Annotated in this window: 40 protein-coding genes (1 of these 40 running past the window's edge); 24 read left to right on the top strand and 16 right to left on the bottom strand. The window is 51.4% G+C overall.

The window, feature by feature from the left end; all coding sequences use genetic code 11:
• The 5 genes from H8K47_RS12785 to phnF form a co-directional block, all read left to right on the top strand.
• A protein-coding gene (locus H8K47_RS12785; RefSeq protein WP_186881806.1) for a putative 2-aminoethylphosphonate ABC transporter permease subunit crosses the window boundary here: on the top strand, window positions 1-430 show its 3' portion. 1373 nt of this gene lie to the left of the window's left edge; only the last 430 of its 1803 coding nucleotides appear in the window; its start codon lies beyond the left edge, outside the window; the stop codon is at window positions 428-430.
• A 1-nt stretch (window position 431) separates the two neighbouring features.
• Complete coding sequence (locus H8K47_RS12780; RefSeq protein WP_186881805.1) at window positions 432-1541, top strand: 2-aminoethylphosphonate--pyruvate transaminase; 1110 nt, start codon at window positions 432-434, stop codon at window positions 1539-1541.
• Window positions 1542-1609: 68 nt separating this feature from the next.
• Entirely contained in the window at window positions 1610-2500 is an 891-nt protein-coding gene (gene phnX / locus H8K47_RS12775; protein WP_186881804.1) for a phosphonoacetaldehyde hydrolase, read from the top strand.
• Entirely contained in the window at window positions 2497-3612 is a 1116-nt protein-coding gene (locus H8K47_RS12770; protein WP_186881803.1) for a TIGR03364 family FAD-dependent oxidoreductase, read from the top strand. The genes phnX and H8K47_RS12770 overlap by 4 nt, the downstream gene beginning before the upstream one ends.
• A gap of 19 nt (window positions 3613-3631) precedes the next feature.
• On the top strand, window positions 3632-4372 hold the full coding sequence (gene phnF / locus H8K47_RS12765; protein WP_186881802.1) for a phosphonate metabolism transcriptional regulator PhnF: 741 nt from the start codon (window positions 3632-3634) through the stop codon (window positions 4370-4372).
• A 342-nt stretch (window positions 4373-4714) separates the two neighbouring features.
• On the opposite strand, the gene hrpA is transcribed toward phnF, so the two are convergent.
• Complete coding sequence (gene hrpA, locus H8K47_RS12760) at window positions 4715-8590, bottom strand: ATP-dependent RNA helicase HrpA (RefSeq protein ID WP_230410207.1); 3876 nt, start codon at window positions 8588-8590, stop codon at window positions 4715-4717.
• A 447-nt stretch (window positions 8591-9037) separates the two neighbouring features.
• Here hrpA and H8K47_RS12755 point away from each other — a divergent pair, with 447 nt between their 5' ends.
• The 4 genes from H8K47_RS12755 to H8K47_RS12740 all read left to right on the top strand — a co-directional run bounded on the left by H8K47_RS12755 (window position 9038) and on the right by H8K47_RS12740 (window position 13182).
• Entirely contained in the window at window positions 9038-10189 is a 1152-nt protein-coding gene (locus H8K47_RS12755; RefSeq protein WP_186881800.1) for a tetratricopeptide repeat protein, read from the top strand.
• Window positions 10190-10320: 131 nt separating this feature from the next.
• On the top strand, window positions 10321-11460 hold the full coding sequence (locus H8K47_RS12750; RefSeq protein WP_186881799.1) for a tetratricopeptide repeat protein: 1140 nt from the start codon (window positions 10321-10323) through the stop codon (window positions 11458-11460).
• Between the two features lie 87 nt (window positions 11461-11547).
• Window positions 11548-12858, top strand: coding sequence for an amino-acid N-acetyltransferase (gene argA, locus H8K47_RS12745; protein ID WP_186881798.1), 1311 nt, complete (start codon window positions 11548-11550; stop codon window positions 12856-12858).
• A gap of 51 nt (window positions 12859-12909) precedes the next feature.
• Window positions 12910-13182: an oxidative damage protection protein gene (locus tag H8K47_RS12740; protein WP_186881797.1), complete on the top strand. Its 273-nt coding sequence runs from the start codon at window positions 12910-12912 to the stop codon at window positions 13180-13182.
• Between the two features lie 112 nt (window positions 13183-13294).
• Here the strand turns inward: H8K47_RS12740 and H8K47_RS12735 are convergent, their stop codons facing one another.
• The 3 genes from H8K47_RS12735 to H8K47_RS12725 form a co-directional block, all read right to left on the bottom strand.
• A complete protein-coding gene (locus H8K47_RS12735) occupies window positions 13295-14029 on the bottom strand; it encodes a carbonic anhydrase family protein (RefSeq protein WP_329604171.1) in 735 nt (244 codons plus the stop codon).
• 96 nt (window positions 14030-14125) lie between these two features.
• Complete coding sequence (rpiA, locus tag H8K47_RS12730; protein WP_186881796.1) at window positions 14126-14800, bottom strand: ribose-5-phosphate isomerase RpiA; 675 nt, start codon at window positions 14798-14800, stop codon at window positions 14126-14128.
• 92 nt (window positions 14801-14892) lie between these two features.
• Entirely contained in the window at window positions 14893-15912 is a 1020-nt protein-coding gene (locus tag H8K47_RS12725; protein ID WP_186881795.1) for a serine/threonine protein kinase, read from the bottom strand.
• Between the two features lie 140 nt (window positions 15913-16052).
• Here H8K47_RS12725 and H8K47_RS12720 point away from each other — a divergent pair, with 140 nt between their 5' ends.
• Entirely contained in the window at window positions 16053-16754 is a 702-nt protein-coding gene (locus H8K47_RS12720; RefSeq protein ID WP_186881794.1) for a UPF0149 family protein, read from the top strand.
• A 237-nt stretch (window positions 16755-16991) separates the two neighbouring features.
• A complete protein-coding gene (locus H8K47_RS12715; protein ID WP_186881793.1) occupies window positions 16992-17246 on the top strand; it encodes an acyl-CoA-binding protein in 255 nt (84 codons plus the stop codon).
• On the opposite strand, the gene H8K47_RS12710 is transcribed toward H8K47_RS12715, so the two are convergent.
• Window positions 17243-18223, bottom strand: coding sequence for a 2-hydroxyacid dehydrogenase (locus H8K47_RS12710; protein ID WP_186881792.1), 981 nt, complete (start codon window positions 18221-18223; stop codon window positions 17243-17245). The genes H8K47_RS12715 and H8K47_RS12710 overlap by 4 nt on opposite strands.
• Window positions 18220-23487: an Ig-like domain-containing protein gene (locus H8K47_RS12705; protein ID WP_186881791.1), complete on the bottom strand. Its 5268-nt coding sequence runs from the start codon at window positions 23485-23487 to the stop codon at window positions 18220-18222. Before H8K47_RS12705 ends, H8K47_RS12710 begins: the two co-directional genes overlap by 4 nt.
• 513 nt (window positions 23488-24000) lie before the next feature.
• On the opposite strand from H8K47_RS12705, the gene fdxA reads away from it, so the two are divergent.
• Window positions 24001-24324 carry a ferredoxin FdxA gene (gene fdxA / locus H8K47_RS12700; protein ID WP_186881790.1) on the top strand — a complete coding sequence of 108 codons (324 nt, stop codon included), beginning with the start codon at window positions 24001-24003 and terminating at the stop codon, window positions 24322-24324.
• Between the two features lie 84 nt (window positions 24325-24408).
• Window positions 24409-25479: an NAD(P)/FAD-dependent oxidoreductase gene (locus H8K47_RS12695; protein ID WP_162020295.1), complete on the top strand. Its 1071-nt coding sequence runs from the start codon at window positions 24409-24411 to the stop codon at window positions 25477-25479.
• 69 nt (window positions 25480-25548) lie between these two features.
• Here the strand turns inward: H8K47_RS12695 and H8K47_RS12690 are convergent, their stop codons facing one another.
• On the bottom strand, window positions 25549-26682 hold the full coding sequence (locus tag H8K47_RS12690; protein ID WP_186881789.1) for a response regulator: 1134 nt from the start codon (window positions 26680-26682) through the stop codon (window positions 25549-25551).
• Between the two features lie 59 nt (window positions 26683-26741).
• Window positions 26742-30656, bottom strand: coding sequence for a response regulator (locus H8K47_RS12685; protein ID WP_186881788.1), 3915 nt, complete (start codon window positions 30654-30656; stop codon window positions 26742-26744).
• A gap of 277 nt (window positions 30657-30933) precedes the next feature.
• Between H8K47_RS12685 and H8K47_RS12680 the strand changes: the two genes are divergently transcribed.
• The 3 genes from H8K47_RS12680 (at window position 30934) to nth (ending at window position 33647) form a co-directional block, all read left to right on the top strand.
• Entirely contained in the window at window positions 30934-32169 is a 1236-nt protein-coding gene (locus H8K47_RS12680) for a polyhydroxyalkanoate depolymerase (RefSeq protein ID WP_186881787.1), read from the top strand.
• Between the two features lie 138 nt (window positions 32170-32307).
• Window positions 32308-33003 (top strand): electron transport complex subunit RsxB, encoded by a 696-nt coding sequence (gene rsxB, locus H8K47_RS12675; RefSeq protein ID WP_186881786.1) that lies wholly within the window; start codon window positions 32308-32310, stop codon window positions 33001-33003.
• On the top strand, window positions 33000-33647 hold the full coding sequence (gene nth, locus H8K47_RS12670) for an endonuclease III (RefSeq protein ID WP_186881785.1): 648 nt from the start codon (window positions 33000-33002) through the stop codon (window positions 33645-33647). The genes rsxB and nth overlap by 4 nt, the downstream gene beginning before the upstream one ends.
• 58 nt (window positions 33648-33705) lie before the next feature.
• Here nth and H8K47_RS12665 read toward each other — a convergent pair whose 3' ends face one another.
• Window positions 33706-34290, bottom strand: coding sequence for a malonic semialdehyde reductase (locus H8K47_RS12665; protein WP_408057900.1), 585 nt, complete (start codon window positions 34288-34290; stop codon window positions 33706-33708).
• Window positions 34291-34493: 203 nt separating this feature from the next.
• On the opposite strand from H8K47_RS12665, the gene H8K47_RS12660 reads away from it, so the two are divergent.
• Window positions 34494-34922 (top strand): DUF1841 family protein, encoded by a 429-nt coding sequence (locus H8K47_RS12660; protein WP_186881783.1) that lies wholly within the window; start codon window positions 34494-34496, stop codon window positions 34920-34922.
• 73 nt (window positions 34923-34995) lie between these two features.
• Here H8K47_RS12660 and H8K47_RS12655 read toward each other — a convergent pair whose 3' ends face one another.
• Window positions 34996-35340 (bottom strand): c-type cytochrome, encoded by a 345-nt coding sequence (locus tag H8K47_RS12655; RefSeq protein WP_186881782.1) that lies wholly within the window; start codon window positions 35338-35340, stop codon window positions 34996-34998.
• Window positions 35341-35354: 14 nt separating this feature from the next.
• A complete protein-coding gene (locus H8K47_RS12650; protein WP_162020286.1) occupies window positions 35355-35678 on the bottom strand; it encodes a c-type cytochrome in 324 nt (107 codons plus the stop codon).
• Between the two features lie 365 nt (window positions 35679-36043).
• Between H8K47_RS12650 and H8K47_RS12645 the strand changes: the two genes are divergently transcribed.
• Window positions 36044-36907, top strand: a complete 864-nt coding sequence (locus tag H8K47_RS12645; RefSeq protein ID WP_186881781.1) for an AAA family ATPase — start codon at window positions 36044-36046, stop codon at window positions 36905-36907.
• Window positions 36908-37026: 119 nt separating this feature from the next.
• On the opposite strand, the gene acs is transcribed toward H8K47_RS12645, so the two are convergent.
• On the bottom strand, window positions 37027-39018 hold the full coding sequence (acs, locus tag H8K47_RS12640) for an acetate--CoA ligase (protein WP_186881780.1): 1992 nt from the start codon (window positions 39016-39018) through the stop codon (window positions 37027-37029).
• 316 nt (window positions 39019-39334) lie between these two features.
• On the opposite strand from acs, the gene H8K47_RS12635 reads away from it, so the two are divergent.
• The 5 genes from H8K47_RS12635 (at window position 39335) to H8K47_RS18505 (ending at window position 45187) form a co-directional block, all read left to right on the top strand.
• Entirely contained in the window at window positions 39335-39937 is a 603-nt protein-coding gene (locus H8K47_RS12635; protein WP_186881779.1) for a TIGR00645 family protein, read from the top strand.
• A 115-nt stretch (window positions 39938-40052) separates the two neighbouring features.
• A complete protein-coding gene (locus H8K47_RS12630) occupies window positions 40053-41570 on the top strand; it encodes a fumarate hydratase (RefSeq protein ID WP_186881778.1) in 1518 nt (505 codons plus the stop codon).
• 134 nt (window positions 41571-41704) lie between these two features.
• Window positions 41705-42556: a glutamate racemase gene (murI, locus tag H8K47_RS12625; RefSeq protein WP_186881777.1), complete on the top strand. Its 852-nt coding sequence runs from the start codon at window positions 41705-41707 to the stop codon at window positions 42554-42556.
• A 115-nt stretch (window positions 42557-42671) separates the two neighbouring features.
• Complete coding sequence (locus H8K47_RS12620) at window positions 42672-44531, top strand: AI-2E family transporter (protein ID WP_186881776.1); 1860 nt, start codon at window positions 42672-42674, stop codon at window positions 44529-44531.
• Window positions 44532-45058: 527 nt separating this feature from the next.
• A complete protein-coding gene (locus H8K47_RS18505) occupies window positions 45059-45187 on the top strand; it encodes a hypothetical protein (protein ID WP_268974555.1) in 129 nt (42 codons plus the stop codon).
• Window positions 45188-45987: 800 nt separating this feature from the next.
• Here the strand turns inward: H8K47_RS18505 and H8K47_RS12615 are convergent.
• From H8K47_RS12615 to H8K47_RS18640, 3 genes are all read right to left on the bottom strand, one after another.
• Entirely contained in the window at window positions 45988-48786 is a 2799-nt protein-coding gene (locus H8K47_RS12615; protein WP_186881775.1) for a TonB-dependent receptor plug domain-containing protein, read from the bottom strand.
• 339 nt (window positions 48787-49125) lie between these two features.
• Entirely contained in the window at window positions 49126-50319 is a 1194-nt protein-coding gene (locus H8K47_RS12610; RefSeq protein ID WP_186881774.1) for an amino acid aminotransferase, read from the bottom strand.
• Window positions 50320-50720: 401 nt separating this feature from the next.
• Window positions 50721-54005 carry an amidohydrolase family protein gene (locus H8K47_RS18640; protein ID WP_186881773.1) on the bottom strand — a complete coding sequence of 1095 codons (3285 nt, stop codon included), beginning with the start codon at window positions 54003-54005 and terminating at the stop codon, window positions 50721-50723.
• Window positions 54006-54577: 572 nt separating this feature from the next.
• Here H8K47_RS18640 and H8K47_RS12600 point away from each other — a divergent pair.
• Window positions 54578-57388: a TonB-dependent receptor plug domain-containing protein gene (locus H8K47_RS12600; protein WP_186881772.1), complete on the top strand. Its 2811-nt coding sequence runs from the start codon at window positions 54578-54580 to the stop codon at window positions 57386-57388.
• 107 nt (window positions 57389-57495) lie between these two features.
• On the opposite strand, the gene H8K47_RS12595 is transcribed toward H8K47_RS12600, so the two are convergent.
• A partial coding sequence (locus tag H8K47_RS12595; RefSeq protein WP_186881771.1) for a transposase occupies window positions 57496-57671 on the bottom strand: 176 nt, incomplete at its 5' end.

Below are 57671 nucleotides of genomic sequence, written 5' to 3'. Positions count from 1 at the left end.
GAGCCTGATGGTGATGGCAACCATCATGCACTTTTACACCACCGCCTACCTGACCCTGAATACGCAATTACGCAAGCTGGACAAGGAGTTTGAAGCTGCAGGCCAAAGTATGGGGCGTAGCTGGCTCACCCTGTTCTGGCGCATCACCCTGCCGCTGTGTCTGCCTGCACTGATTGACGTATTCCGCTATTTCTTTGTCTCTGCCATGACCACAGTCAGCTGCGTGATTTTCCTGTACAGCCCGGACACCGTGTTGGCCTCGGTATCGGTACTGAATATGGACGATGCCGGAGATACCGCTGCTGCAGCGGCAATGGCGACCCTGATCGTTGCGACCTCATTATTCATCAACCTGATTTTGCAACTGCTGACTGGTCTGCTTGAAAGCCGTCATCGCCGTTGGCAACAACCACTTACCAAGGAGTCCTGATATGCGCGATCCCATCCTGCTCACCCCCGGCCCGCTGACCACCAGCCTGGCGACCAAAACCGCCATGCTGCATGATTATGGTTCCTGGGATGCAGATTTTAACCGTCTGACCGCCAGCGTCTGCCAGCAATTACTCGCCATTATTGACCCGGCTGACGACGAGTTTGTCTGCGTTCCCTTGCAAGGCTCAGGCACCTTTGCGGTCGAAGCCGCGATTGGCAGCCTGCTGCCGAAAGACGGCAAGTTACTGGTATTGGTGAATGGTGCGTACGGCAAGCGCATGGCGCAGCTGACCCAGATGATGGGACGTGCCTGCGCCGTGCTGGATGCAGGCGAAACCGAGGCCATCGATACTGAACAATTGCGCAGCTATCTGGCCGCACATCCTGAGATCAGCCATGTCGGCGTAATTTATGTAGAAACCAGTACCGGCATCCTGAATCCGCTGCAGCAAATCGCCGACATCGTGCATGCGTCTGGCCGGCGTCTGATCATCGATGCCATGAGTGCCTTCGGCGCCTTACCTTTGAATAGCCGCAGTCTGCGCTTTGATGCAGTGATTGCGAGTAGCAATAAATGTCTGGAAGGCGTACCAGGCATGGGCTTCGTACTGGCCCGCCGTAGCGCATTAATGGAAGCGGAAGGCAATAGTCATTCGCTGTCGCTGGATCTGCACCAGCAATGGACGTATATGCAGCGTACCGGCCAGTGGCGTTACACCCCGCCTACCCATGTGGTCGCGGCGCTGGCCAGCGCGCTGGAGCAATACCAGCAAGCTGGCGCACAAGCCGGCAGACTGGCGCGTTACCAGCAACTGTGCGATCACCTGCTGCAAGGCTTGCAGCGTCTGGGCTTGCGCTCTTTCCTGCCCGCTGAGATTCAGGCGCCCATCATCGTGACAGTCCATGCACCCGCCCATCCACACTGGAATTTCCAGCAGTTCTACGCGCTGGTCAAACAGCGTGGCTACATCCTGTATCCGGGCAAACTGACTGAAGTCGAGAGCTTCCGCATAGGCTGCATAGGCGCGATACAAGCGGCCGATCTGGACGGCGCGCTGGCAGCAATTGCAGATGCCTTAGCACAGATGGGCATCCCGCAAGAACAATGAAAAAACAGCACAGTTCACTTCTGCTATCCCACACAAACTACCAAATTCAAAATTAAGGAAACCTCAGTATGACTACACACACGCCACAAGCCTCCACCAGCAATGGTATTGACGCTGCAGTTCAACATCCTTACCGTTATCAGCGCCGCTACAGCGGTCGCCTGCAAGCTGTGATTTTTGACTGGGCTGGCACCCTGGTCGACTTTGGTTCGTTCGCACCGACTCAAGTATTGGTTGATGCGTTTGCCGCCTATGGATTCCAGATCTCGCTGACGGAAGCGCGGGTACCGATGGGGATGGCAAAGCGGGATCATATCCGTGCCATTACCCGCATCCCGGCGGTAGAACAGCGCTGGCTCGCACAATTTGGCAGCAGCGCCACCGAAGCGCAGATCGATCATATTTACGAAAGTTTTATGCCTATGCAGATCAGCCAGGTCGCACAGTATTCAGCACCGATACCGGGCGCGTTGGAGACTTTGCAGGCTCTGCGTGAGCGGCACATCAAAATAGGTTCCTGCTCTGGCTATCCACGTCAGGTCATGAATACCTTGCTGCCACACGCGAGCCAGGCTGGCATAACAGTCGACTGCGCGGTAGCGGCGGATGATCTGGCTGCCGGTGCGCGTCCCGGACCGTGGATGGCCCTGCAAAACGTGATCGCACTGGGCATCACGGATGTCGCTGCCTGCGTCAAGGTCGATGATACAGTGCCTGGCATTGCCGAAGGCCTCAACGCCGGTATGTGGACCGTCGGTCTAGTTTTATCGGGTAATGAAGCGGGTTTCAGTCTGGCAGAATTTGAAGCTGCAGATGCCAGTCTGAAGGATAAAAAACGCCAGTATGCAGGTCAGTTACTGGCGCAGGCTGGCGCGCGTTACCTGATCGACAGCGTCGCACAATTGCTGCCCGTGTTAGACGATATCCAGTTGCGCATGCAGCGTGGCGAACGTCCATGACTATGCACAAACCACGTCTGGCCATTGTCGGCGCTGGCATGCTGGGTTTAGCCCATGCACTGGCGGCGGCTGAACGGGGCTATCAGGTCGATGTCTATGAGCGCGACAGTCAGGCGCTGGGCGCATCGGTCAGGAATTTCGGCCTGGGTCTGCATCTGGGCCATGCCCAGGGAGAGATGCTGGAGCTGGCACGTGCCAGCCTGCAGCGCTGGCGTCAGTTGCTACCGGAATTAGGTGTCTGGTACAAGGAAGCTGGCAGTCTGATGTTGGCGCGTAATCGCGATGAGGCTGACATGTTGGAATGCTTTCAGCAGGCGCTGGGCAGCGAGTATGGCACGCAGCTCATGAGTCAACACCAACTGTCTGAAGCGGGCTGGCACGGTGAGTCTGCTTTATCCAGTCCGCATGAAATCGGCTTTGCCTCGGCCCAGCTGATACCGCGTCTGAGTGCGTGGCTGCAGCAAACCAAGGACGTACGCATCCATTATCAATGCGCGGTGCTAGGCATTGAGGATCAGGTGCTGCATACCGCGCGCGGACAGGTGAAGGCTGATCACATCCTGCTGTGCAGCGGTCATGAGTTCCGTCATTTAATGCCGCAATTGTATGCGGACAGTGGCATACGCCTGTGCAGCCTGCAAATGCAAGAATTGCGGATTGCACCACGTTCTATCGCGCCGACCTTGCTGACTGGTCTGTCCTGCCTGCACTATCCGGCCTTCCGCCAGACACCGCAACTCGTACTGCTGGCGGAACGCTATCAGGCGCAGTTACAGCAACAACATCCGGCAATACCGGAGCATGGTATCCACCTGATCGTACAGCAATTAGACGACCCCAGCCGCATCATCGTCGGTGACACCCATCATTACGCCGACGATGCGGCCATCTTTCAGAGTGCTGACGCTGATGTGATTTTGCGTGAACTGTGCAGTGAGCTATTGCAGGCACCAGTCTCTGCAATCCGCCACTGGCAAGGCGTGTATGCGAGCGCAGCGCAGCCTTATCAGATGTTGAAGCCTCAGCCCTATCTCACCACAGTCAATATGACGGCAGGCATAGGCATGAGCGTAGGTCTGGCGCTGGCAGCGCAGGTGGTAGAATCACTGTAATACAATCAATCCACAGACCATGAGCATCCAGCAATCCAACACCTCTGTCTTTAAACGCGGCCAGGGTACGCCGGTATGGCGTCAGATCGAAGCTATCCTGGCGCAAGATATCTACAGCGGTAAATTAAGCGGCAAGCTGGAGAATGAAACCAGTCTGTCCGAACGCTTTGGTGTGAACCGACACACAGTGCGACAAGCGGTGAAAGCGCTGGCGGAACGCGGACTGATCGAAGTGGTGCAAGGTAAAGGCAGCTTCGTACGCGAGGAAGTCATCGCCTATGAACTTGGGGAACGCACCCGGCTTGCGCATAGTCTGGCTAAGGCCAGAAAAATCGGACACAGCCGGATACTGAACGACCACATCTTGCCTGCCACTGCCAGCGTGGCGCAGATGCTGGGCATAGATGAACATACAGAGGTGCTGCAAATTGACACCCTGGATGTGGTGGAAGATAAAGTACTGGGCGTGTGTACCCAGTACTTTCCTCTGCCGCGCTTCGCCGATTTTGCACACCACTATCAGGAACTGGGTAAAACCCATCTGGCACTGCAAGCCTGTGGTGTACAGGAATTCACGCGTAAGCTCAGCCGCATCAGCGCCCAGCTGCCTGACAAACATGTGGCACGTCAGTTACAGCAATCCAGCTCCAGTCCTGTGCTGTGCGTGGAAAGCGTGTATCAGGATCAGGATAAACACATTATCGAATACGGCATTTCCCTGCTCAGCAGCAGTTCGGTACAAGTGGTCATCGAACCCTGATCTGGCACCGGACCTCAGTTGATGGCGCGCTCAGTTCCGCGCCGATACCTTGACGTGCCAAGGCGGGGAACAGGAAATCCAGTTATGCCAGCGCTGCCTCGACGTATTTTTCGCCCGGAGCCGTCATCAGATGTAAAACTGTGAAAGTGGAATCCACGGCATTTTATGGGTCTGGAGCGGAGTCTGAGGAAGGCAGGCGAAGGAGAACCCCGCACCAGATATAGCCTGCAGGCCGATTTGCCGCCAACAGCCGCACCGTGACTCAGTCATCGGCAATTGATTGACCAGAGTGCTGCTCCCTGCATTGACAACAGCACTCTGCTGCAAGCTGAACAGCGTCAGTTAACGCTGCATGCTTTCCCAGACTTTTTGTAAGCGCTTGACCGAGACCGGCATCGGCGTTTTCAATTCCTGAGCAAACAGCGAAACACGCAGCTCTTCCAGCAACCAGCGGTATTCCAGCATCTTAGGATCAATATCTGAGGCTAAGCCCGCTTTGCGCGGCGTACGCTGCCAGCCTTGCGCTGCACTAGTCCACTCTGCCTGTTGCCGCGCATCGCGTGCCGGATCAGCGCGCAGCTTATCGATACGCACATTGATGGCCTTCAGATAGCGCGGGAAATGCGCAAGCTGGCTGAACTCATTTTCAGCGACGAAGCGCTTAGTGATCAGCGACTGCAACTGATTTTGGATATCTGCCACAGCTTGCGGATGCGCTTTCAAGCCCTGCAATTTTTTAGGCAAGGTGTAATACTCCGCCAGAATCAAGCCTGCCAGACGTGCGATTTCATTGGCCAGCAAATTCAGCCTGGCCTTACCTTCCTCACGCCGGATATTGAATTCACCGGAATTGGCAGGTAAAGGTGACTGCAGACAGGCGCGCTCAATTGCGGTCTGAATAATCTGCTCGCGCAATTCTTCCTGCGAACCCAGTGCCATGAATTGCATGCCCATCTGCTGCAAGCCAGGGATATTTTTTTCTAAAAACTTCACCTGCTCTTTGAGCTGCAAGGCGAACAGGCGACGCAGGCCAATACGATGATAGCGCGCGGCCTCATCCGGATCGTCAAATACCTCAATATGGCAATGCGTGCGCTTATCGACCAGCGCAGGATACCCGATCAGGGTTTGCTTGCCTTGCTGTACCTCCAGCAATTCCGGCAGGCTATCAAAGGTCCAGGCAGTCAGATTTTCTTGCTGATACAAGGCAGGTGCAGCGGACGGCGCGCTGCTTGCTGCGCCTTGCTTGCCGGATGGCGCCGCTGACTGCAGCGCTGGTGTGCCCGTACTCTTAACTGCGCCCTTACCAGCACCTGCCACTGCTTGTGGTGCGCCGCCTTCTAACAAGGCCAGTTTTTCGGCACTTGCTAACTTTTGAAAACTTTCGCGTGCCTGGGTGCCGAACTCTGCGCGTAAATGCGCGAGATTACGCCCCATCTCAAGCTGGCGGCCATGCTCATCCACCACCTTGAAATTCATGGTCAGATGGGCAGGCAACTGTTCAAATTTAAAGTCGGTGGTTTTACACATCAAACCGGTCTGTTCGCGGATATCGGCAATTACCGCATCGAGGAAGTTGCCCTTCCCCTGCTCAACGCGCTCACAAAATCCCGCCGCATAATCCGGCAAAGGCACGCAATGGCGCCGGATTTTCTGTGGCAATGATTTGATCAGCAAATGCACTTTTTCTTTGAGCATACCCGGCACCAGCCATTCTGCGCGCTCAGCCGAGACCTGGTTCAGCGAAAACAAGGGCACCGTCAGCGTCACGCCGTCGCGCGCACTGCCAGGCTCAAAGTGGTAACTGAGCTGCAAAGCGACACCCGATACCTGCAAGCTTTTCGGGAACAGATCGGTCGTGACGCCGGCTGCTTCATGCCGCATCAGCTCATCTTTATTCAGATACAGCAGTTTGGGATTGCTGCTGGTCGCTTCTTTATGCCATTGTTCGAACAAGACCGCATTCCAGACATCGGCCGGCAGATGCTGATCGTAAAACGCCACGATTAACTCATCATCCACCAGCACATCCAGCCTGCGCGATTTGTGCTCCAGATTTTCAATTTCGCGCACCAGTTTCTGGTTATAGGCAAAAAACGGCGCACGTGTATCGAATTCACCACCGACCAGGGCTTCACGGATAAATATTTCGCGTGCTTCTGCCGGATGGTAGTGACCATACTGAATACGGCGCTGACTGTAGACTACCAGGCCGTATAAAGTAGCGCGCTCAAACGCACTGACCTGCCCGCTGCGCTTCTCCCAACGCGGCTCACCATAGGATTTTTTGAGCAGATGGCCACCGATTTTTTCCAACCATTCGGGTTGTATCTGCGCGATGCAGCGGCCATACAGACGCGAGGTATCGACCAGCTCAGCCGACATAATCCAGCGCCCGGCTTTTTTAGCCAGACTGGAACCGGGCCAGATATAAAAACGGATGCCGCGCGCGCCCAGATAATGCGCTTCTTCGTCGGATTTATACCCGATATTGCCAAGCAAACCCGTCAGTAGCGACAGGTGTAACTGCTCATAAGTCGCCGGTGTTTCATTCAGCCGCCAACCCTGCTCTTTCACGATGGTCAGTAATTGCGAATGCACCTCACGCCATTCGCGCAGGCGCATCTGGCTCAGGAAATGGGAGCGGCAATTATCCTGCAACTGACGGTTAGTCTTCTTGTGCTCAATCGCGTCTTCAAACCAGGTCCAGATTTTCAGATACGACAGGAATTCCGATTTTTCATCAGCAAATTTCTTATGCGCCTGATCCGCCGCTGCCTGCGCCTCCATAGGCCGGTCACGCGGGTCTTGCACCGATAAGGCGGAAGCGATGATCAATACCTCGTGCAAGGCCTGATGATCGCGCGCCGCCAGGATCATGCGCCCTACTCGCGGGTCCAGCGGCAGTTTCGCCAGCTGACGGCCCACCGGCGTCAGTTGATTGCTTTCATCCATCGCGCCCAGCTCTTGCAATAACTGATAGCCATCAGCGATCGCACGGCCCAAAGGCGGCTCGATGAATGGGAAAGTCTCCACATCGGTCAGGCGCAGCGACTTCATACGCAAGATGACTGCAGCCAGCGAGGAGCGCAAAATCTCAGGCTCGGTAAATGGCGGACGTTGTTGGAAATCCTGCTCATCAAACAAGCGGATACATACGCCCGCCGCAACCCGGCCGCAACGGCCAGCGCGCTGATTGGCCGCCGACTGCGCAATCGCCTCGACCTGTAGCTGCTCAACTTTATTGCGGTAACTATAGCGCTTGACACGCGCCAGTCCGGTATCGACCACAAAGCGTATGCCAGGCACAGTCAGCGAGGTTTCCGCCACATTGGTGGCTAATACGATACGGCGCGCATTCGATGTTTTAAACACCCTTTCCTGCTCTTGCGCCGAAAGTCGCGCAAACAGCGGCAGAATTTCCACATGCGGCGGATGGTGCTTACGCAAAGCTTCTGCTGCATCGCGGATCTCGCGCTCGCCGGGCAGGAATACCAGCACGTCGCCAGAACCGATACGGCATAATTCATCGACCGCATCCGTAATCGCGGTCATCAGGTCACGTTCTTTATCCTTCTCGGACTGCTGCACCGGGCGATACCGTAATTCGACCGGATACAAGCGACCCGACACCTCAATCACTGGCGCGGGCTTGGCTTCCTGTCCAACCGCAGCCGGTTCAGCGAAATGCCGCGCAAAGCGTTGTGCATCGATAGTCGCTGACGTAATGATGAGCTTCAGGTCAGGACGCTTAGGCAGCAGTTGCTTCAGATAGCCGAGCAGGAAGTCAATGTTCAGGCTGCGTTCATGCGCCTCATCGATAATAATGGTGTCGTATTGACGCAGCAGCGGATCGGTCTGGGTTTCTGCCAGCAAGATACCGTCCGTCATCAGCTTGACCGATGCGCCCTGACTCAGGGTATCGGTAAAGCGCACTTTAAACCCTACATGCTCACCCAGTGGTGAATTCAACTCTTGCGCGATACGTTTCGCAGTCGAGGAGGCGGCAATCCGGCGTGGCTGGGTGTGGCCGATCAGCCCATGCAGACCTCGCCCCAGTTCCAGACAAATTTTAGGCAACTGAGTGGTTTTACCGGAGCCGGTCTCACCACAGACGATGATGACCTGATGCTGGCGTAAAGCAGCCGCGATCTCCACGCGCTTACCTGACACGGGTAATTCTTCGGGAAATGTAATTTCAGGCAAGGGATTGCGCATGCGCTGAACGTCAGATTTCACAGGCGACCCGGATTGAGCTGAAGACACCGCATTTTTTGCCTGCTGACGCGCTATTGCGCCGGCAGCAGACTGCTCTGATCGCAGCTTACCGGTCTGACCAACATGGCCAGCCCCCTTAGCGCGCACACTGTCTGGCTTGTGTGAGGCAGGCGCTTGTTTTTTTTGAGGCTGAGGTGTTGGCTCTGCAGTCTGGGCCTGTTGCCTCAACTGGGACCTCAGATCGCGCAAACCGGCCAGACCATCCAGGGTCACAGACGCGGGCTTATTCGGGGATTTTTGTTTAGATGAATTTGATGACATAGCGCTGCGCATTATCCCAGATTTTTCACTCAATCAGGAACTAAGCAGCACCTGGCTGGACTATACTGATTTTCTTACATGGCGAAGTCAGGAACGCTTTGCCCTACCCTGAGGACCAAAAATATCATGCGACGGATACTGCTGCCTCTGGTCTTACTAATTCTGCTTAGCGCCTGCAGCAGCGTTCGCCCGCCTGTGCTTGGCAGCGAGTTGTTTCAGGATCAGTGGTACGGGCCACGGCCAGCACTGATCAGTGCAGAGCAGGTGCTGGCAACCAGCCCGGCCATGGAACAGTTTCTGGAGCAAGAAGTACTGCCACGCAGTAAAAAGACCGAACTGCGTCTGGCCTTGTTTCAGGCCATCAGCCAGAACAACCGCATCAGCCTGGAATATGATGCCAGCCTGACCCGCAATGCAACGCAGGCTTTCGAGGCCAAAACCGGGAATTGCCTGTCACTGGTTCTGATGACCTCCGCACTCGCCAAAAAACTTGGACTGCAAGTCGATTACCGCCATGTGCTACTTGACACCTTGTGGCAACAGGCAGATCAGCTGGTACTGGCAACTGGCCACGTCAATATCGCATTGGGCAGATATCGTCAGGCTTACATGTACAGATCGGATGATAATGATGCACTCGTGATTGACTTTCTGCCACCACCGGAAGCCATCAAATATCCCTCATTCAGCATTTCTGAAGCGCGTATCCTGGCCATGTATTTCAATAACCGGGCAGCTGAATCGATACAACAGGCGCGCTTGAACGATGCGTATTGGTATGCCAAAAGCGCGATAGAGCAAGATCCCGGCTTTCTGCCCGCTCTCAACACTCTGGGCGTGATTTACCAACGTGGACAGCACTATCAACTGGCCAGCCAGATTTACCGCCAGGTGTTAGCGCTTGCGCCGGATTATCTGCCGACACTCAGTAATCTGCAGGACAACCTGAATCGTAGCGGCGACAGCGCAGGCGCCCGCCAGATACAAGCGCAGCTGACACAACTGCATTACCAGGAACCGTTCCGGCATTTTCAAACCGGCAAAGCCTTGTATCAACAAGCCAGCTTTACCGCCGCACGCAATGCTTTTCAAGAGCAGCTCAGCATCACGCCTCAGCATACCGAGAGCTACCACTGGCTGGCCATGACCTATCTGCAGCTGGGCGACACCGCGAAAGCAAATCAACAATTGGTTTTGGCACGAGAATCCGCGACCACGGTGCAGACCAGGCAGCGCTTTGACCTCAAGCTGCAGGCCTTGCGTGCGGCACTGCATTAAACGACAGTCAGACCTGAGCTTGCAAATACACAAATTATTTACCACAATGCAGACGTCATGATCTGCGCTGGCCTCAGGCAGGCGAAAAATCAGCAGCAACAGCATAGGGGAACACCATGAAACGGTTTTGCATGCTTATGATCATCGTAGCGCTGTCTGGCTGCGCCAGCACGCCGACAGTGAGGCTTGCTCAGGCGCCGCGGAACGACGCAGGATTCAAGCCACCTGCAGCACCGGTAGACACGACGGCGATCCTGAAAATCAGCACGGAGATGCAACACTTCCTGAATAAAGAAGTCAGGCTGCAAGCGCGACAGTCGGATAAAAAGCGCGGTTTATTCGATGCACTGCAAAGGGATAGCAAAGTCACGCTGGACTATGACAGCAGCATCACCAAGACGGCAGCTGAGACCTTTGCCAGCCGCTCAGGAAATTGTCTGTCGCTGGTACTGATGACCGCCGCCATGGCGCATTATCTGGATCTGCCCATTCATTATCAGCAGGTCTTCCTCGATGAATCCTGGAGCCGGGTGGGCAATTTGTATGTCTCTTCCGGTCATGTCAACATCATCCTTGGCACTAAAAACAGTAACTACAGTGCACAGCTGGATGACTTTAATACCCTGCTCATCGATTTCCTGCCTGGCCCACAGGCCTATAAGCAGCGTAGCGTCTCACTTAGCGAAGCTCAGGTCATTGCGATGTTCCTCAATAACCGTGCCGCTGAATTACTGGCTCAGAATCAAATCGATGACGCTTACTGGCATGCCGTCGCGGCACTGCAAACTGAACCCAATTTTCAACCCGCCCATAATACCCTGGGCGTGATCTATCGCCGCCATGGCGATCTGGCACTGGCCGAAACTGTATTTCGTCAAATTTTGGCGACAGAACCCAACAATGTGATCGCGCTCAGCAATCTGGTTGAAGCGCTGCAATTCATGGGCAAACCCACCGAAGCCGCATTACAACTGGCAGCGCTACGACAAATTCAAGCCTATCCACCTTTCCATTTTTTCAATCTGGGGCAACACGCTATGGCGCAGGCACGATATGCGGAAGCGCGCAGCTTGTTTGAACAAGAAGCGAAGCGCGACCCCTACAACGAAGAAACCCATTTCTGGCTGGCCCAGGCCAATTTGCATCTGGGTGACCTGAGCGAAGCCAGTCGTCAGCTGAGTCTGGCGCGTGATCACAGTACGACCCCGGGTGCACAGGACATGTATAGCAAAAAACTCAAGGCATTAACGGCCCTGAGCCAGCAGAGATAAGCAGCAGCGCTGATTTTTTATCGCATTTGCGACCCACACACTGAGATTTTTTTATCGGGAATCCGGCACTGCGATTATAATTCGCGCATGGAAAATCCTCTTCAATTCGTTCAGTGGTTGCGGTCGGTCGCACCCTATATTCATGCCTTCCGTGGAAAGACCTTTGTGGTCGCCTTCCCGGGTGAACTGGTCGTTGCAGGCGCATTACCGGTTCTGGCACAAGATCTGTCGCTATTGCACGCACTGGGCATCAAAATTGTGATTGTGCACGGTTCGCGCCCTCAGGTCGCAGAGCAGCTAGCCCTGCGAAATGTGGAGGGGCGTTTCCATAATGGTGTCAGGATCACCGACACCGCTGCGATGGAGTGTTCCAAAGAAGCTGCAGGCGAATTACGTCTCGATATTGAGGCCGCATTTAGCCAGGGCTTACCTAACACTCCAATGGCACATGCGGCGATCCGCATCATCTCCGGTAACTTTGTGACCGCCAAGCCGATCGGCATTGTGGGTGGCGTCGATTTCGGACTGACCGGTACCACGCGCAAGGTGGCCTACGACACCATCCACCATATTCTGGAGGCTGGCAGTCTGGTATTACTCGGTCCACTGGGGTTTTCCCCGACTGGTGAAGCGTTTAATCTGACCATGGAAGATGTAGCCGTGTCGGCGGCAACTGCATTGCGCGCTGATAAGCTGATCTTTATTACTGAAACACCGATGATGGTGGATCAGGATAGTGATGAATTGCGTGAATTATCGTTCATGCAGGCTGAACAGGAACTCAAAGCTGGCTACCTGCCGCCAGATTCGGCGTTTTATCTGGAACACGCGGTCAAGGCTTCACGCGGCGGTGTACCGCGTATTCACATTGTGCCTTTTGACATGGATGGCTCGGCACTGCTGGAACTGTTCACCCATGATGGCGTTGGTACCATGGTCTCTTCAGAAAATCTGGAAAGCCTGCGTGAAGCCACGATTGAAGATGTGGGCGGCATTATTAAGCTGATCGAACCGCTGGAAGCCGACGGCACCCTGGTCAAACGTGGACGCGAGCTGATAGAACGCGAGATCAACTACTTCTCTGTGATCGAACATGATGGCGTGATTTTCGGCTGCGCTGCGCTCTATCCTTTCCCTTTCGACAAAATGGGCGAAATGGCCTGCCTGACCGTCAATCCCGACGTGCAGAGCCAGGGCGACGGCGAGCGCATATTGAAGCATATGGAAAAACGCGCACGCCGTGCCGGTTTCCATTCTTTGTTTGTGCTGACCACCCGTACCGAACACTGGTTCCTGAAACGCGGTTTCGTCAAAGCCTCGGTCGATGATTTACCCAAAGACCGTCAGAAAATGTATAACTGGCAGCGTAAATCCCTGGTACTGATCAAGCAGTTGTAAGCACTTCCCTTTATAATTCAGGCTGTTTGCGTATCACTAAGGAGTATTACCATGGCCCGTATGGTCCACTGCATTAAATTAGACAAAGAAGCCGAAGGCCTGGATTTCCCGCCAGTACCCGGCGAGCTGGGCGCGAAACTGTATCAGTCTGTTTCTAAAGAAGCCTGGGCTGGCTGGATCAAGCATCAAACCATGCTGGTCAACGAAAACCGCCTGAATCTGGCCGATATCCGTGCCCGCAAATACCTGATGGCACAAATGGACAAGCATTTCTTCGGTGATGGTGCCGATGCTGCAGCTGGTTACGTACCGCCATCCGCTTAAGGCTGAGCACTGAATACGCCTAGCGTTTTCCTGCCTAAGACGCAAAAAAAACCGCAAACTGAGTTTGCGGTTTTTTTATGTAAAAACCGAATCCGGTCAGCTCAAAACAAAATCAAAAGAACTCAACTTTACCGGTTTCCACATCATGCAGTGCGCCGATGACCTTGATCTGGCCATTCTGTATCATCTCACGCAGCACAGGGCTTTTCTCAGAAATTGCCTGTACTGTCATCTTGACGTTCATTTCTGCTGCAGCATCAACGAAATGGTGATTTTTTGAACTACGGTCAGCACCATGGGTGTCCGGTGTAGCCTTCACTGCCGGTGCAATTTTAGCGACCAGCTGCGTCAGATTACCCAGAACTGCGCTGTCACAAGCACCTTTCACCGCGCCACAATGGGTATGTCCCAATACGACGATGGCTTTAGATCCCGCTACTTTAGCCGCATATTCCAGGCTACCCAGGATGTCTTCATTGACGATATTGCCAGCCACACGTGCAGTGAACATATCGCCGATGCCCTGATCAAATACCAGTGCCGGATCGGAACGGGAATCGATGCAAGACACCACGCTCACAAAAGGATACTGACCATCTTTTCCACTGATCTTCGCTTGCGCGATCAGATCACGCTTTAACATATTGCCGGACACAAAACGTGCATTTCCATCCTTGAGGCGCTGGATCGCCAGATCCGGCGTGACTTCGCTCTGAGTCAGCTTAGTCATAGGCACGGCGACCTGTGCTGTAGTAACTGGCTGGGTTGCACAAGCCGACATCAGCAAGGCTGCTGCCAATGCGCTCAGAAATTTTCCGTGTTTAGGTAAAAATGTTTGGAACTGCACAATGTACTCCTTCAATTAAGTTGCGTGGATAAAGATGATCATTATCGCAATTATTTTATTGTAATTTTGAAAATATTGATAGCAATTTTTTAATTTTTACTTATATTTCAAAGTCTTTACGCCCTCTGCTGTGCCCAGTAAGCAAACATCTGCACCCTGACGCGCAAATAGACCAACGGTGACGACGCCCACGATATTATTGATGGCGTTTTCCAACGCCATAGGATCAGTGATTTGTAAGCCATGGACATCAAGAATGTAATTTCCGTTGTCGGTGACCAGAGGCTGGCCATCCTTGAGGCGCAACTTAGCCTCTCCACCCAGCGCACTCAACTGGCGACCGACCACGGCATAAGACATGGGTATGACTTCAACCGGTAAAGGGAAGCGCCCCAGCGTGTCGACCAGTTTAGAGCCGTCTGCAATACATACAAATTTTTCTGCAACGGAGGCCACAATTTTTTCACGCGTCAAGGCAGCACCGCCACCTTTGATCATCGCGCCGGAAGCATTGATCTCATCCGCGCCATCGATATACACCGGCATGCGCGTGACTTCGTTCAAATCCAGCACCGTCATGCCGTGCGCGCGCAAGCGCTCTGCGGTAGCTTCAGATGATGCAACCGCAGCTTTGATTTTGTCTTTCATTTTTGCGAGTTCATCAATGAAGAAGTTCGCGGTGGAACCAGTTCCCACACCAACAATTTCACCTTCAACCACATAAGCGATAGCGGCTTGAGCGACCGCCAGTTTCAATTCGTCCTGAGTCATGTTGCAGCTCCGTAGATGTGCAGACCCTTGATCTGCAGATTAAAAAATTGGCGGCATTGTAGCCGATCAGCGCCGCCTTGCCGACCGGTTTTTCAGAAATTCCAGAGCGGAGGCTCATCCATCAACGCGATTTGCTCGCGTAATTCCAGGATACGATCTTGCCAGTAACGTTGAGTATTAAACCAGGGGAAGGCTGCCTGAAAAGCCGCATCGTCCCAACGCTGCCCCAGCCAGGCCGAGTAATGAATCAAGCGCAAGGTACGTAAAGCTTCGATCAGGTAAAGCTGACGCGGATCAAAATCAAAGAAATCCTCGTAGCCAGCCAGAATATCGCTCATCTGACGCTGCATCTCTGCCCGCTCACCTGACAGCAGCATCCATAGATCCTGAATCGCAGGCCCCATGCGACTGTCATCGAAATCGACAAAGTGTGGCCCGGCCTGAGGCCCCTGATCCAGCCACAATACATTCCCCATATGGCAATCGCCATGCAGTCTCAGCACAGGCACTGTCCCGGCGCGTTGATAACACTGCCGCACAACATCCAGCGCCTGTTGCGCGACTGACAGATATACGCTCTGTAATTCAGGCGGGATCATGCCACTGCTTGCCAGCCAGTCTAATGGCTGCACACCAAAAGTATCAGGATTAATGTCAGGCCGATGCTGATAACTGTGGAGCGCACCGACCGCATGTATACGTCCCAAAAAACGTCCCATCCATTCCAGCGTCGCCGCATCCTGCAACTCGGGTGCGCGTCCGCTCTGACGAGGGAATAAGGCAAAGCGGTAACCCTGATAATGATGAAGGCTCTGACCCGCCGTGGAACTTAAGGCAGTCACAACGGGAATTTCCTGTGCCGCCAGTTCCATGGTAAATGCATGCTCTTCCAGGATCGCCGCATCAGTCCAGCGGCCAGGCCGGTAAAACTTGGCAATCACAGGCGGCCCATCTTCCAGCGCGACCTGATACACCCGGTTTTCATAGCTATTCAACGCCAGGATGCGGCCATCACAAAACCAGCCACAGCTTTCGACTGCGCCCAGTACCAGGTCGGGGGTCAGATCCGCAAAAGCGGGTAAAGTATTTACTTGATTCGTTTGTGCATTCATAGACGCGATTGTACGTCTGAATACGTCGTGTTCAGACGCTGATTTCACCAGTCAGCACGGAAAAAAGCCGAATTCTGCCCCACGAGGCCAGCGCAAAGCGCTACACTTCCGGTATTTTCACATTCAGCTCAGGTATGACCATGCATCTCGACGAACCACTCAGCGACAAAGAATTCAATGAACTCGACAAATTCCTCATGTCAGACCGGGTCGGCGACGATGGCATGACCATGGACGCACTGCATGGCTATATGACCGCCATCGCACTCGGCCCGGAAATGATACCGATGACAGAATGGCTGCCGCTGGTCTGGGGTTTGCCTGATCAGGGACAGCCTAAGTTCAAGAACGATAAAGAAATGCAGCGTATCACCAATCTGATTGCGCGCTTCATGAACGAAATCCAGATCACCTTTGAAGTTGCGCCGCAGGAGTATGAACCGCTGTTCTGCGTGCTGGAACAGAATGGTAAAGAACTCATCGACGGGGAAACCTGGGCCTGGGGCTTCTGGGAAGGCATGCAATTGCGCGCTGAAGCCTGGGAAGCCGCCTGGGAATCCGAAGAAATTGGCCCGCTGTTACAGCCTATCTATTTGTTAGGTGCAGAGGAAATCGAAGAAGAAGAGATGAAGTTTGTCGACACACCGGAAAAATGCCACACCCTGGCGCTGGCAGTCGAACAGTCCATCCCGGCCATACGCCGCTTTTGGGCACCGCTGCGCAAATCAGGCGTCACCACTGTCAAGCGTGACAGCCCTAAAGTGGGCCGCAATGATCCCTGCCCTTGCGGTAGCGGTAAAAAATTCAAATCCTGCTGCGGTGCTGAACCGACTGTGCATTAATCAAGTCTGTACCTGACATTGTTTGCGCTGGAGTAAATGCTCTAGCGCATTTCCCCACCAGTTGTAAGTCCCGTGCTATTTTCGCGTTTGCTAATTTCTTAAATCAATGGGACTTACGCGTCATTGTACCGACATGGCATCGCGACGCAGACAGCAAAGTTTGCCACGCCGCCGGCGCGGCTTTGTGTAAGTCCTAATGACGCATCAGTCTGATGCATCGATAACACGGAGAACCACATGAGCTTACAAGATCAATTCACCCAGGCCCTGGCTGATTCTAAAAACCTGCAGGAGCGCCCTGACAATATGACACTGCTGAAGATTTACGCGCTGTACAAACAAGGCAGCACTGGCGACGCGACTGGTGACCGTCCTGGCATGACGGACTTTGTGGGTCGCGCCAAATTTGATGCCTGGGCCGCCCTCAAAGGCACGACCCAGGAAGCAGCGATGCAGCAATACGTCGACCTGATCACCTCGCTCAAAGCTTAAGCCCGCACCGGGTAACTGGTCAGCAGATTGGGCGGACGCTGTCCGCTCAAGCCTGCAATCAGATTATCTGCCGCACAGTTTGCCATCGCACGCCGGGTCTTTTCTGAAGCACTGGCGATATGCGGCGTCAGCACCACATTTGTCAAGCCGAGAAAATCCGGGTGCAAAGCCGGTTCATTTTCAAATACATCCAATCCTGCCGCAGCAATGGTTTTGTTGCGCAGAGCCTGTATCAGTGCCTGATCATCAACGATGCCGCCACGTGCGACATTCGTCAGCGTTGCGGTAGGTTTCATCAAGGCCAGCTCAGCAGCAGCAATGGTATGGTGGGTCGCAGCGGAGTACGGCAAGACTAATATCACGTGATCGGATTCGCGCAATAACTGTTCTTTGCTGACAAACTGTGCATGATTGGCAGCCAATTCCAGCTCAGGCGCCAGCCGTGAACGGTTATGGTAAAGCACTTGCATATTGAAGCCCGTCGCACGCCGCGCTATCGCCTGACCTATGCGCCCCATACCTATGATGCCCAGTGTACTGCCGTGCAAATCCGGCCCGATGAAGCTGTCATAGCGCCATTTCGTCCACTTACCCGCGCGCAGCCAGTGCTCAGCTTCGGTGATACGCCGCGCGGTTGCCATCATCAGCGCCCAGCCAAAATCAGCCGTGGTCTCATTCAGCACATCCGGGGTATTACTGGCTAATACCTGAAAGCGGTTGCATGCAGCAATATCAATATTGTCGTAGCCGACTGCCATATTGGCGACCATGCGTAAACCCGGCACAGCTGCCAGCACGTGCTCATTGATATGGGCGCTCATCGTTATCAGCGCGCCTTGTTTCCCACGTAAGTGCGCAATCAGCTGTTCCTGAGAAAAAATGTCATCCTGCTGGTTACTCTCTACCTCAAAGTGTTCACTGAGCTTGCGCAGGACATCGGGGAAAATTGCGCGCGCCACTAAAATACCCGGTTTCATGATGTTTTTCCTCTCCACCATTCATTTTTCACAGAGTTCCCGATTCCGAGCCTGTACAGCCAAGCCACCTGGTATGCATTGTTGACCAATGGGTTGAAAGCGACTGGCTTCCCTGCGGTGACAGCCATCGCAACATTGTCCGATGTGACGACAGGTGCATGGTTGACATGACTTACGTGCAAAGTAACGGTCGCCTGGTTAGATACGCGACCATCGACGGTGGTGGTGTAGCTGAAGCTATCGTTGCCATAGAAATGCGCTGCTGGCACATAGCTGATCGTACCATCTGGATTGATGCTGATACTGCCGTGTGCAGGCTGGCTGACGATGTTCAGTTGTGCCGCGCTGCTGGCAACACCACCGCCCAGCAGATCATTGCTCAGTACATCGATGGTCGCGGTCGCATCTTCCTTGCTGCTGACTGCATCATCAAAGGCCACCGGGTCTTGCACCAGTTTGATGTCGCGCAGAGACACATGACTATTCTGTATGCCAAATCCCATCAGGTCGAACGACAGGCTGACGGGGGTGCCAGTGACTAAGCCATTGCCATTATTCACCGCTTGCTGCAGATCGACAAAGTAGGTATCGCTACCGTCAGCGTTGTGTACTTTGCGAACCGAACTGGACTTGTGCTCCGTGCCATCGCTTTGGATATTCAGGATCGCATCGCTATGCGTTAAGCCATCTGTACCTGCTTCGGACGCGCCTGTATTGGCATTCAGCAATGCGACTTCAAAGGCATCATCCGGGCCGGTTTCATTGCCGTCTTCATCAACGCCGTTGCTTTGCATGCCATTATTAGCGACGGTGAAGCTTAAGTAGCGGTCACCTTGTTTGACTGCGAAGGATTGGGTCAAATGGGCGTTTGCTTGATTACTTTCACCCAGGGTGACGGTAGTGTTATTGGACCTGACATCACCAAGGGTTTGCCAGTCATTGCTGTTTTGGCTGAGGGTATTGTTGACTGCGGTTTCTTTTTGCGCTGCCTGGCTGGCAGTCAGGTCGACACGTGACACCAGTTGCGTTTGATCAGTATCCAAGACCCAACCATAGTCAGCACGACGGAGTCGGTACCAGGATATCAAGCTCACATTAGAAACCGGCAAGCCTGATGCAGTTGGGTCAGCTGATGTTTGTTTCAACGCTGCGACCAGACGGGCCATCAAGCTTAATTCGTCCGGACTCGGCAGACGACGCTCACCCGGTTGCAGACTGGCGGCCATGAAATCGCCATCATCAGCACTGTGTTCTATACCCAAAGCATGCCCATATTCATGCAAGAGCACAGAGAGCATATCCATCTTGCCATCGGCGGCGGAGCCTGATTTGGCGATCCAGACATCAGGATTGGAAGTCGGTAAGAACTCGTCGTTTTGATCTGGTGTGCTGTCGATGAACCAGCCGTGACCTGCGGCGTTGGTGTCGAGGGTAATTTGGGCATCTTTGCCCTGGCCTGTGGTCTGGCCTACGGCGGAGCCTGCCAGGTCGCTGAAGTTAGTCAGTGACCCGCTGGCATTGGCTAGCATGGCGTTGAGATTGGCTGTGGTTTGCCAGTTGGTGAAGCCGCTTGTGCCTTCTGGTAGGTTGGAGGAGATTTTCCAGTCAGACACTTTATATGGACATCTGGCTTCAATCGTTTCCGGCTCTCCCGCTGGTCCATCCACGGCTTCAAAGAAATAAATAATTTTGACTTTTTTACCTCCTAATTCAACTAAAATAGTCGCCCGATCCTTACCAAGATAGCCGTTTTCGGGAAGATACAAATAAGTGCCGTCATTTGGGTCGACTGGAGCAGCGTCTTTGGGAAAAATTACCCCTCTATCAGACTCGTCCAGTAATCGCACCAACCCATGCTTAGGCGGCTGCAAGACTGTAACTTTCGCCTGACCAGAAACTATTTTATGTTCGTAACGTTTAAGGTATATATATGCTTCATGCGCTGGATCAAATGCATTGACAACTGACACACCTTGGTCTGGGCCATTCGCTACAATTTTACAAACCCCCATCACACGTTCTTTACGCAAACCTTGCCGTGCAGGGTTAGTCTGGACAAGCATGGTAGCGGTGGATTGCGCTGACATAACGAAATGATCGAGTACAAACATCGAAGTCTCTCCTTCTTCAAGCTCAAGTTCGGATTGTGCGGCTTCTAGCAAGGCCTGCATAGCGGATTTTGACGCAGTGCTTCCAATCGCTTGTCCAACAGGTGTATTTGCGTCAGTTGCTGGACTTTGCGCTAACAGCAGATGCGGCTGTTCAATGGCGACCCGCGCAGGGGGGCGTAAATCAATATGGAAATGATTGTGGTGTTTTTCTTGGGTAAAGGTGTGCGGCAAAGGGTTAAATGCAGACTGACTATTGGTAAAACCTAATCGACCAAGCACAGCACGCATGTTAGGAAAGGGGTTCTGATTACTGCCCCGGCCACCAATCCAGACATTTTGAAGCAATTGGTGCTCATCTTGCAAACCAGAGCCAAATAAGGCCGTATGCACTTTTTCTCCATTCACAATTAAATTCGATAATTCATCCCAGGTTCCGTTATTCGCAATATTATCTTTTTGGGTCAAGGCGTAAATCGATAAAAAATTCTTGAGTGCGCCCGCTTGGTCGTTCTTGAATGATGTCTTCGGCAGTAAATCAGACCAAGTGATGGCATTGGCCACACTCCAGCCCGGGTGGTCAAAGACCGCAATTTTAAATTCTTGATTCAGCACATTCTGTGCACCTGGGGTAGGTACCGTATTCCTTGCGGTAATCGTGCCGGTAAAATTGCCTATCGCAGTCGGTGTACCAGAAACTTTACCGGTATTTGGATTTAAGCTTAAGCCGGGCGGTAAGCTGCCCGCAGTAACGGCATAGGTGAATGCAGACGCGCCAGAAGCGGCAAATGATTTGTTATAGGCCTTGCCCAATTCAACCGAAAAATCGATATCCGGCCCATTATTTTTTGTATCCTTTTGATTATCATCACTAATATACTGCTGCAAAATTCCCAAATCCAACCCCAATCCCACACTATGACCGGCATGCCGGTTATGGGATGAGGCATCCGTTACCCGGGTCGGATCGGACAAACCATTAATTTGCATTTTTCCGCTGGTCAGACCTTGTGCGCCTTTCGAATTGATCCACGCAGCAATCAAATCCCGTGTCCAGCTCGTTGAATAACGTTCTGCCGCACCGGGCTCACCGTTCAAAAAATTGGCTGAGTTTTTACCATTTACTGCGGGAATATCAAAATTCTTAAAAATATCCATCCAATGCGGTGCATTAAACGCGTTTAACCACTCCAGATTTTCATCCTTTCCATTTACATTGCTAACAAATTGCGCCTTGTCCAGTTCCTTCGTTGTCTGATATCCATTTAATCCACTTTTTGAATCTGTATCCACAACCTTATAAAATTGGGTATAGTGCGTCGCTCCATAAAATGCCCTTAATGCACTGGCTTCATCCGAGGTGGCAAAACCATTTTCTGTATGTTCATTTAATTTTCCATCAACCTTCAGTTCTTTTAAGGTACCAGTCGTGCCGTTATTGACGCCAAAAGCTGAATATCCTAAATACTTTAAGCGCTGCTCCACTTTATAGACATCAAGCACGTTGTTCGCCTGGTTCGTCCCAACCCCACCACTCAATTTAAATTCACTATACCCAGGGTTCTTCAAATCCCGATCCCCAAAGAAAGTATTCGCAACATTGGCGTAATCTTTGGCTGTGACGCTTAACCAGCCTTCGGTATGCGTGATCAGTTCTTCTGGACGCCTGCCTTGGGTTTTGGGGTCATAGCGGTCTTCAAAATTGTAGGTGAACTGGCCGAATTTGTCGTTCAGGGTTTCGCCCGCCCTGAGGTCTTTCACATCATCATCCGTAATATTGGGCAAAACATAGATAATCCCATTCATTGTAAAGTCATCGGCATCGCCTTCCTCGGCGCTATTGAGATTCATCGTTGTGATGGGTTGGTATTTGACTTCCTCAGTGGCTTTGCCGCCTTCGGTGTGTTTGATTGTGACCGGTTTCACCAATAATTTAAGCGCATTGTCTTTTCCTTTACCATCCGGTTTGTATCGATCAATTTCAGACTGCGGAATGTGGAAATCAGACAAATAGCTCATGCGGTTATAGATCAGTTGACGCTTTCCATCCGGCAGGTCTTTGGTTTTGGTCTTCGCTTCTTCCGCTGTTAACACGTTTTCCTGGACGAGTAATTTTTTTGCGGTTTCTTCCCGCAGGTCAATGCCGGTGACGTCGCCCATATTGACCTTGGTTTCGGTGAAGACTATCTCTGGATCAAAATACGTCCCGATCGGCACACCCGCTGCCGCGTCAACCCGTTGTTCATTGTTGATGCTGTCGTTTTGCTTATCGGTGAATTTGATGTGATGGATTTCCCTGGATTTGTCTGTCATCGCCAGGGCTGCATCGATCATGGCATCCACGTTCCAGACGTGGGTCTGGTGTTCCTTTTGCACATTGGGGTTATCGGTTCCATACCCGCCATACAGTTGGCCGAGCAGGACTTTGCCGTCTTCTGAGACGCTCAGGTTGCGGATGCCATAGCCGTCCAGTGGCAGTGTGGAACCGAGGAATTTAGGGTCGCCCTTTTTGCCGAACGGATCCTGGATGATGCCGAGTTTGCCACCGACGGCGACTTTCTGTGCGCTGACACTGCCGCCGAACAAAATTGGAGATCCACCTGGGGTCCACAGGAACATCGGTGGCTCAAACATGGCCCGGTAGTAGGGGTCGTTGTAGTTGTAGTTATCATCGGCGACGATGGCGTAGTCCACGCCGTCTTTTTCAACCAGCACTGAACTGTCGGCACGTTGGATGTCGAGCCGGTCAACGCTGACGTTCTGTTGTCCCATTTTGATGGGGGTCATGGTGGCGTCGGTGATGTGGCCGTTTTCATCGCGCGTCAATTGGAGGGTGGAGAGGCCTTTGTCGTAGTCGAGGATGCTGCTGACCAAAAATTGATCGGGGTCTTTGGTGGCGGCAATAGTGTGGGGTACCTTGCCGCTGAGGTTATCGGCAGGACGCTGCACCACAAATGGGGCGGCGATCTTGCCGGTTTTCATGCTGAGGGTGTCGAGGTCAAAGATCAGGACATCGCCGCGTTTTTTGGGGTTGGCTGGGCAGACACGCATACCTGCCTTAAACCGGAAATGGCCTGAAAAAATCCGGGAAAAACCCGAAAAACGCCCAAAATATACCCCCCAGTATTTCTTAAAAGCCAACATCTGTAATGACATCCCCTGCTAAAAGTCGATATACCCCCCTTTTTTTATGGTAATTCCAAGGGTATTTTCAGCAGCTGGCAGGCATAGGGGGAGCTCCCTCTGTAGGGCGGATTTTGTGGAAGTTTAGTTTTGCAAACAGGACTTGGGCAACATTGTCCCGGCAAGGAAGCGTGATACAGACAGTACGCATAGCAGGGCAAGGAGTTATAACACCATTGAGGTGTGGTTTTGCGTCAATTCCAGGATTTCATTCGTATTCGAATTAGCTGGAGAAATGAGGGAAATCAAAGCAAAAGCGGCTTATCTGGCCTAAGATGAATCGATTTTACGTGTATTTGATGTTCGTCATCCTTCGATCTGCCCGCATATTTCAACGAAAACATCATATTTGCTTATGCGCAAACTATATAACGCTGATTTGTGAGAACTGTTAAATTGCCTTAAAATACAAGGCTTTGCAGCCTTACCCAGCATCTTGACCTGCGCTGGCTGTGCTAAACCCCGAATTTTAAAGATTGGACTGTTATGACCCACGTTGTGACCGAATCCTGCATCCGCTGCCGCTATACAGATTGCGTGGATGTCTGCCCGGTAGACTGCTTTCGCGCTGGCCCCAATTTCCTGGCAATTGACCCGGACGAGTGCATAGATTGTGCAGTTTGCGTTGCAGAATGCCCGGCAAACGCGATTTTTGCTGAAGAAGACGTACCTTCTGACCAGCAAAACTTCATTAAGATCAATGCTGACCTAGCTCGCAACTGGCCATCGATCACAAAAACCGTTGCCCCATTGGCGGATGCCGATGACTGGAAAGACGTCAAAGACAAATTGCAATTCCTGGAGCGCTGATCCCGCACTCCACGCCCGCTCACCCGCTATGAACATGACTGTGAGCGGTAACTTTTTTTGGTATCTCTGAAACTGACTCCGCGTATGGAAAATATACAAACTACACAGGCAAATGGCGTGATTGATGCCGATGCCGTTATCATCGGCGCAGGCCCGGTCGGCCTGTTCCAGGTTTTCGAATTAGGCCTGCTGGAAATCAAAGCACACGTTATTGACTCTTTGCCTGCAGTCGGCGGTCAGTGTATCGAGCTGTATCCTGACAAACCAATTTACGATATTCCTGCAGTACCGGTTTGCACTGGTCAGGAACTGACGGACAATTTGCTCAAACAGATAGAACCGTTTGAACCGACTTTCCATCTGGGTCAGGAAGTGACACTGGTTGAACGCCGTGAAGATGGTCGCTTCGACGTGGAAACATCGACTGGCACCCGCTTCATCACCAAGACGATTTTCATCGCAGCCGGTGTTGGCTCCTTCCAGCCACGTACTTTAAAAGTCGATGGCATTGAAGCTTACGAAGGCAAACAGGTATTCTACCGCGTCAAAGATCCTAGCCAGTTCCACGGCAAAAATCTGGTAATTTGCGGTGGCGGCGACTCTGCGCTGGACTGGGCATTGAACCTGGTTGGCAAAGCAGAATCTGTAGTGCTGCTGCACCGTCGTGACGACTTCCGTGCTGCGCCAGCATCTGTCGCCAAGATGAAAGAACTGTGCGACAACTACGAAATGCAATTGCTGATCGGCCAGGTGACCGGCATAGAAAGCAAAGACGACACGCTGAGTGAAATCAAAGTCACCGGTGCCGATGGCGTTACCCGCCGCCTGCCACTGGACAACCTGCTGGTATTCTTTGGCTTGTCGCCAAAACTGGGACCAATCGCAGAATGGGGTCTGGATATCGAACGCAAGCAGCTAAAGGTCATGAACACTGAAAAGTTTGAGACCAATGTACCTGGCATTTTCGCGGTAGGTGATATCAACACCTATCCAGGTAAAAAGAAACTGATCCTGTCTGGCTTCCATGAAGCTGCGCTGGCTGCATTCGGTGCTGCACCGTATATTTTCCCTGAAAAGAAAATCCACATGCAATACACCACAACTTCTCCGAAACTGCACAAAATCCTGGGCGTGGAAACGCCGGTATTTGACTAAGTCGCAGGCCGTAGGTCACTAAAAAACGCAGCTGTTTTCAGCTGCGTTTTTTGTTGGCTGAACAGATTATCACAAGACCATCTGCATCTGTGCCGGCACAGCCTGTACCGGGAAACGCTGCGTGATCTGACATATTTCGTCTGACACTTCGCAAAATGCATGCACAATGCGCGGATCAAAGTGCACACCGGAACCCGCACGCACAATTTCCAGGGCATCCGCATGCCGTCTGGCAGACTCATACTCCCGCTCAGAAATCAGCGCGTCATAGACATCCGCCACACACATCATACGTGCAGATACGGGAATAGCCTCTCCGGCCAACTGTTGCGGATAACCGCTGCCATCCCATTTTTCCTGATGCGAATAGGCGATTTCACGGGCAAATCTCAGGAAATCATGAGGGCCGCCAAAACAATGCTCCATGATCTCTATGGCTTCCCGCCCTAACACTGCATGCTGCCGCATCAGCGCCAGCTCTGCCTCTCCCCATTTGCCACGTTTTTCGGACAGCCAGTCCGGCAGTTGTATGCGTCCTATATCATGTAAAGGAGCCGCCTGCACCATCAGGTCTATCGTTTCGTCGTTGAGCAAATTTGCAAAGTCCGGATGCCGGCATAAACGTTGAGCCAGCACCCGCAGGTATTCCTGAGTGCGTCGTAAATGATTGAGTTTGGCCGCATCACCCGATTCGCTCAATGATGCTAACCCTAAAACAATCGCCTGTTGAAGCTGATTGAGTTTTTGTGTTTTCTCGGCCACCAACAACTTTAGCTGATGATTTTGCGCCCGCAATTGTTGTTGCGCCTTAAGCAAACGCAATTGCGTTGCCACACGCGCGATCATCACGGGCGGACTGACGGGCTTACTGATGTAATCAACCGCCCCCAGACGCAAACCCAGCTCTTCATCGTGCACCTGATTCTTCGCAGTCAGAAAGATCACCGGAATTTCAACGGTACGCGCATCGCGCTTGAGCAAGCGACAAGTTTCATAACCATCCATATCCGGCATCATGACATCAAGCAGTATCAAATCCGGCTGCGGTAGCGCCTGGGCGATCTGCAGAGCCTTTGCTCCGCTGGTTGCAATTTTTACGCGATACAATTCCCTTAAGAGATTCGATAGCAGAGACAGATTATCCGGCGTGTCATCCACCACCAGTATGGTGGGGCGACTGACATTTTCGTAAGTATCAAGCATCGCTCAGCTCATTCATGGGTTTGCGTATCGGTGCCAGTCAGGCATCCCTGCCTGGCAATTTATTGCTCAACATGTGGGTTTCGTGTGTAACCCTGATTCAGTGCCGCCTCCCGTAACAGGCTCAATGCAGTATCAAATTCAAACTGGCGTAAAGCGCGCATCAGTTGTTGATGGATTTCTTGCCCAAATGCGAGCAACAACTGATCACTGGCACCTTTGAGCAATTCCACCGCCTCACCATCGTATTCTGCTAATAATGCTTCACTGCGCTGCAACAAGGCCTGCATCAAAGCCCTGTCTAATTTCACATCCGTCACCGGCGCCGGAACAGCATCCAAATCTGATTTTAATGCCGCATCGATCGCAGCAATGGTCTGACTTAACTCCTGTTGGCAAGCATCAAAGCGCTGGATGATTTCACGCGCCGACACAGCACCACGGATACTGTGTTCCAGTTGCTCCGCCGTCTTACGCATGGCTTTTGCCGAAATCAGGGCGGCCACACCTTTGAGCGTATGGACTAGTCGCTCAGCGATGGCAGTCTCACCGGCAATATAGGCGTCTCTGGCATCCGACACCGCATTTTTCTGACTTTCGCAAAAGCGGCCCAGTAAGTCACGGTACAAATCCTGACTGCCCAATGCCCGCCTGAGCCCGTCCTCAACATCAATATGATCAATTTGCAAGCGCTCTGCCTGCGGCACTTCGGATGCCGTTGATACGCTGAGTGTATGCGACTCGGGCTGGCACCATTGTCGTATGGTGTTATACAAAGACTGAGGGTCTACCGGCTTGGTGACATGGGCATCCATACCCGAACGCAGACAATGGGCACGTTCTTCCGCCATCGCATGTGCAGTCATAGCCACGATAGGCAAATCGGTATAAGCCGGATTGAGACGTATCAGTCTGGTTGCCTCGTGCCCATCCATTTCCGGCATCTGTACATCCATGAATACCAGTCCAAAATGTTCTGCTGGGTGGCGCAACACCCAATCAACTGCCTCGCGGCCATTGCTAACCATACTCACCTCGATCGCAGCAGCTTCCATCAGCTCACGCGCGATCTGCTGATTGACCTCATTATCCTCCACCAACAGCACGCGCAATCCCGGAAATTGCGGGACCGGCTGTTGACTGCGTACCGCACTGGTCTCGTGCTCTATCAGCATCAGGTTATCCAGACACTGCATCAGGATCGCGCTATTGACGGGCTTACGCATAAAGGCATCGGGCAATGCAATATCGGTACGGAAGCTGGCCTCTTCACGCGCATGCACACCGAGCAGAATAAACTTCGGCATGCTGCGCAGATTTTTGACGTTTTTGAGCAAACTGATCAGGCTCAAACCATCCAGTTCTGGCATACGCAAATCCACAAACACCAAATCAAATGGCGTGCTCTGATCCGCCATTTCTATCGCCTGCATCGCAGCCGTTGCGCTATACACGCTGACACAGTTCGGCGTGAGTTCAGTCAGTTCTTCGCTCAATATCTGCGCGGCTTTGCGATTATCATCCACGATCAACACTTTCAGCGCAGGATTACTCATCACCGCAGGAGCCAGCATCAACCTTTTTTCAGGCAGATCAAACCAGGTATGGAAGCGCACCGTGGTGCCCACGCCCATATCACTATTGAGCGTAATCTCCCCTCCCATCAGTTCGATCAAACGCTTGGAAATCGACAAACCCAGACCGGTCCCGCCAAAACGACGCGTGGTCGACTCGTCAGCCTGGCTGAAAGGCTGAAATAAGCGCCGGGTCTGCTCTTCCGACATACCAATGCCGGTATCACTGACAGCAAATTCCAGTTTTACCCGCCAGGCCTTAGTTTCGGCAATGCGGCAGGACATAAACACTTCGCCGGCATCGGTAAATTTAATCGCATTGTTGATCAGATTGATTAATACCTGCCCCAGCCGCAAGGAGTCGCCTCGTAACAGACGCGGCACCTCTTTCGGCACATGAAGCATAAATTCCAGATTTTTTTCGTAAGCGCGGTCAGCTGTCATCAGGGTGATGTTTTCCAGCACCTCGTTGAGATTAAAATCAATATGCTCGATACTGAGCTTACCAGCCTCTACTTTAGAAAAGTCCAGAATGTCATTCACTATCCCAAGCAAAGACATGCCGGCATGGTGGATTTTTTCTACGTAATCCCGCTGCTTATCGTCGAGAGCGGTACGCAAGGCCAGATGTGCCATTCCTATAATCGCATTCATCGGCGTGCGGATTTCATGACTCATATTGGCGAGGAACATCGATTTTGCAGCGGTAGCCTCTTCGGCGTGTATCCGTGCCCGCTCAGCCTCCTTCAGTTCAGCCTGCATCTGCAAAGTACGCAAACGCAGTTGCTCCGCCATACTTTCCTGTAATTGGGTCTCCAGTCGCTTACGCTCTGTGATGTCCATCACCACCCAGACCGTGCCCATCGTGAGTTTGTTCCGATCCACTGCGCGCCCTGAAAAGTGCACCCAGAACAGGTCACCATCGGCGCGCCGCATTTGCAGTTCACTTTCATACGACTCGCCGCGCAAAACGGCTTCACTAACGGCGGTGCCTGAGGCGAGGTAAGCGTCACGTGATGTGTAAAATGGCTCCAGCGAAGCACCAAGCACCGCATGCCTGTCGACACCAAATATCTGGCAAAGCGGTTTATTTGCCCACTGTACCCTACCCTCATTATTCAGAAAAACCATACCAACTATTGAATTTTCCAGTATGGTTTCGCGCTCCGCGAGGATGCGCTGCAGCTCGTCGTCCAAGGCCTTACGCTCAGCATAAGCTTCTTCCGCCAGACGACGCGCGAGTTCAGCCTCCTTCAACTCATGTCCTATATGCAGGGTCTGCACATGCACACGGGTAGCAAGACCCTGTGCTTTCGCAAACAAAGCCAGATAGCGTTGCTGCTCCTGATAGCCCTCTTGCCATTGTCCGGTTTCACCAAAAATCTCTATCAGTTCGCGCATTGCACGCAAGGGCATATACACATAGCCTTTGTCGCCGACACTGTCTATGGCGCGCTTTAAATCCACAATCGCCTCAGGAAAGCGCCGGTGACAACGATGCAGATAGCCGTTAACCCACCAACTATAGGGTTTCAGCGGCTTATCCTCATATGTATCGAGCAGAGACATCGCCGTACCATTGAGGCGGTCGGCCTCGCTCAATTGCCCACGTGCCGCCAGCGTATAGGCTGCAACCGACAGACAAAATGCACGGCTGGAATTATCGGTATGGTGAGCACTCCCCTCTGCGATGTAATTGGCGACACTCAGGTAAGCGTCATCATATTTTTCCAAAGCCAGATAACACAGGGCCAGCATAGTAGAGATAAACGGTGCCAGCCATTTCTCGTCGGAATCCACCGCAATTTCACGCGCCTCCTCCAGCAAGACCTCGGCGTCCTCAGCATTGCCACTGATGTAGAAAATCTCACCCAGATTAGCCAATACCTGCGATACACGATTTGGAATTTGCAGACGTTTGGCCTGCTCCAGCGCCGTATAGAAGTGTCGGATCGCCTCTTCGGTATAACCCAGCTCCTGCGACAGCGTACCAAGGATGTTCAGCACCAGCACAGTCAGTCTGTGATCGCCCTCAGGCAAAATCGGCAGAATACGTGAATGGCAAAGGGAATAAGCCTGCTCAGCACGACCATGGCGGCGCCATACTGCCACAGTGCCCAGTAAAGAGAATGCCAAGCCTTCACTATCACCGATCAGTTCAAACATAGTTGCAGTGCGTTCAAACTCCGGTTCTGCCAGATGCAACTTACCATCGAAAAAATCTGCAAACGCGTACAGGATTTCCGCCAGCCCCCCCAGCACAGGGCGACGCTTTTCACGCGCTTCGGTGCGTAAGCTCTTGGCAATCAAGCGGCCCATTTCAGGCGAATCACGCATTAAATCAAATGCAATAAAGCACTGTTCACGCCATTGGATTTCCGTCTGATCGAAGTCACTAGTCATTCTGCTATGCCCTATACCCTTATCACTAACACATTTTGTCTGCATTCTATTGTAGCCCGCAAACTATTATTTTTAAGCTAATTTTTTAACATAAATTTGCACCAGCTGCACATTGATTCCCAAGCACAAGAGAAAAACCAGCTAAACTGGTTTATGATGCAATGCAATACAATAGATGGAAAGCTCTATCAGAAGTCTGTTTTTTTGTTGCCAGAAATTTCTAAATCTCAGTTATAGCCCAGGGAACTGCCTGTTTTTTTATCAGAAAGAAGTCACTATGCTCTACCAATTTCATGAATTGAACCGCGCATTTCTGAACCCTTTAACCCAGTGGGCTGAAGCCTCCTCCAAGCTATTTACCAATCCGGTCTCGCCACTGGCCCATACACCCTATTCTCAGCGTATTGCTGCCGGCTACGAACTTTTGTTTCGCCTTGGAAAAGATTATGAGAAACCAGAGTTTGGCATTACTTCGACGACCATAGGCAAGCAAGTTGTAGAAATCACACAAACTACCGCTGTGATCCGGCCTTTTTGCAAACTGCTGCACTTTAAAAAGGCCCTGAGCGACAAGGAACTCACTAAGCTCAAGCAGCCAACGGTGTTGCTGGTCGCCCCTTTATCTGGACATCATGCCACACTGCTGCGTGATACCGTGCGCGGATTGCTGCCGGATCACGATGTTTACATCACGGACTGGACCGATGCACGCATGGTGCCGCTGTCTGAAGGCAGCTTCCATCTGCACGATTACATCTACTATGTACAGGACTTCATTCGTTTGCTGGGCCCGGATGTGCATGTAATCTCAGTTTGCCAGCCTACCGTACCGGTGCTGGCTGCGATCTCGCTGATGGCGAGCGCAAATGATCCTAAGCTGCCAAAAACCATGACCATGATGGGCGGCCCAATTGATCCGCGCAAATCACCGACTGAGGTCAATAATCTGGCGACTGAAAAGAAATTCTCCTGGTTTGAAAATACAGTGATTTACAACGTACCGGCGAACTATCCCGGTTACGGACGCAAGGTCTACCCGGGCTTTTTACAACATGCGGGTTTTGTCGCAATGAACCCTGACCGTCACGCACAAAGCCACTGGGATTACTATCAGCACCTGATTAAGGGGGATGATGATTCAGCCGAGCAGCATCGCAAATTCTATGATGAATACAATGCCGTGCTCGATATGCCGGCCGACTACTATCTGGAAACGATCAAGACCGTGTTCCAGGAATTCCGTCTGCCACAAGGCACCTGGGAAGTCGAAGGTAAGCTGGTCAGACCACAGGATATTAAGACCGTCGCCCTGTTCACCGTAGAAGGCGAACTGGACGATATTTCCGGCCCTGGCCAGACCCAGGCTGCTCATGACCTGTGCAGCAGCATTCCAGTCAGTATGAAACAGGATTACGTGGCACCTGGCTGTGGTCACTATGGCATATTCTCAGGCCGTCGCTGGCGTGAAATGATATGCCCGAAAATCGGTGAATTCATTCGCAAACACGGCTAATCGCCACTGAGACCAAAAACGCCGCCGTGAGGTGGCGTTTTTGTTTGTGAGTCACGCTGAATCGGGGGATAATCACCGCTTTGGCGCTTGCTTCCTGAGTGGCAAGCCGACCCTGATTTTTCCTATTGAGTTCTTCCTGTGCCCTCTCCTGCATCCGTCTCACTTGCTACACAACTTGAAGCACTGTTACCGCAAACCCAATGTACTAAATGTGGCTATCCGTCTTGTCACGATTATGCAGTCGCGATGGCGACTGGCCATGCCACTCACAATCAATGCCCGCCTGGCGGTGAACAAGGTATCGCTTTGCTGGCCGACGCACTCGGACTTGCCACTCTCCCCTTAAATTCTGAGCACGGCACAGAACGTGAGCGACCAGTCGCGGTGATTGAAGAGGCCTATTGCATAGGCTGCACCTTGTGCATACAAGCCTGCCCGGTTGATGCCATCATAGGCGCGCCCAAACAAATGCACACCGTGATACCGGAATTGTGTACCGGCTGCGATTTATGTGTCGTCCCCTGCCCGGTAGACTGTATCTCTATGGTCCCGGTCACACCGGGAAAAACCGGATGGGCAGCCTGGAGTGAACAACAGGCAAGGCAGGCCAAAACCGCCTACGACAGCCGCACTGTTCGGCTGCAGCGTGAAAAATACGAGAACGAACAAAGGCTGGCAGCCAAAGCCGCCGCCAAACTACAAGCACTGGAAGCAGAAGCTGCCGTCACGGCTGAAGAGCAAGCCAGCAAAGACAGGAAAAAAGCCATCATTGCAGCAGCGATCGAACGCGCTCGCCTGAAAAAACTGGAAGCAGAGAAAGGACCAGACGCATGAATGCAGAAAAACGCCAGCTGATTTTCCAGCGTCTGCAGCGCGAAAATCCTCACCCGACCACGGAACTCGAATACAGCACGCCGTTTGAATTGCTGATCGCGGTGTTGTTATCTGCTCAGGCTACGGATGTTTCGGTCAACAAGGCGACCCGCAAACTGTATCCGATCGCTAATACACCGGAAACCTTGCTGCGCTTAGGCGTAGATGGTTTGATGCCTTACATCCAGACCATAGGCTTATACAAAACCAAGGCAAAAAATGTGATCGCGACCTGCGAAATTCTGTTACGCGAGCATCAAGGCCAGGTACCACAGCAGCGCGAAGCACTGGAAGCCTTACCAGGTGTAGGCAGAAAAACAGCCAACGTGGTGCTGAATACGGCCTTCGGTCAGCCCACCATTGCGGTCGATACCCATATTTTCAGGGTATCTAACCGCACTGGGATTGCACCCGGCAAAAACGTGGATATCGTCGAACAAAAGCTCATGAAATTTGTCCCCAAGGAATTCAGGCTGGATGCACATCACTGGCTGATACTGCATGGGCGCTATACCTGCATCGCGCGCAAGCCCAAATGTTGGAATTGTATGATCGCCGACTTATGCGACTTCAAAGAAAAAACGCCCTTACCCGATCAGGTATAAGGACGCATTTTCAAACTAAGGCCGCAGACAGAGCAAGCAAGTCACTACCGCTTCGCAATTAAACGATGCGGCACGCCTGCTCAAAACTCAGACGTGGGCCACGCGCATGTAATTTGCTGGCGTCGCCATAGCCAAGATTGCAGATGAAATTGACTTTAACTTCACTGCCAGCAAAGAAAGTCGCATTGACTTTATCGGCGTCAAACCCTGACATCGGACCACAATCCAGACCCAGGGTGCGCGCGGCCAACATCAGATAAGCACCTTGCAGGGACGAGTTACGAAAAGCCGTCGCATCAATCAATGCTTGATTCCCGGCAAACCAGGAACGGGCGTCTGCATGTGGAAACAATTGTGGCAACTGATCATAAAATGCCATATCCATACCGATAATTGCAGTTACCGGCGCAGTTTTGGTTTTTTCCAGATTTCCCTCAGCCATGCAAGCCAGCAAGGCGGATTTTTGTTCGTCGGATTTCACAAACACAATGCGCGCAGGGGAAGCATTCGCAGAAGTGGGTGCCCATTTCATCAGATCATACAATTCGTGCAACAAAACATCGGATACCGGCTTATCTTGCCAGCCATTATGGGTGCGTGCGTTGGTGAATAAGGTTTGTTGAGCTTCTGTACTTAACATGATGATTCCTTTTCTGAAGAACGAGGGGAAAACTTGCCGCATCATAAACGAAGACACTGAGCTCGTGTGCAAGCCGCGATGAAATTGCCCTGTACAAGCGGATTCAGAGACTGCATTTACCCATACTCGCGAAGACTGAACAGCCAGACCGATGTTTTTACCCTACAATATGCGGCTTTTTCCAACGTTTACAATCAGGAAGCCGTATGTTTAACCCCAGCCAGGACGATGTCCGCCGTTTTTTTTGCGAAACATTCAGAAAACTGCATGCAAAAGAAATCCTGACGCCACTGGAATCCATCGCTGCCGACTGGATACAGCAACATCCTGAGTACGACCATGCGCTGCGCGATGTCGAAGCAGCTGTGCAGACGAATTACAGCGTAGATCAAGGGCAGACTAATCCCTTCCTTCACTTATCCATGCACCTGTCAATCAGTGAGCAGATTTCAGTCGATCAGCCACGTAGCATTCAGAGTGCGGCACGCCAACTCGCGCAGCGCTACAATTCCGAACACGAAGCACACCACCAAATCATGGAATGTCTGGGCGAAATGATCTGGAATTCCCAACGCTCAGGTCTGCCGCCAGATGGTCAGGCCTATATCGATGCGGTACAGAAGCGCTGTCGCTGAGCGCAAGTCAGAATCAACATAAAAAAATGCCACGGTGCGATGTCACACCGTGGCATTTTTCATTCTTCGCCGCTTATTTCTTCAGCACCAAATTACCCGGCAGGCTGGATAAATAGGCGGAAATATTAGCGATATCGGCTGCACTCAGGGCCTTAGCCTGCGCCCCCATGATTGCATTCGTACGTCCGTTCGGCCCATCACCACGCTGATAGGCTTTTAAGGCATGCTCCAGATAATCCTTGTGCTGGCCCGCGATTTTTGGATAGGCCGGATCAATCGGAGAATTAAAGTCTTTCCCATGACATGAGGCACAGTTAAATTTTTCTGTCGCTGCTTTTCCTGCATCGATATTCCCTGCCGCCTGCGCCGTTGCGCTCAACATTGCGAGGGACAGAATGACACCAGTGATTGCTTTCATGCTGACTCCTGTTCTTATTTTTGTTGTGAATAATAAGCGGCCAAATCCGCGATATCCTGATCAGTCAGGCTGCCTGCGATACCACGCATGGAGGGATTTTTGCGCTCACCTTTCTGATAGGCTTTCAGCGCTGCTTCCAGGTATTTAGCAGACTGGCCACCAATTTTAGGTACCTGAAAGACTTCCGGATAACTGGCTTTATAACCGGGTATCGCATGGCAACCTATGCACATGGCAATCTTTTTATCGGCAGCGTCTTTAGCATTTCCAACTACTTCCGCTGCTGCCGCAGCTTGGGCGAGACTCGCAACAGCGAGGAGTGCGAACAGTTTTTTCATAGGAACAATAGATTAGTACGGTTGGAACAAAGAAAATGACCCATAAGCTCTGCAAAAATCAGTGTATGCGAACACATCTTAAAGACACGACGGGCTGTCTCAGGCCACAGCAAGGGATTTGCATCCGTCTTGCTACATGTTGATGTTGCACATCATTCTATATGATGCACATCAAACTCCAGATGAAAAACATGCGGAATGCGGTCTATTTTCCACACTTTTTATGTTGCAATTGCACAAGAAACGTCTTATGTAGCGCACAGCTATGCATAACTCTCTGGAACAGCTAAAAATAGAACAGGCGTTCACAGATTACAGAAATCTCGCTTATACTCAGACTCTGGGCTCAACCATACGACACAACTATGACGCAAGAAACAACAAGCTTACGCTTCGATGGTGCCGACAATTATGTCGCCACCGATGATTTGAAACTGGCCGTCAATGCCGCTTTACGCCTGCAGCGCCCATTGCTGATCAAGGGTGAGCCTGGCACAGGCAAAACCATGCTGGCTGAAGAAGTCGCCGCTGCACTGGGTATGCCACTATTGCAGTGGCATATCAAATCAACCACCAAAGCGCAACAAGGCCTGTATGAGTATGATGCCGTGTCGCGCCTGCGCGATTCGCAACTCGGCGATGAACGCGTCAAGGACATCCATAACTACATTGTCAAAGGCGTGTTGTGGCAGGCATTTACCGCCGAACAGCCGGTGGTGTTGCTGATTGATGAAATCGACAAAGCAGATATAGAGTTTCCTAACGATTTGCTACGCGAACTCGATCGTATGGAGTTTTATGTGTATGAAACACGTGAAATGGTCAGGGCGCGCCATCGTCCGCTGGTGATCATCACATCCAATAATGAAAAAGAGTTGCCGGATGCCTTCCTGCGCCGCTGCTTTTTCCATTACATCAAGTTTCCTGATAAAGAAACCATGCAGCAAATCGTCGATGTGCATTTCCCAAATCTGAAAGGGGATTTGCTGAGTCAGGCACTGCAGACTTTCTATGAAGTCCGCGAGATTGCCGGACTGAAGAAGAAACCGTCCACCTCTGAGCTGATCGACTGGCTCAAGCTCTTACTGGCTGAGGATATCCCGGCCGAAGCCTTGCGCAGCAAGGATAACAAGGCAGCCGTCCCGCCTCTGCACGGCGCTTTGCTGAAAAATGAACAGGATGTACATCTGTTTGAGCGCATCATGATGATGGCAAGAAATAATCGCTGATTTTTTCAGGATAATGGCAAAAAAACAGGCTCATTGCGAGCCTGAACACCTTAATTAAACCTGAATCAAACCTAAATGAAAAACACGGCACCGTATTGTGGTGCCGTGTACAAATCAGCTTACTGTGCCTGTTTGAGCTGGTCCAGAATTGCCGGATTTTCCAGTGTAGAGACGTCCTGGGTAATTGCCTCGCCTTTCGCGAGTACACGCAACAGACGGCGCATAATTTTGCCTGAACGTGTCTTAGGCAGATTATCACCAAAGCGAATTTCTTTTGGCTTCGCAATCGGCCCAATTTCCTTGGCAACCCAGTTGCGCAATTCTGTCGCTATCTGTTTGGCTTCATCACCGGCAGGACGTGCGCGTTTCAACACCACAAATGCACAGATCGCTTCACCTGTCGTATCGTCTGGCTTACCGACCACGGCTGCTTCGGCCACCAGCGGATTCGCGACCAGTGCCGATTCTATCTCCATGGTACCCATGCGATGACCAGATACGTTCAGCACATCATCGATACGACCAGTAATGGTGAAGTAACCGGTATCTTTGTTACGGATCGCGCCATCACCTGCCAGATAGACCTTGCCGCCAAACTCTTCCGGGAAATAGCTTTTCTTAAAGCGCTCAGGATCACCCCAGATAGTACGTATCATCGAGGGCCATGGGCGTTTAACGACCAGAATGCCACCCTGCCCGTTGGGCAATTCATTACCGGTCTCGTCTACGATGGCGGCCATAATGCCGGGTAAAGGCAGTGTACAAGAGCCGGGTACCAACGGCGTTGCGCCCGGCAACGGGGTCATCATGTGACCACCGGTTTCGGTTTGCCAGAAGGTGTCGACGATAGGACAAACATTGCGTCCTATATTTTTGTAATACCACATCCAGGCTTCCGGATTGATAGGCTCACCCACCGAGCCCAGCAAACGCAGACTGGACAAATCATAGCGATCGGGATGTACGGCAGCATCGGCATCGGCCGCTTTAATCAATGAGCGTATCGCCGTTGGCGCAGTGTAGAAAATGCTGGCCTTGTGTTTTTCTATCATGGACCAGAAGCGTCCGGCATTCGGGAAAGTCGGTATGCCTTCAAACACGATCTCCGTGGCACCCATTGCCAGCGGGCCATACGTGATATAGGTGTGTCCGGTGACCCAGCCAATATCGGCAGTGCACCAGAACACGTCATCCGGCTTGATATCGAAAGTCCATTTCATGGTCAGTTTCGCCCACAGCAGGTAGCCGCCAGACGAATGCTGTACACCTTTAGGTTTGCCGGTTGAACCCGAGGTGTACAGGATAAACAACGGGTGTTCTGCACTGACCCATTCTGGCTCGCAAACCACATCCTGTGTCGCGACCAGCTCATGCATCCACAGATCGCGGCCTGCCTGCAACTGGATAGCACCACCAGTGCGGCGATAAATCACCACATTCCTGACCTTTTCGCACTCGCCCAGCGCCAGTGCCTCATCGACGATCGCTTTCAGCGGCAAATGCTTACCGCCCCTGACCTGCTCATCGGCAGTAATCACGGCTACCGCACCCACATCGACGATACGTTCTTGCAGCGATTTTGCAGAAAAGCCACCAAATACCACGGAATGGGTAGCACCAATGCGGGCACAAGCCTGCATCGCGACCACACCTTCGACTGACATAGGCATATAAATCACGACCCGGTCACCTTTGCTGATCCCCAGGGATTTCAAACCATTCGCGAACTGGCAGACCTTTTGATGCAGTTCACGGTAAGTGACTTTGGTGACTTCGCCACCATCGGCTTCGAATATCAATGCGACTTTCTCTGCATTGCCATTGTCCAGATTCACATCCAGGCAGTTGTAAGACACATTCATCAAACCATCCGGGAACCACTGGTACAAAGGCGCATTTGACTCGTCCAGAGTAGTCTCGAAGGGCCGCTGCCAGTGCAGATTCTCACGTGCCAGTCTGCCCCAGAAACCCTCATAGTCTTGTTCGGCTTCACGGCACAAAGCATGGTAAGCATCCATGCCGGAAATCGCAGCTTTTGCGGCGAATTCAGCTGGCGGAGGAAAAATACGGGATTCGGCTTTGATTTCGTTTTCTGCTGCGCTGTTTGTCATCTTTGTCTCCAACTGGATTAATCGCATTTATTGCATCTGAAAATTCGCAGGTCTTTGTCCACGGACCGACTGCCTCCAAACAGACAATATCAACTGCCTGCATAGCATCGGTTCCGCTTTGCCTGATGATGTACCAACCTTAATCGCAGAGACTTACTGAAGCCTTACGCATCACCGGTCAATTACCATACCAAAATAATACCATCCCACATCCAATAAAAAACCACTGGTATTGCGCACTATGACACGACTGACTTGCCCGGATGTAAAATAGCACTTTTATGCTTTTGCACTGTTCTCACTTCAGAATTGATCTATGTCAAATCCAAAACCACTCACCAAATTGTCACCACTGGCAGGCCTCATTTTTTTCAGCCGCTGGCTGCAACTCCCTCTGTATCTGGGTTTGATACTCGCCCAGTGCGTTTATGTATTTCATTTCTGGGTTGAGCTGATTGATCTGATTGGCGCTGCCATGGGTAACCAAAGCGCCTTACAGCACATACTGGAAGCGGTGTCGGCCGGTGGCAATCACCCGACCAAACTCAATGAAACAACAATTATGCTGGTGGTATTAGGCCTGATCGATGTGGTGATGATCTCCAACCTGCTGATTATGGTCATCATCGGTGGCTACGAGACCTTTGTGTCCCGCCTGGGACTGGATGGACATCCGGATCAGCCTGAGTGGCTATCCCATGTCAATGCGTCGGTACTCAAGGTTAAATTGGCGATGGCGATCATCGGCATTTCCTCTATTCACTTGTTGAAAACCTTTATCAACGCGGCCAATTACACTGAAATCGTATTATTGGCACAAACCGGCATCCACCTGGCCTTCCTGCTGTCCGCGCTGGCAATCGCACATTGCGACCAGATCGTGACCCGCACCCAGCTGGCAGCAAACGATCATCATTAAAGCAAACTCATACTTCATCCCTGCCCATCCTGAATGCCATGCCCAGTTTGCTGTAAGCCTGGGTTCAGAAGCAGGGTTTAAACTAACCTTTTTTTACTCAGCCAAGAGCCAACTCATGACTATCATCAAACAAGACGATCTGATTGAATCCGTCGCAGCAGCGCTGCAATACATCAGCTACTACCATCCCGCCGATTACATCGCCCATTTGGCACGTGCCTATGAAGCAGAACAAAGCCCAGCTGCAAAAGACGCGATTGCACAGATCCTGACCAATTCCCGCATGTGCGCCGAAGGCAAGCGCCCGATCTGCCAGGATACCGGCATCGTCAACGTATTCCTGAAAATCGGTATGGGCGTGCGTTTTGAAGGCTTCTCCGGCTCGATTATTGATGCCGTCAACGAAGGCGTACGTCAGGGTTATAACCTGGCTGAAAACAAGCTGCGTGCCTCTATCGTGGCAGACCCACAATTCGAACGCAAAAACACCAAGGACAACACGCCAGCCGTGGTTCACATGGAACTGGTACCCGGCAACACCGTGGACGTTAAAGTTGCAGCCAAAGGCGGCGGCTCCGAAAACAAAACTAAATTCGTGATGCTGAATCCTTCTGACTCTTTGGTGGACTGGGTCATGAAAACGGTGCCTACCATGGGTGCAGGCTGGTGCCCGCCAGGCATGCTGGGTATCGGTATAGGCGGTACTGCAGAAAAAGCGATGCTGATGGCGAAAGAATCCCTGATGGATGACATCGACATGTACGAACTCAGACAGCGTGGCCCACAAAACAAACTGGAAGAACTGCGTATCGAACTGTGCGACAAGATCAATGCACTCGGCATCGGTGCTCAGGGCCTGGGTGGTCTGACGACTGTACTGGACGTCAAGATCAACATGTACCCTACCCACGCAGCATCCAAGCCGGTTGCAATGATCCCTAACTGCGCAGCGACCCGCCATGCGCACTTCGTGCTCGACGGTTCTGGCCCTAGTTATATCGAACCGCCAAAACTGTCAGACTGGCCAGAAGTGCATTGGACACCGGATACCGAAAAATCGAAACTCATCGATCTCAATACCCTGACTAAAGAAGAAGTCGCATCCTGGAAACCAGGCCAGACCTTGCTGTTGAATGGCAAAATGCTGACTGGCCGCGATGCTGCCCACAAACGTATTCAGGACATGCTGGCCAAAGGAGAATCTTTACCTGTCGATTTTACCAACCGCGTGATTTACTATGTCGGCCCGGTTGATCCTGTGCGTGATGAAGCCGTTGGCCCGGCTGGACCGACCACGGCAACCCGCATGGACAAGTTCACCGATATGATGCTGGAACAAACCGGTCTGATCTCCATGATCGGTAAGGCGGAACGTGGTCCGGTCGCGATTGAATCCATCAAAAAGCATCAGTCTGCTTATCTGATGGCTGTTGGCGGCGCCGCCTACCTGGTGTCCAAAGCCATCAAATCTGCAACCGTCGTTGGTTTTGCTGACCTCGGCATGGAAGCGATTTATGAATTTGACGTGGTTGATATGCCAGTAACCGTCGCCGTGGACGCTCAAGGTACCTCGGTACACAACACCGGCCCGAAAGAGTGGCAAGCAAAAATCGGCATCATTCCGGTTCAGTAAGCGAATCTTTATGCAGTGCGCACAGCGGCCAATTCTACAGCGATGTTAGAACTGGCTGACTGCTGCGCCAACTTTGCATTTGGCTCCAGTCTGCATCACAGCCTGGAGCATTTTTTATTCCGGATTCATCGCATATGATTTTAGACTCAGGCAGCCCGATAGGAATTTTTGATTCCGGTATTGGTGGTCTTTCGGTACTGCGCCACATCCACGCCTTGCTTCCTGCAGAAAATCTGCTCTACATCTCGGACGCGGCCTATGTGCCCTATGGGGAAAAAAGCGAACAGGAAATTACTGCGCGCTGTATGCTGATTGCGCAGCATCTGTTCGCGCAAGGTGTCAAAGCACTGGTGGTCGCTTGTAACACAGCAACCGCAGCTTCCATACAAAAATTAAGAGCGGCCTATCCTGAACAGATCATTATCGGCATGGAGCCGGGCCTAAAGCCCGCTGCTGCATGCAGCAACAACCATGTGGTTGGTGTGCTGGCAACGCAACGCACTTTGCAAAGCGAAAAGTATCAGCGTCTGCGCGATCAGTTAATACAGGAAACTCAAACCCGCTTTGTCGCGCAAGCCTGCGTCGGTCTGGTCAATCTGATTGAACAAACCGAGATGGATGCTACCGAACTGGAGCAATTACTGCACGCTTATCTGCAAGTCATGGCCAATGCCGGAGCAGATACGCTGGTATTAGGCTGTACCCATTATCCATTTGTGCGGGAAAGCATAGAAAGTGTTTATGCCCGGCTGCGTCCAGGACTCGCCGCTGCAACCATCATCGATACTGGTATCGCCGTTGCCCAACATTTGCAACGGCTGTTAATCCAAAACCAGTTGCAAAACCTGCACACAATTGAGGACACGACTCACAGTGCCAGCATTGCAGCTTACACCACTGGCGATGTCACTCATTTGCGCAGTATGCTGAACAAGCTCTTACAGCTCGACAACTGCCCGGCATCACCATTGCAATTAGCGGAGTGAATCAGCAGTACAAATCCGGGTTTGCATAATTAGTATCTGCGTTTACAATCGCGGCAAGCCTAACCGCCGCAAGCACTTCGTACACAGCTAAAGTGAGATTAAATTGAATTTGCAGATGAATGAAAAACTGGAGCTGAGCCGCTTTCTGAGACTGGTCAGTGCTGCGATCATGCTATTTTTCCTGGACTTCGGCAAGGAAGTACTGATCCCAATGACATTGTCCGTGATATTGTCATTTCTGTTGGCACCGCTGGTGAGGCGACTGCGCCTGATCGGCCTGCCCTCCAGCGTATCGGTACTCATGACCGTCTTTCTGTTTGCCGCATCAATCTGCCTTGCTGGCCTGGTTCTGGGTAGTCAGGTAGTCAAACTCGGCACCAGTCTGCCCCAGTACGAATCGACCATACGCGATAAATTACGCACACTAAATGCCATCACTCTGGAAAAACTGCACAGTGTCACCGGCAAAACGGACTTTGTCACTGATCCTTTTTCACGCGAGCTGGCCACACCAAATATCGATAATGGCCTTACGCCACAGGGAAATAAACCGGTAGCGGTAGAAGTACATCAGCCGCCTGCCACACCTGGCCAGTTAATCGCCAATATCCTAGACTCCGTCACCGGGCCGGTAGAAACCATAGGCCTGGTATTCGTGATGCTGGTCTTTATTTTGCTGGAACGCGAGTCACTCAGGGACCGCTTTATCAGCATCATTGGCAGTAATAACCTGCGGGCTACAACCGTTGCGGTGGATGATGCGGCGCGGCGTCTGTCGCGCTTCTTCATTTCTCAGTTTGCAGTGAATGGTGCCTGTGGCTTAAGCATCACCATCGCACTGGCAGTAGTGGGATTACCGCAAGCCGTGCTATGGGGAGTATTAACCGGCTTGCTGCGTTTTATTCCCTACATAGGCGCCTGGATCGCGGCCGGACTGGCTACCTTGCTGGCATTCGCTATTTCGCCCGGCTGGGAATTGACTATTGCAACTTTGGTCGTGTTTATCGTGATCGAATTATTGTTCGGGCATGTCATTGAGCCGCAGTTATATGGACATACCACCGGCCTGTCACCCTTATCCGTGGTGGTGGCAGCAGTATTCTGGAGCTGCATCTGGGGGCCGGTTGGTCTGGTTCTATCGACGCCTTTGACGCTATGCCTGGTGGTGGCGGGACGATATATATCCGGACTGAACTTCCTGGGCGTTTTACTCGGTGATGAGTCTGCACTGACTTTACCGGAAAAATTCTACCAACGTGCACTGGCGGGGGATTCTGATGAGCTGATTGATGCTGCCCACCATTACTTGCAACGCCATTCCGTGGCTAAGTATTGCGACAGTGTGCTGATCCCTGCACTCAGACTGGCACAAGCCGATTTCTCGGTGAGCGCAATTACCGATGAAGAGAAGCATAAAGTTGGCAATGCGATCGCGTCCGTATTGGTATCACTGGAATCCAAAGCGCCGTTCTGGCGCCGCCGTCGCAGCTCGGTGTTAGATGGCGAGACGCTGGCACGCCATCTGATCCATGAGCGAGAACTAACCCATGGTAACTATCAGGGTCCGATTGATGTGCCGGCGGGTTCCGTGATCCTGGTGGTGGGCGTGCGCGAACAAACTGATGAACTGGCAGCAGAGATACTGGTACGGGTACTGCGCGCTGCACATATCGATGCACGGCACATCTTTACAACGGATATCAATCAGCCGCCGCCTGACGTCCCGTCCAGTATGGTGGCAGCAGTATGCCTGGTCACCGCCAACTCAGATGAAAACCATCCGGCTATGCGTGAACTGGTCACACAAATACATCAAAAAATACCACAAGCCTGTCAGCTGGCTTTGTTTATACCCGGCGATACTAGCCAGGCCATACAAGAAACCCCATGTGAATCAGAACTGATACAGGCTTTTTACTCATATCAGGAAATCACTGCCTCTATTACACGCCATAAGGCAAAAATCACATCCTGAGCACTGAGCGTCACAATACAGACGTAAAAAAAGCGATGCCTAAGCATCGCTTCAGACTACTGATAAAGCACTAAATGCTGGCTAAGTCCGAATGCTGTTCAGTTAAGCGTTTTTTGCAGAACAGGAATGACATAGCGGTTTGGTGTTGCCTTAACGGCCCGGTCGAATTGTCGATTGGGCCGTTCTTCAATCAGGAGGCTACCAGCCTTGCACGCAGATGCCTCGCCGCCCCAGGCCCGTTGCCGCAGGATGGCGTGACTGCCACCCAATGTAGCTCGAACTGGATCAGATGAAAGGCTCGAATGAAACTCACTTCGCTTTGCTCTCATTTCACAGTCAAGACCTCCTCGGCGACCTCAAGGCAACTCAGATTGTAGGCGATCAATGTGCCCCAGATATCCTGATAGTCGCCGTCTTTCGTTTTCAAGCACAAGCTCAGTGCTATTCACCATCGTTTGTTTGATCTCACGATAACTCGTCTCAATGCTCCATCACCACTGGTGCATGTGAGCGATACAATCCTTGTCATGTCCCTCGATTACTTTCCACCGGGTGCTCACCCTGGCAGGGACAACGAAGTCACGAGCACTACCTTGTTGCATGAGCGCACACAGGATTTCCACAGCCAGAAAGCCACGATCGAAGACCGTGAGTGACTCATTCGGCACATCCGCAATCAGCTATTTTGCTTGCTGTATTTTATGGGTTCCCTTCGAGCCGAATACAGCGCTGTGAACGACGTGCGTGGTGAGTGCGGTGAGTGTGACACCGCACACTTGCGGATAGCTCGCTATGGCACCGCTGGCATACTGTAGTGTACCGAAGTGGTCGCGATTCTCAGCGCAGTCATGGGTACACAGGTGCTGTTCATCGCACACAATGCGTCTCTGTAAGAGGTAGCCGCGGTGATCCTGTGTGCTCCAATGACGTACGGAATGGTCGAGCAGCCACTTTTCCGGATCGACTCCAAGCCGATGGAAAGCCTGTGCGGAAGCGCTCTTACTGACAAAAAAGCGTTAACTATCTGGAACAGCGAGTCCGAGATCATCCAATACTTCACTGATGGTTTTTGTGATGATACAGAGCCAGTGCAACCGTCAGCCAACGACCTGGTCGATCTACTCAAGAGGCAAATGGACTCCGAGCCAGTATCAGCCGGGTGACTTAAGGTGGCTTGCCAGGAAATGAAGGATGTCGTCGAGCGTGGCGGCGCAGGTTAACAGCAGTTTGGAGGTTAACAAGCACTAAATAAAATGCTGTTCAGCCTTAATTGAACGGCATTACCGGCAGTGCGTAGCTTTTGGTTTAATGGCAGCATGCTAAAAAACCACTACATTTGCCGCACTTCGCTGCTGAAACAATAAAAAAACAGGTGGCACCTAAGCGGAACCACCTGTTTTTATTTTTGGGTGTTTCAAGTTGAAAAACACCCTCTTAACTACAATAGCTGACTAGATCAAAACTCGTATTCCGCACCCAATTTGATCGTACGTGGGTTGAAAGCATAACCATCACGCAAACTAATTGGCGCTTCATTCAAGAATATATTTCTAATGTTTAAGGTCAAACGTGTGTTCTTGAATCCGGTATACGTCAAGCCCAAATCTGCACGCAAGGAAGCAGGACGGTAGCAAGGCAAGTCAGCGCCAGGTTTGATGCGAGCGGTACAGCCTGCTACATTCCAGGTTGCCTCATCCGTCTCGTCATTGTTTAAGGCTGTCGAGCTAACGTGCGTGACACGTACGGTCGTCGCCCAGTCCTGGCGTTTCCAGCCAACTGTGAAAACAGAAGTCAGGCGTGGCGTATTGCGCAAACCTACTGTGTTTGGACGGTAAGTATTGGCATCAACATCCCAACTACGATAGCTCAATGCATACGTACTCACCAGGCCAAGATCAAACTTACCCATGCCACCAGCATTGAACTGCGTGGAAAAATCGAAGTCCACACCTGAAGTTTCAGTTTTGCCAAAATTCTCGTAGTTCAATAACAAGGATTGCATCGTCCCCACGTTAAATGCCAAGTTGGAACCAGGACGCAAGGTATTTGCACGATCGGCCAAACGACGATCCGTGTCGCTGACTGGATTACGCACCATCAACTTCGCATAAGCTGGGCTATCCTCACGGGCTAGCACGTAGTCGATGTCGCGCGACGCAATTTCATTCCTACGCTCAATCTTAAAGTAATCAATCGCAAAGCTGGTTTGTTTGGTTGGCTGAAAAACCAAGCCCAGAGTCGTGCTAACTGATGTTTCGGGCTTCAAACCAGGATTAGCGGAAATCATTGCAGGAATCGAAGTCAAACAACCGGAATTATAGGCAGTCGTCGCGTCGTTCTTGTCGTTGACATCGCCTGTCTTCAAGATATCACGAATCTTAGTGGCAGTATCGCAACGCTTAGGATCCAAGGTGTTATTAAAGAAGCCTGTCAAGCCAACCTTACCCAAGGTTTCCGGAATATTTGGAGACCGGAATCCCCCTGCAAACGTACCTCGCACCAAGAGTTCCGGCGTCACAGTATAACGCGCACCTAACTTAGGAGATACGTGCGCATCAAAACCAGAAGCCTTATCCAACCGCAGAGCACCATTCATTTCTAGCGATTTAGTAACTGGTGCATTCAATTCAACAAATGTTGCAGCCAAATCACGCGCACCATCGATCCACAAAGAACCGCGGCCTATGATTTGAGCATTTACAACATTATCTGTTGAACGTACGTACATTTTTTCACGACGAACTTCACCACCCAAAGCGAAAGACAAGGGACCTGCAGGCAAGGAAAACAATTCACCCGTTACCTTACCATCAATAAAATCCTGTGAAACTTTGCCGTCGGTGCCAATCACTGGAAACATGCGCGAGAGTAATTCTGCACTATTTTTTCCACCAATTTTGTACTCGCCACTCGCGATGGCTTGCGGCATCGCAGTGCGTTCTGCGCCATGATCACGCGAAGTTGCGTCGCCACCAACACGACCTAATGCTGCCTGCCATTCCCAACCGTTCGAAAAGCTACCTTCCAAACCACCCATTACACGATATTGAGTCGAATCAATTGGACTCTTCCACATCTCTGTATCGTCCATAAAGCGATAATCGATGCCGACTGGGAAGTTAAATGGATTAGCTGGATTGCCAACTGCAAGCTTAGGCTTCTGTACAGACTGAGATGTCTTGGTGTTACCGTCAAACCAGTTCCACGGGCTGCCAGCGGTCATACCGAATGGCAATGCACGATAATCAACCCGCGTTTTAGAATATGACACCTCTGCAAAACCGCGCAGATTTTCGTTGATCTTCAAGCGTCCCTGGCTAAATAAATTGAGTCGATCCGAACCGTCAGAAAATTGATTTAGCCCCGTCAAATCGGTACCACACAAACCACCCGCATTAATACTGCCAGCCGGACAACCAGCGACAGCCTGGCGAACAGCTGGGTGTCCCGTCGCACCAGCGACTTTGGCTTCATTCAAATTACCAGGGTAAGAAGTCAGACTAGGGTCACCGAACGAAGGGTTCACATATTGCTTATGCCAAGCAGGATAGCTACCCATTGCTTCGGCTTGCGTATAACCTGTGCGCTTGTATGCTTCAAGGTTCGCAAACACATTGTAATTGTCACGATTCAAATCGCCCCAACCACCCAAAATCGACAGCGTAGCTTGCTTACCGAAACCATGGCTTTCTGGCACTGCAGCACTACCGCTCACACGCACACCCTGGTAAGTGTCACGTGTAATGATGTTAATGACGCCTGCCATTGCATCTGAACCATAAATCGCCGATGCACCGTCGCGCAAGACTTCGACGCGTTCAATTGCATCAGCCGGAATAGAATCCACATTCACAAAAACATCTTTACCACCATCCGCAAGCGCATAATTGGACACTCGGCGACCATTTACCAAGACCAAAGTTGCACCCTTACCTAAGCCGCGCATCGCAGCCCCCGTCGCACCGCGCGCGAAACTGCTTGAACTACCGTCATCGCGCAAAGTCGTGGATTCAAACGACGTCAAGGTATCGAGGATTTGGCGTACCGTATTTGCGCCTGTTGCCTTTATGTCTTCACGACGCATGACAGTGACGGGTGAAGATGTTTCGGAATCGATACGTTTGATGTTAGAACCCGTCACAATGACTTTTTGAACCGCAGGCTCTGCGTCTGCCGCATTTGCAAAGTGCACCTGACCAGCTACCAAAGTCAAGGCAACTGCAGTAACGATGGGTTTTAATTGAAATTGATTCATACAACTACTCCTTATCTTTATTCTTATTGTTTCAATAGAAAAATTTGTTACTCAATATTGAAATTAGCCGCACTGTAAATTTGTCTTTGAACGATAAATAACAAAAGGAAAATACCTTATCTATGTCAAAAAAAAAGGAAAAAAACAAATCAAAACTAAAATCAAAATAAAAATAACTTTCCAATTATCCACGAAATCACTGTTGCACAATAGGCAAACCGTCACTAAAAAACAACAATCCAAGAAAGTGTTTTCAAAAAAGGCAATCTCTCAAAATAACGCAAAATCATCAAAAAAAATGGTCGCAAACGCGACCATTTCAAACAGCGGCATAAAAAATTATACCGATACAACCGCCATCGCATTTGCAACAGCTTCTACGTTAGAAGTGTTAAGACCTGCCACACACATGCGTCCTGAGCGCACCAGATACACGCCGAATTCTTCTTTCAGACGATCACACTGTTCTGCCGACAAGCCAGTATAACTAAACATGCCGCGCTGGGTCAGGAAGTAGCTGAAGTCACGGCCAGGAACTTTTACGCTCAGCACATCGTGCAATTTGCGACGCATCAGTTGGATGCGATCGCGCATGGCCACCACTTCCGCTTCCCACATAGGACGCAATTCAGGATCAGTCAATACACGTGCCACCAACTGGCCACCATGCATAGGCGGATTCGAATAATTGCGGCGTATAGTCGCCTTCATTTGGCCCAGCACATTGACTGCCTGCGCTGCATCCGGGCACACCACGCTGAGCGCACCACAACGTTCGCCATACAAGCTCATGCTCTTGGAGAAGGAGTTCGCCACGAAGAAGCTCAGACCTTCATCGGCCAGCAAACGGATCGCATACGCATCTTCTGCGATACCATCGCCATAGCCCTGGTACGCCAGATCCAGGAAAGGAATCAGCTCGCGGTCTTTGAGCACAGGCACCAGCGCCTGCCATTGTGCCTTGGTCAGATCTACGCCAGTCGGGTTGTGGCAGCATGCGTGCAACAGCACGATGCTCTTAGGTGCAGCCTGCTGCAAGGCTTCCAGCATCGCGTCGAAGCGCAGACCACCAGTTGCGGCATCATAGTAAGGATAGGTTTTAACAGTCAGGCCTGAACCTTCAAACACCGCACGGTGGTTATCCCAGGTCGGATCGCTGACCAGGATAGACGATTGTGGGAAGTAGCGATGAATAAAATCACCGCCAACTTTCAAGCCACCACTGGAACCTACCGTCTGCAAAGTCACAACGCGGCCTTCACGCACTGCGACATGCTCTGCACCAAATAACAAGTGCTGAACCGCAGTACGGAAGTTAGCTGCACCTTCCATAGGCAGATAAGGACGGGCACCCGCTTCTGCCACCACTTTATGCTCCGCAGCACGTACCGAAGGCAGCATAGGGATTTTGCCGTTATCGTCGAAGTAAATACCGATAGACAGATTGATCTTGTTTGGACGCGGATCTTTACCAAATGCCTCGTTCAGAGACAGGATAGGATCGCCAGGATAGGCTTCGACATGCTGAAACATGGTTTGACTCCGGTAGTGATGGACTGTGCCCCATCGCAACAGCTGCAGCAGCCTTAAGTCGCCTCGCCGTCACGATGTTGGTAAGCCCTGTGAAAAGAAAACTGCCTGGCACCCTGCGCAACACACTCTCGTCGCAAAGGCGCAATAGACCGGCATTTTGACACATTCTGCGCTGCAATCAGGATACAGATAGTGTTTTTACTAGGGTGTACAGAGGAACAATGCCTTACTCCACCTTAAATTTGGCAAATAAAGCAATAAACAAGCACGAAAACACTTACATGTCGCAGTTGAGGAGCAGATACAACAAAGCGCCACCCTTGTCAGTTCAAGGATGACGCTTCGCTGTTGACTGATGCCGCTGAATTCCCACCTGCGCGGGAGAGAAAGCATCTGCCAACTTACTCCCCGGCGTGATTATGGGAGTAATCGGTGGCATCGACCGGCACGTCGGCACCGGTTTTTCCTTCAAAGAAGAAGGGCTTTCTGGTCTTGGGATGTTTGCCGGTTTGATTCATGGTGGCCGTTTCAAATAAACGGCCATTCATCATCACGTGCGTGATGCGATCAGACTGACGGATATCCTTTAACACATCGCCGTCGACGATCATCAGATCTGCCAGCTTACCTGCCTCTAGCGAACCCACGTCTTTATCCAGTCCCAGATAACGCGCGCCGTTCAAGGTCGCACTGCGGATCGCTTCGATGGGTGTCATACCCCCCTTTACCATAGTCCACATTTCCCAATGTGCAGCCAGGCCTTCGCGCTGACCGTGCGCCCCCAAATTCACTGGCACACCGGCACGCTGCAATTCATTGGCCGCCTTGGCGACACGCAGCACATTGAAGTCCTCTTCGGGCGCTGTTTCACGGCGTATGCTACGTGGTTGCAGCACCGAGCGCGGCACATACTTAGAAAGAATAGGATGCTTCCAGACATCCGTGCGTGCATACCAGTAATGCTCGCCATCCAATCCACCATATGCCACACCCAGCGTCGGCGTATAACCGACCTTGGTCTGTGACCATAATTGCTTGACGTCGTCATACACATTTTCTACCGGCAGCGCATGTTCTATACCGGTATGCCCATCTACCACCATGCTCATATTGTGCTGGAACAGCGAGCCACCTTCAGGAACCACCATCATGCCGATCTGACGTGCTGCTTCCAATATCTGCTGCCTTTGTTCGCGACGTGGCTGGTTATAGCTTTTGACAGAAATCGCACCAGCGGCTTTCATGCGCTTCAGATGGGTCAGCGCATCATCGAAATTATTCACCACCGCGCTGAAATTCCCCTTTGCGCCATACAAGATGGTACCGGTAGAAAAAATACGCGGCGCTACCACAGCGCCGGCTTTTTGCATCTCACTGTGGGTGAAAATTTCATTGGTATCGTTAGATGGATCGTGAATGGTGGTGACACCAAAAGCCAGCGAAGCATAATCTATCCAACTTTGCTGAGGAATAATGCCGCCCTCACCCATGCCACCGTGCCAGTGCACATCGACGATACCCGGCAAAATGGTTTTGCCACTTGCATCAATCAAGGTCGCACCTGCGGGCACAGCGACATCAGCGACACGTCCTATCTGCTCGATACGGTTATCGCGGATCACGATGCGGCCATTGTCGATCACTTCATCGCCTTTCATGGTCGCAATGCGCGCACCGGAAATCACGGTTACACCACTCGGTTTATCGGCTTTTTGTTTAAAGCCGATATGCAGGCCATCTTCGCTAAACTTAGGCAATTCCGCAGGCGCGCCCGGCACAAAGCTGAACGCATCTTTTAAGTCACGGGTAAATAACTGATCACCCAATACAAAATGGATTTTTTGACTGTCGCCCGACCAGTGCAGATACTGCCCTGCATTCACATCTAGTTGGCGGACTGGCAGTGCATCCATTTTTTGCCCTATGCTGATGGGCTTGCCGGCCAAAGGCAAAGGCGTGACATAGGCATGGAAACGTTCACCAAAGGCGAGCCATTGCCCATCCGGAGAAATTGCAAATTCACCGGCGAATTCACTTTTTGCGACTGCCTGCTCAGGGCTGCCATCAAGCGGAATCCTGACCAGCGAAGTGTTCCAGTCAACTTCACCTGTGTACTTGGTACGGCTCACATACACCGCACTGCTGTCTTTACCAAACTGCGGCGCACTGCCTTCTTCTGTCAGTAATTTAGGTGCTGACTGACCATCGGCAGCCACGGTATAGACACCGGTATCCAGACCATTCCACGGCGTAGTCAGATAGCCGCCACGTGCTTTGACATAGGTGACGGTTTTCCCATCAGGAGACAAGCGTGGATACGTGTATTTACCTGGCGTTTTGGTCACGATCGTTTCTTTGCCAGTGCTCAGATCCAATACGCGCACTGAACCTGTCTGCTCATCATTCCAGGTCGTGTAAACAACACGCTTACCATCCTTGGAGAAACTGGGAAAATATTCAAAATGCTGGCTCTGACTGGTCAGGCGTTTCGGCTGGCCATCAGGTAACTGACGCACATACAAATGACCCAGCGCAGAATAAATCACTTTATCGCCAACCGGAGAAACCTGGACCCAGCGCAGCTGATGCACATCAAACTGTTCAGGCGCGACTTCATGCGCAAAGCGCAAGGCTGGCGTGATTTCACGCGTATCTTTGACGTGAAAAGCAATTTCATTCGCTTTACCGGCAAATGGGTCAAGACGCCACAGCTTACCTTTCGCCCACACCACGATCTCTTTACTGCCCGGCATCCAGGCAAACGACGGATAGACACCGTGGATGGCCCAGGCTTCCTGCATATCGCGCTCCAGCTCCGGCCAGGCCACACGTTCTTCACCGGTCTGCAAATCCTTCAGGAACAGGGCCGACTGGTTGCGGATACGACGCACAAAGGCCAGATACTTACCGTCCGGCGAAGGAACAGGCCGAACCGCACCACCGGCGCCACTGACCAATGCCTTAACTTTACCGTCCTGCAAATCTTTGCGGAAGATCTGGTAAATCTGACCGTTCGAATCTTTGTTATATTCAAACGAAGTTCCACCAGTCGTATCCTGGGAATAATACACATAGCGACCATCGGGCGAGAATGCAGGCTCGCCCAGGTCTTTCTGCCAGTTCGGTTTTTCATTGAGCTGTATGCCAGCACCGCCTTGGGTGTGATACATCCAGATTTCACCCGAACCCAGTGAACGTGTGCCGCTGTAATGCTTGCGTGCCGCCAGATACTGACCAGACGGATGCCAGACCGGGTTGTTCAGCAAGCGAAAATCTTCTTTTGTCACCTGACGCGGATTACTGCCGTCCGCATTCATCACCCACACATTGTCACCGCCACCCGCATCTGACATATAAGCGATTTGCTTCCCATCGGGCGAAAAACGCGCCTGCATTTCCCAGGCAACTGAATGTGTAAGAGGCTTAGCCTCACCACCACTGACAGGCAGGGTATAAATATCACCCAGCAGATCAAATACGATTTGTTTGCCATCCGGGCTCACATCCACACTCATCCAGGTACCGCTACGGGTGTCAATATTGACGACTTGTTTTTCACCTGGAGGCTGATTCACATCCCACTTTTTTGCCGGCTCTTTTTTTAACTCGTCAGCCGCATAGATATCAGCAGCGTTGGTAGCGAAGCACAACGCGACTGCAAGTGGAATTAAACGTTTCTTTGACACTGAGCTTCTCCTTTGTTGAATTATTTTGCACTGCAATGCCAGACATATCGCTTGCATATGAAGTTGGGCATTTGGTCTGGGATAATTGGCTAGATAGAAAGTTCCGCGAACTATAACTTTGCTTTAATGAAAAAAACTGATCGAAATTTCCAATTTCAAGAACTCATAATCAAGAGCCCGGCCTGCAAAAAGAAAATATATTTTCAAATTTTGCGAACATAATGCCGATTTTACCTTCACTAGAAGAATAAATATCAAAACGTTCACTCAGAACTTTCAAAAATTCTGAAAGTTAACTTTCATGAAAATTTATTTCCAAAAAAATTAATTCTATGAACAAAAAAACGACATATTTTTGTTCATTTAATATTGTTTCAAAGAATTTTTTTTGGAGAAACGATACAAATTGTTACTATTGATGTTGGGGTAAAAATTTTTCTCAGCGGGGGGGATCTCGCAGGAAAAAATCAGTCAAAAATTACTGCAACGCAAATACCACGTGTTTGCATTGCAGGAACAGCCCCGCGCGAACCTGTCATTGACTGGGTTTTCTATAACCGGAGAGTTAAAGAATGAAATTAAATAAAATCACAGCTGCATTAGCAACGATCGGTATGTTCAGTACCGTTGCTTTTGCGCAAGAAGCACAGACCACTGAAAAGATTCAAAAAGTGGAAGTGACTGGTACAAGTATCAAACGTACTAACACTGAAACAGCATCTCCAGTGCAAGTCATCAGATCAGAAGACATCAAACGTTCCGGTGCGACTAACATGTCCGAACTGATGCAAACCATTCCATCCATCACTTCCGGTGGTCAGAATGACTTCACATCCGGTAACGGTTTTGCTGCAGGCACGGCAACTGCGTCGCTGCGTGGACTGGGTTCTGCATCCACACTGACGCTGATCAATGGCCGCCGCATGGCTGCAACAGCGACAGCTGATCCTAACTCCGGTCAATCGACACTGTATAACATCAACAATATTCCAATGTCTGCGATTGAGCGCGTTGAAGTGTTGAAAGATGGCGCATCTGCAGTTTATGGCTCTGACGCGATCGCCGGCGTGGTAAACATCATCCTCAAAAAAGAGTACAAAGGTCTGGAAGCAACTGCAACCACATCCGGCGCGACTCAGGGTGGCTTCAAAAACAATAACGTCTCCCTGTTCGGTGGCTACGGTGACGTAGACACAGACGGCTTCAACATCATGGTAGGCCTGGATGTCAGCAAACGCGAAGGCACTAAAGTTGAAAAATCCGGTGGCATCAGTGCTTTACCAGTAGCACGCGGCAAATGGGGTGGCAACATCTTCGGTGAAGACAGTGCAATTACCTTTACACCGAACTACTATCCTGAAACCGGTGTAGGTAAAGGTGTGTATGACACAACAGCACCTTTAGCTCCGACAAAATGTCCTGCGAACCAGGTCAGCACAACCATTTTGCAAAGCAAAGCACCTGCTTGCGCGATGGATACTAACCAGTACGCATACTTCACCATGCCATCGAAGTCTGCCAACTTGTTCTCCCGTGCTTCTTTCAATGTCACTAAAGATATTACCGGGTTCGTAGAAGCCGGTGTATCCCGCCTGGAAAACGAATTCCCAAGCGCCGGTGGCTTTGCGACCCTGTCCAGCAGCCTGCAAACATGGTTTGATCCGGCAGGCAATCGCCGCTCTTTCCGCTTTGCACTGCCAGCCAATCACCCAGACAATCCACTGTTTATTGCGAACAGTGCAAACCAGTTGCGTGTAGCGGCTGGCGCACGTCTGGCTGATATCGCTGCCGGTACTGACGTCACACAAACCACCTATCGCCTGGTCGGTGGCCTGAGTGGCACACACTTTGGCTGGGACTGGCAGTCTGGTCTGATGCTGAACAAATCCAAGCGCGAATCCCGCGACTTCGGTGCAATCAACTCCGTGACAGCAGGTGCAGCGCTGGAAAAATATCGTTTTGGCGGCGTTAATAGCGCTGAATTGCTCAAACAAATCAGTCCTGATGCGAATTCCAGCGGCGAAACAACTGTCAACGCCGTTGACCTCAAAGGTTCCACAGAATTCGGCAAACTGGCGGGTGGTGCTATCGGCATTGCTGCCGGTGCAGAATATCGCCGTGAAAGTATTGAGATGATTTCTGATGCCAATCTGGCAGCAGGTAACTACGTAGGTCGTGGCGGATCTTCAGCAACTGGTTCGCGCAATGTCGCCTCTCTGTTCACAGAAGCTAACCTGCCAGTACTGAAATCTGTCAATATCGAAGCAGCGGTACGCTATGACCGTTACAGCGACTATGGTTCTTCCACGACACCAAAAATCGGTTTCAAATACACGCCGATTCCTGAACTGAGCTTCCGTGGAACGGTATCTGAAGGCTTCCGCGCTCCTGGCCTGACGCAGATCTCGACATCGAATGTGTCCAGCTTCCAGAAAATCAATACTTATCGTGATTGGGTACGCTGCCCGAACGGCGCTGCTATTCCCGGCGCAACCAACTATGAGACAGCAAAAGAATGTACCACTGACGAACGTACTATCGCATCGTTCATCGTTGCCAACACTCAGTTGAAACCAGAAACTTCCCGTAGCAAGACTTTGGGTCTGGTATTTGCACCGACTGCAAACTTCAGCGGTACATTGGATGTGTATCAAATCAGCCGTAAGAATGAAATCGATCGTCTGAGCTCGAATGACATCCTGCGTAAGCTATATGCCGAAGGTAATACAGTCTACAATGAAGTCGTATTCCGCAGCCCTGATCCTACAACCTTGTTGAAGGACGCCGCAGGCAATCCTATCCCTGGTACAGGCCCGGTTGTTGGAGTAAAACGTAAATACCTGAACCTGGGTGAATCCATCGTTAAGGGTGTGGATCTGGAATTGGCCTATAAAGCGAATCTGGGCGCATGGGGTCGCTTGAACACCACTTTGTTCGCTGGCTACATTGATAGCTTCAAATATCAAAGCGAAGCAGGTCTGCCTTACGTTGATCAATCTGATACAGGCGATACACCTCGCTTGAAAACCCGCTTGAACCTGAGCTGGTCTTTGGACGATTACACCGTGTTTGGTTCGATGAATTATGTGAGCGGCTACGGTCTGCCAGCATTCAATAACACAACTGGCGTCAAAACAACCTGCAGCCCTGACCTTAAGGCTGTAGCACTTGCAGAAGCACCTGGTTGTCGCGTCGCATCTTTCACATCCTTCGATATGGGTGCGACTTACACCGGCTTCAAAGATCTGAAGCTGAGCGCAACAGTACGTAATGTGTTTGATCGCAATGCCCCATTCGATCCTAACTACAGCTACTACAACACTGTTCTGCACAACCCACAAGGTCGTGCTCTGACAGTCAGTGCAAACTACAAATTCAAATAATCAAGTCATCGATTATTGAAATTGAAGTCTAAAAACCCGGCTGAAAAGCCGGGTTTTTTTTATGTACTGTATTTAGGAACTCCACCCATCTTTACTAGGGCGTGTCCTCATTTCAATTTAACCCAGATGAGAGTGCAGGCAATAAAAAGCATCGCATTGAAATTCCGCGCCAGTTTCTCAAAGCGGGTCGCAATGCTGCGGAAATGCTTCAGTCTGGCAAACAGGTTCTCCACCAAATGGCGTTGCTTGTATATATGCGCATCGAATTCCGGGTTCGCTTTAC

Source organism: Cognatundibacterium rugosum, assembly GCF_014284365.1.
In the GTDB taxonomy this organism is placed as follows: domain Bacteria; phylum Pseudomonadota; class Gammaproteobacteria; order Burkholderiales; family Burkholderiaceae_D; genus Undibacterium; species Undibacterium rugosum.
The sequence above is the reverse complement of the archived record's forward strand: the minus strand, read 5'-3'. Positions and strand labels throughout refer to the sequence as shown.

Coding starts and splice junctions, on each gene's coding strand:
- H8K47_RS12780 (WP_186881805.1), top strand. CDS start 432: ATGCGCGATCCCATCCTGCTCACCCCCGGCCCGCTGACCACCAGCCTG.
- phnX (WP_186881804.1), top strand. CDS start 1,610: ATGACTACACACACGCCACAAGCCTCCACCAGCAATGGTATTGACGCT.
- H8K47_RS12770 (WP_186881803.1), top strand. CDS start 2,497: ATGACTATGCACAAACCACGTCTGGCCATTGTCGGCGCTGGCATGCTG.
- phnF (WP_186881802.1), top strand. CDS start 3,632: ATGAGCATCCAGCAATCCAACACCTCTGTCTTTAAACGCGGCCAGGGT.
- hrpA (WP_230410207.1), bottom strand. CDS start 8,590: ATGCGCAATCCCTTGCCTGAAATTACATTTCCCGAAGAATTACCCGTG.
- H8K47_RS12755 (WP_186881800.1), top strand. CDS start 9,038: ATGCGACGGATACTGCTGCCTCTGGTCTTACTAATTCTGCTTAGCGCC.
- H8K47_RS12750 (WP_186881799.1), top strand. CDS start 10,321: ATGCTTATGATCATCGTAGCGCTGTCTGGCTGCGCCAGCACGCCGACA.
- argA (WP_186881798.1), top strand. CDS start 11,548: ATGGAAAATCCTCTTCAATTCGTTCAGTGGTTGCGGTCGGTCGCACCC.
- H8K47_RS12740 (WP_186881797.1), top strand. CDS start 12,910: ATGGCCCGTATGGTCCACTGCATTAAATTAGACAAAGAAGCCGAAGGC.
- rpiA (WP_186881796.1), bottom strand. CDS start 14,800: ATGACTCAGGACGAATTGAAACTGGCGGTCGCTCAAGCCGCTATCGCT.
- H8K47_RS12725 (WP_186881795.1), bottom strand. CDS start 15,912: ATGAATGCACAAACGAATCAAGTAAATACTTTACCCGCTTTTGCGGAT.
- H8K47_RS12720 (WP_186881794.1), top strand. CDS start 16,053: ATGCATCTCGACGAACCACTCAGCGACAAAGAATTCAATGAACTCGAC.
- H8K47_RS12715 (WP_186881793.1), top strand. CDS start 16,992: ATGAGCTTACAAGATCAATTCACCCAGGCCCTGGCTGATTCTAAAAAC.
- H8K47_RS12710 (WP_186881792.1), bottom strand. CDS start 18,223: ATGAAACCGGGTATTTTAGTGGCGCGCGCAATTTTCCCCGATGTCCTG.
- H8K47_RS12705 (WP_186881791.1), bottom strand. CDS start 23,487: ATGTCATTACAGATGTTGGCTTTTAAGAAATACTGGGGGGTATATTTT.
- fdxA (WP_186881790.1), top strand. CDS start 24,001: ATGACCCACGTTGTGACCGAATCCTGCATCCGCTGCCGCTATACAGAT.
- H8K47_RS12695 (WP_162020295.1), top strand. CDS start 24,409: ATGGAAAATATACAAACTACACAGGCAAATGGCGTGATTGATGCCGAT.
- H8K47_RS12690 (WP_186881789.1), bottom strand. CDS start 26,682: ATGCTTGATACTTACGAAAATGTCAGTCGCCCCACCATACTGGTGGTG.
- H8K47_RS12685 (WP_186881788.1), bottom strand. CDS start 30,656: ATGACTAGTGACTTCGATCAGACGGAAATCCAATGGCGTGAACAGTGC.
- H8K47_RS12680 (WP_186881787.1), top strand. CDS start 30,934: ATGCTCTACCAATTTCATGAATTGAACCGCGCATTTCTGAACCCTTTA.
- nth (WP_186881785.1), top strand. CDS start 33,000: ATGAATGCAGAAAAACGCCAGCTGATTTTCCAGCGTCTGCAGCGCGAA.
- H8K47_RS12660 (WP_186881783.1), top strand. CDS start 34,494: ATGTTTAACCCCAGCCAGGACGATGTCCGCCGTTTTTTTTGCGAAACA.
- H8K47_RS12655 (WP_186881782.1), bottom strand. CDS start 35,340: ATGAAAGCAATCACTGGTGTCATTCTGTCCCTCGCAATGTTGAGCGCA.
- H8K47_RS12650 (WP_162020286.1), bottom strand. CDS start 35,678: ATGAAAAAACTGTTCGCACTCCTCGCTGTTGCGAGTCTCGCCCAAGCT.
- H8K47_RS12645 (WP_186881781.1), top strand. CDS start 36,044: ATGACGCAAGAAACAACAAGCTTACGCTTCGATGGTGCCGACAATTAT.
- acs (WP_186881780.1), bottom strand. CDS start 39,018: ATGACAAACAGCGCAGCAGAAAACGAAATCAAAGCCGAATCCCGTATT.
- H8K47_RS12635 (WP_186881779.1), top strand. CDS start 39,335: ATGTCAAATCCAAAACCACTCACCAAATTGTCACCACTGGCAGGCCTC.
- H8K47_RS12630 (WP_186881778.1), top strand. CDS start 40,053: ATGACTATCATCAAACAAGACGATCTGATTGAATCCGTCGCAGCAGCG.
- murI (WP_186881777.1), top strand. CDS start 41,705: ATGATTTTAGACTCAGGCAGCCCGATAGGAATTTTTGATTCCGGTATT.
- H8K47_RS12620 (WP_186881776.1), top strand. CDS start 42,672: ATGAATGAAAAACTGGAGCTGAGCCGCTTTCTGAGACTGGTCAGTGCT.
- H8K47_RS18505 (WP_268974555.1), top strand. CDS start 45,059: ATGTCCCTCGATTACTTTCCACCGGGTGCTCACCCTGGCAGGGACAAC.
- H8K47_RS12615 (WP_186881775.1), bottom strand. CDS start 48,786: ATGAATCAATTTCAATTAAAACCCATCGTTACTGCAGTTGCCTTGACT.
- H8K47_RS12610 (WP_186881774.1), bottom strand. CDS start 50,319: ATGTTTCAGCATGTCGAAGCCTATCCTGGCGATCCTATCCTGTCTCTG.
- H8K47_RS12600 (WP_186881772.1), top strand. CDS start 54,578: ATGAAATTAAATAAAATCACAGCTGCATTAGCAACGATCGGTATGTTC.